At 73.5% G+C, this 53,962-nt stretch carries 50 protein-coding genes and 4 tRNA genes (1 of these 54 only partly in view); 38 read left to right on the top strand and 16 right to left on the bottom strand.

Going from position 1 to position 53,962, the window contains the following annotated elements; all coding sequences use genetic code 11:
• The first annotated feature begins 223 nt into the window (after nt 1-223).
• Nucleotides 224-1,486 carry an HNH endonuclease signature motif containing protein gene (locus QWJ41_RS13110; RefSeq protein ID WP_302708825.1) on the top strand — a complete coding sequence of 421 codons (1,263 nt, stop codon included), beginning with the start codon at nt 224-226 and terminating at the stop codon, nt 1,484-1,486.
• 304 nt (nt 1,487-1,790) lie between these two features.
• Here QWJ41_RS13110 and QWJ41_RS13105 read toward each other — a convergent pair whose 3' ends face one another.
• The gene (locus QWJ41_RS13105; protein ID WP_302708823.1) at nt 1,791-3,572 is read right to left on the bottom strand and encodes a glycoside hydrolase family 15 protein; all 1,782 of its coding nucleotides are present in this window, start codon (nt 3,570-3,572) and stop codon (nt 1,791-1,793) included.
• Between the two features lie 31 nt (nt 3,573-3,603).
• Here QWJ41_RS13105 and QWJ41_RS13100 point away from each other — a divergent pair, with 31 nt between their 5' ends.
• The 3 genes from QWJ41_RS13100 to QWJ41_RS13090 all read left to right on the top strand — a co-directional run bounded on the left by QWJ41_RS13100 (nt 3,604) and on the right by QWJ41_RS13090 (nt 8,586).
• Nucleotides 3,604-4,122, top strand: coding sequence for a nicotinamide-nucleotide amidohydrolase family protein (locus QWJ41_RS13100; RefSeq protein WP_302708821.1), 519 nt, complete (start codon nt 3,604-3,606; stop codon nt 4,120-4,122).
• A 55-nt stretch (nt 4,123-4,177) separates the two neighbouring features.
• Entirely contained in the window at nt 4,178-4,501 is a 324-nt protein-coding gene (locus tag QWJ41_RS13095; RefSeq protein WP_439117327.1) for a helix-turn-helix domain-containing protein, read from the top strand.
• 185 nt (nt 4,502-4,686) lie between these two features.
• On the top strand, nt 4,687-8,586 hold the full coding sequence (locus QWJ41_RS13090; protein WP_302708817.1) for a reprolysin-like metallopeptidase: 3,900 nt from the start codon (nt 4,687-4,689) through the stop codon (nt 8,584-8,586).
• Here QWJ41_RS13090 and QWJ41_RS13085 read toward each other — a convergent pair.
• From QWJ41_RS13085 to QWJ41_RS13075, 3 genes are read right to left on the bottom strand one after another with little or no spacing between them, the layout of a single operon-like run.
• On the bottom strand, nt 8,543-9,382 hold the full coding sequence (locus QWJ41_RS13085; protein WP_302708815.1) for a DNA-formamidopyrimidine glycosylase family protein: 840 nt from the start codon (nt 9,380-9,382) through the stop codon (nt 8,543-8,545). The two genes, QWJ41_RS13090 and QWJ41_RS13085, sit on opposite strands and share 44 nt — an antisense overlap.
• Complete coding sequence (locus QWJ41_RS13080; protein WP_302708814.1) at nt 9,375-14,066, bottom strand: ATP-dependent helicase; 4,692 nt, start codon at nt 14,064-14,066, stop codon at nt 9,375-9,377. The genes QWJ41_RS13085 and QWJ41_RS13080 overlap by 8 nt, the downstream gene beginning before the upstream one ends.
• Nucleotides 14,067-14,106: 40 nt before the next feature.
• Nucleotides 14,107-14,610, bottom strand: coding sequence for a GNAT family N-acetyltransferase (locus QWJ41_RS13075; RefSeq protein WP_302708812.1), 504 nt, complete (start codon nt 14,608-14,610; stop codon nt 14,107-14,109).
• Nucleotides 14,611-14,710: 100 nt separating this feature from the next.
• On the opposite strand from QWJ41_RS13075, the gene QWJ41_RS13070 reads away from it, so the two are divergent.
• Genes QWJ41_RS13070 through QWJ41_RS13040 form a run of 7 tightly spaced genes read left to right on the top strand, consistent with a single transcriptional unit; the run spans nt 14,711 to nt 20,683 of the window.
• Nucleotides 14,711-15,667, top strand: coding sequence for an ABC transporter ATP-binding protein (locus QWJ41_RS13070; protein ID WP_439117325.1), 957 nt, complete (start codon nt 14,711-14,713; stop codon nt 15,665-15,667).
• Nucleotides 15,667-16,491 (top strand): ABC transporter permease, encoded by an 825-nt coding sequence (locus tag QWJ41_RS13065; RefSeq protein WP_302708811.1) that lies wholly within the window; start codon nt 15,667-15,669, stop codon nt 16,489-16,491. The genes QWJ41_RS13070 and QWJ41_RS13065 overlap by 1 nt, the downstream gene beginning before the upstream one ends.
• Nucleotides 16,492-16,516: 25 nt before the next feature.
• Nucleotides 16,517-17,284 (top strand): ABC transporter permease, encoded by a 768-nt coding sequence (locus QWJ41_RS13060; protein ID WP_302708840.1) that lies wholly within the window; start codon nt 16,517-16,519, stop codon nt 17,282-17,284.
• Nucleotides 17,285-17,302: 18 nt separating this feature from the next.
• The gene (locus QWJ41_RS13055) at nt 17,303-17,497 is read left to right on the top strand and encodes a DUF3046 domain-containing protein (protein ID WP_302708809.1); all 195 of its coding nucleotides are present in this window, start codon (nt 17,303-17,305) and stop codon (nt 17,495-17,497) included.
• Complete coding sequence (locus tag QWJ41_RS13050; RefSeq protein WP_302708807.1) at nt 17,494-18,813, top strand: MFS transporter; 1,320 nt, start codon at nt 17,494-17,496, stop codon at nt 18,811-18,813. Before QWJ41_RS13055 ends, QWJ41_RS13050 begins: the two co-directional genes overlap by 4 nt.
• Before the next feature lie 5 nt (nt 18,814-18,818).
• The gene (locus tag QWJ41_RS13045) at nt 18,819-19,643 is read left to right on the top strand and encodes an S-methyl-5'-thioadenosine phosphorylase (protein WP_302708806.1); all 825 of its coding nucleotides are present in this window, start codon (nt 18,819-18,821) and stop codon (nt 19,641-19,643) included.
• Nucleotides 19,640-20,683, top strand: a complete 1,044-nt coding sequence (locus QWJ41_RS13040; protein ID WP_302708804.1) for an NAD-dependent epimerase/dehydratase family protein — start codon at nt 19,640-19,642, stop codon at nt 20,681-20,683. The genes QWJ41_RS13045 and QWJ41_RS13040 overlap by 4 nt, the downstream gene beginning before the upstream one ends.
• A gap of 72 nt (nt 20,684-20,755) precedes the next feature.
• Here the strand turns inward: QWJ41_RS13040 and QWJ41_RS13035 are convergent, their stop codons facing one another.
• Complete coding sequence (locus QWJ41_RS13035) at nt 20,756-22,132, bottom strand: hypothetical protein (RefSeq protein WP_302708802.1); 1,377 nt, start codon at nt 22,130-22,132, stop codon at nt 20,756-20,758.
• Nucleotides 22,133-22,207: 75 nt separating this feature from the next.
• Here QWJ41_RS13035 and QWJ41_RS13030 point away from each other — a divergent pair, with 75 nt between their 5' ends.
• From QWJ41_RS13030 to QWJ41_RS12985, 10 genes are all read left to right on the top strand, one after another.
• Entirely contained in the window at nt 22,208-22,864 is a 657-nt protein-coding gene (locus QWJ41_RS13030) for a glycosyltransferase family 2 protein (protein ID WP_302708800.1), read from the top strand.
• Nucleotides 22,861-23,550 (top strand): TIGR04282 family arsenosugar biosynthesis glycosyltransferase, encoded by a 690-nt coding sequence (locus QWJ41_RS13025; protein ID WP_302708798.1) that lies wholly within the window; start codon nt 22,861-22,863, stop codon nt 23,548-23,550. Before QWJ41_RS13030 ends, QWJ41_RS13025 begins: the two co-directional genes overlap by 4 nt.
• A complete protein-coding gene (locus tag QWJ41_RS13020; protein ID WP_302708796.1) occupies nt 23,547-24,194 on the top strand; it encodes a methyltransferase domain-containing protein in 648 nt (215 codons plus the stop codon). Before QWJ41_RS13025 ends, QWJ41_RS13020 begins: the two co-directional genes overlap by 4 nt.
• A 24-nt stretch (nt 24,195-24,218) precedes the next feature.
• Nucleotides 24,219-25,382 carry a molybdopterin-dependent oxidoreductase gene (locus QWJ41_RS13015; protein ID WP_302708794.1) on the top strand — a complete coding sequence of 388 codons (1,164 nt, stop codon included), beginning with the start codon at nt 24,219-24,221 and terminating at the stop codon, nt 25,380-25,382.
• The gene (locus tag QWJ41_RS13010) at nt 25,379-25,822 is read left to right on the top strand and encodes a hypothetical protein (RefSeq protein ID WP_302708792.1); all 444 of its coding nucleotides are present in this window, start codon (nt 25,379-25,381) and stop codon (nt 25,820-25,822) included. Before QWJ41_RS13015 ends, QWJ41_RS13010 begins: the two co-directional genes overlap by 4 nt.
• Nucleotides 25,823-26,003: 181 nt before the next feature.
• Nucleotides 26,004-27,053: a recombinase RecA gene (recA, locus tag QWJ41_RS13005; protein ID WP_179616315.1), complete on the top strand. Its 1,050-nt coding sequence runs from the start codon at nt 26,004-26,006 to the stop codon at nt 27,051-27,053.
• A 14-nt stretch (nt 27,054-27,067) separates the two neighbouring features.
• Nucleotides 27,068-27,751: a regulatory protein RecX gene (locus tag QWJ41_RS13000; protein ID WP_302708790.1), complete on the top strand. Its 684-nt coding sequence runs from the start codon at nt 27,068-27,070 to the stop codon at nt 27,749-27,751.
• A 34-nt stretch (nt 27,752-27,785) separates the two neighbouring features.
• A complete protein-coding gene (locus QWJ41_RS12995; RefSeq protein WP_302708836.1) occupies nt 27,786-28,625 on the top strand; it encodes a PPK2 family polyphosphate kinase in 840 nt (279 codons plus the stop codon).
• Nucleotides 28,622-29,449 (top strand): HipA family kinase, encoded by an 828-nt coding sequence (locus tag QWJ41_RS12990; RefSeq protein ID WP_302708788.1) that lies wholly within the window; start codon nt 28,622-28,624, stop codon nt 29,447-29,449. The genes QWJ41_RS12995 and QWJ41_RS12990 overlap by 4 nt, the downstream gene beginning before the upstream one ends.
• Nucleotides 29,446-29,853, top strand: a complete 408-nt coding sequence (locus tag QWJ41_RS12985) for a DUF3037 domain-containing protein (protein WP_302708787.1) — start codon at nt 29,446-29,448, stop codon at nt 29,851-29,853. The genes QWJ41_RS12990 and QWJ41_RS12985 overlap by 4 nt, the downstream gene beginning before the upstream one ends.
• Before the next feature lie 31 nt (nt 29,854-29,884).
• Here QWJ41_RS12985 and QWJ41_RS12980 read toward each other — a convergent pair whose 3' ends face one another.
• The 4 genes from QWJ41_RS12980 to QWJ41_RS12965 are packed head-to-tail and all read right to left on the bottom strand — an operon-like array spanning nt 29,885 to nt 33,327.
• Complete coding sequence (locus QWJ41_RS12980) at nt 29,885-30,628, bottom strand: sirohydrochlorin chelatase (protein ID WP_302708785.1); 744 nt, start codon at nt 30,626-30,628, stop codon at nt 29,885-29,887.
• A 55-nt stretch (nt 30,629-30,683) separates the two neighbouring features.
• Entirely contained in the window at nt 30,684-31,430 is a 747-nt protein-coding gene (locus tag QWJ41_RS12975) for a phosphoadenylyl-sulfate reductase (RefSeq protein WP_302708783.1), read from the bottom strand.
• The gene (locus QWJ41_RS12970; RefSeq protein WP_302708782.1) at nt 31,427-31,624 is read right to left on the bottom strand and encodes a hypothetical protein; all 198 of its coding nucleotides are present in this window, start codon (nt 31,622-31,624) and stop codon (nt 31,427-31,429) included. Before QWJ41_RS12970 ends, QWJ41_RS12975 begins: the two co-directional genes overlap by 4 nt.
• Nucleotides 31,621-33,327 (bottom strand): nitrite/sulfite reductase, encoded by a 1,707-nt coding sequence (locus tag QWJ41_RS12965; protein WP_302708780.1) that lies wholly within the window; start codon nt 33,325-33,327, stop codon nt 31,621-31,623. Before QWJ41_RS12965 ends, QWJ41_RS12970 begins: the two co-directional genes overlap by 4 nt.
• Nucleotides 33,328-33,665: 338 nt before the next feature.
• Between QWJ41_RS12965 and QWJ41_RS12960 the strand changes: the two genes are divergently transcribed.
• Nucleotides 33,666-35,111 carry a glycine hydroxymethyltransferase gene (locus tag QWJ41_RS12960; protein WP_302708778.1) on the top strand — a complete coding sequence of 482 codons (1,446 nt, stop codon included), beginning with the start codon at nt 33,666-33,668 and terminating at the stop codon, nt 35,109-35,111.
• 115 nt (nt 35,112-35,226) lie between these two features.
• Here the strand turns inward: QWJ41_RS12960 and QWJ41_RS12955 are convergent, their stop codons facing one another.
• Nucleotides 35,227-36,903 carry an acyl-CoA dehydrogenase family protein gene (locus tag QWJ41_RS12955; protein WP_302708776.1) on the bottom strand — a complete coding sequence of 559 codons (1,677 nt, stop codon included), beginning with the start codon at nt 36,901-36,903 and terminating at the stop codon, nt 35,227-35,229.
• Nucleotides 36,904-36,920: 17 nt separating this feature from the next.
• Between QWJ41_RS12955 and QWJ41_RS12950 the strand changes: the two genes are divergently transcribed.
• Together QWJ41_RS12950 and QWJ41_RS12945 are read left to right on the top strand one after the other, a co-directional pair.
• Nucleotides 36,921-37,934, top strand: a complete 1,014-nt coding sequence (locus QWJ41_RS12950; RefSeq protein WP_302708774.1) for a YihY/virulence factor BrkB family protein — start codon at nt 36,921-36,923, stop codon at nt 37,932-37,934.
• Nucleotides 37,935-37,944: 10 nt separating this feature from the next.
• Nucleotides 37,945-39,045 (top strand): potassium channel family protein, encoded by a 1,101-nt coding sequence (locus QWJ41_RS12945; RefSeq protein WP_302708772.1) that lies wholly within the window; start codon nt 37,945-37,947, stop codon nt 39,043-39,045.
• A 32-nt stretch (nt 39,046-39,077) separates the two neighbouring features.
• Here QWJ41_RS12945 and QWJ41_RS12940 read toward each other — a convergent pair whose 3' ends face one another.
• On the bottom strand, nt 39,078-39,593 hold the full coding sequence (locus QWJ41_RS12940) for a hypothetical protein (RefSeq protein ID WP_302708770.1): 516 nt from the start codon (nt 39,591-39,593) through the stop codon (nt 39,078-39,080).
• A 137-nt stretch (nt 39,594-39,730) separates the two neighbouring features.
• Between QWJ41_RS12940 and QWJ41_RS12935 the strand changes: the two genes are divergently transcribed.
• Nucleotides 39,731-40,033 (top strand): hypothetical protein, encoded by a 303-nt coding sequence (locus tag QWJ41_RS12935; RefSeq protein WP_302708768.1) that lies wholly within the window; start codon nt 39,731-39,733, stop codon nt 40,031-40,033.
• Nucleotides 40,034-40,036: 3 nt separating this feature from the next.
• Here QWJ41_RS12935 and QWJ41_RS12930 read toward each other — a convergent pair whose 3' ends face one another.
• From QWJ41_RS12930 to QWJ41_RS12915, 4 genes are all read right to left on the bottom strand, one after another.
• Nucleotides 40,037-40,561 carry a hypothetical protein gene (locus QWJ41_RS12930; RefSeq protein ID WP_302708766.1) on the bottom strand — a complete coding sequence of 175 codons (525 nt, stop codon included), beginning with the start codon at nt 40,559-40,561 and terminating at the stop codon, nt 40,037-40,039.
• A gap of 538 nt (nt 40,562-41,099) precedes the next feature.
• Nucleotides 41,100-41,174: transfer RNA gene (locus QWJ41_RS12925), tRNA-Val, on the bottom strand.
• A 1-nt stretch (nt 41,175) separates the two neighbouring features.
• Nucleotides 41,176-41,246 (bottom strand) — tRNA-Cys (locus QWJ41_RS12920).
• A gap of 32 nt (nt 41,247-41,278) precedes the next feature.
• Nucleotides 41,279-41,351, bottom strand: a tRNA-Gly gene (locus QWJ41_RS12915).
• Nucleotides 41,352-41,501: 150 nt separating this feature from the next.
• Between QWJ41_RS12915 and QWJ41_RS12910 the strand changes: the two genes are divergently transcribed.
• The 8 genes from QWJ41_RS12910 (at nt 41,502) to QWJ41_RS12875 (ending at nt 47,050) form a co-directional block, all read left to right on the top strand.
• Nucleotides 41,502-42,323, top strand: a complete 822-nt coding sequence (locus QWJ41_RS12910; protein ID WP_302708764.1) for an aminotransferase class IV — start codon at nt 41,502-41,504, stop codon at nt 42,321-42,323.
• A 101-nt stretch (nt 42,324-42,424) separates the two neighbouring features.
• Nucleotides 42,425-42,496: transfer RNA gene (locus tag QWJ41_RS12905), tRNA-Val, on the top strand.
• A 68-nt stretch (nt 42,497-42,564) separates the two neighbouring features.
• On the top strand, nt 42,565-43,296 hold the full coding sequence (locus tag QWJ41_RS12900; protein WP_302708762.1) for a spermine/spermidine synthase domain-containing protein: 732 nt from the start codon (nt 42,565-42,567) through the stop codon (nt 43,294-43,296).
• Nucleotides 43,297-43,477: 181 nt separating this feature from the next.
• Entirely contained in the window at nt 43,478-43,768 is a 291-nt protein-coding gene (locus QWJ41_RS12895; RefSeq protein ID WP_302708760.1) for an FmdB family zinc ribbon protein, read from the top strand.
• 19 nt (nt 43,769-43,787) lie between these two features.
• Nucleotides 43,788-44,414 carry an AmiS/UreI family transporter gene (locus QWJ41_RS12890; protein WP_302708758.1) on the top strand — a complete coding sequence of 209 codons (627 nt, stop codon included), beginning with the start codon at nt 43,788-43,790 and terminating at the stop codon, nt 44,412-44,414.
• 34 nt (nt 44,415-44,448) lie between these two features.
• Nucleotides 44,449-45,702: a formamidase gene (fmdA, locus tag QWJ41_RS12885; protein WP_302708757.1), complete on the top strand. Its 1,254-nt coding sequence runs from the start codon at nt 44,449-44,451 to the stop codon at nt 45,700-45,702.
• Nucleotides 45,703-45,786: 84 nt separating this feature from the next.
• Complete coding sequence (locus QWJ41_RS12880) at nt 45,787-46,218, top strand: VOC family protein (RefSeq protein WP_302708755.1); 432 nt, start codon at nt 45,787-45,789, stop codon at nt 46,216-46,218.
• A 52-nt stretch (nt 46,219-46,270) separates the two neighbouring features.
• On the top strand, nt 46,271-47,050 hold the full coding sequence (locus QWJ41_RS12875; RefSeq protein ID WP_302708754.1) for an alpha/beta fold hydrolase: 780 nt from the start codon (nt 46,271-46,273) through the stop codon (nt 47,048-47,050).
• Between the two features lie 13 nt (nt 47,051-47,063).
• Here the strand turns inward: QWJ41_RS12875 and QWJ41_RS12870 are convergent, their stop codons facing one another.
• A complete protein-coding gene (locus QWJ41_RS12870) occupies nt 47,064-47,864 on the bottom strand; it encodes a class I SAM-dependent methyltransferase (RefSeq protein WP_302708752.1) in 801 nt (266 codons plus the stop codon).
• Between the two features lie 128 nt (nt 47,865-47,992).
• Here QWJ41_RS12870 and thrS point away from each other — a divergent pair, with 128 nt between their 5' ends.
• The 5 genes from thrS to QWJ41_RS12845 form a co-directional block, all read left to right on the top strand.
• Nucleotides 47,993-49,993 carry a threonine--tRNA ligase gene (gene thrS / locus QWJ41_RS12865; RefSeq protein ID WP_302708750.1) on the top strand — a complete coding sequence of 667 codons (2,001 nt, stop codon included), beginning with the start codon at nt 47,993-47,995 and terminating at the stop codon, nt 49,991-49,993.
• Nucleotides 49,994-49,997: 4 nt separating this feature from the next.
• Nucleotides 49,998-50,987: a glycoside hydrolase family 25 domain-containing protein gene (locus tag QWJ41_RS12860; protein WP_302708748.1), complete on the top strand. Its 990-nt coding sequence runs from the start codon at nt 49,998-50,000 to the stop codon at nt 50,985-50,987.
• 76 nt (nt 50,988-51,063) lie between these two features.
• The gene (locus tag QWJ41_RS12855; protein WP_302708746.1) at nt 51,064-52,041 is read left to right on the top strand and encodes an AurF N-oxygenase family protein; all 978 of its coding nucleotides are present in this window, start codon (nt 51,064-51,066) and stop codon (nt 52,039-52,041) included.
• A gap of 13 nt (nt 52,042-52,054) precedes the next feature.
• Nucleotides 52,055-53,836 carry an FAD-dependent oxidoreductase gene (locus QWJ41_RS12850; protein ID WP_302708744.1) on the top strand — a complete coding sequence of 594 codons (1,782 nt, stop codon included), beginning with the start codon at nt 52,055-52,057 and terminating at the stop codon, nt 53,834-53,836.
• On the top strand, nt 53,740-53,962 hold the beginning of the coding sequence (locus tag QWJ41_RS12845; protein ID WP_302708743.1) for a TetR/AcrR family transcriptional regulator. Its footprint extends 497 nt past the window's final position; the window shows 223 of its 720 coding nt (coding positions 1-223); it begins with the start codon at nt 53,740-53,742; the stop codon falls past the right edge of the window. The genes QWJ41_RS12850 and QWJ41_RS12845 overlap by 97 nt, the downstream gene beginning before the upstream one ends.

Raw genomic sequence — 53,962 nt, 5'->3', positions numbered from 1 at the left:
GAAGAACTCAACAACCGCCCCCGCAAACGACTCGCCTACCTCACCCCCGCCGAGGTCTTCGCTAAGTTGCTCGAAGAAGACCACACCAACGGTGTTGCGTCCGCCCCCTGATTCCGCCGTCGCTTCCGCACCGTCTTGAGCGCCTCGAAAAGAGTTTCGATCTGTCTGTGGAAAACGGCTTCTGACCTGGTCTTTTGTCGGTGGGCCCTGAGATACTTCACTCATGGCCATCACCGCGGCGCACCCCATCGGCGGTGCTGTCGCGCGGGTGCACTCAGCGCTCGACGACGTGGCAGAGGTGCCGGTCTGGTCGATGAGCCAGGAGGCCACCGCGCAGACGTTGGTCGAGGTCTCCCGGGCCGAGGCGCGGCTGGTGGAGGTGCGCTCGCGTCTGTTGTCGCACGCCGAGACCGTGGCGGTCGCGGAGACCAATGCGTCGCCCTCGGTGGCGGTGTGGCACGCGAACGCGACGCGGTCGACGAAGCGGGAGTCGTTCCGCCAAGTGCGTCTGGCGGCTGGTCTCGGCCGGTACGACGTGGTGCGGGATGCGCTGGGGCGCGGCGACGTCATCGCGGAGCAGGCGTCGGTGATCTGCACGGCGTTGGACGAGCTGCCCCACGACCTCGATGCCGGCGTGTTGGAGCAGGCGGCAAAGGCGCTGGTGGCTTTCGCGGAGGTCCACGACGCCAAGGCGCTGCGGGTGCTGGGTCGCCGGATCCTCGAGGTGGTCGCACCCGAGGTGGCCGAGGCGTGGGAGGCCGAGCAGCTCGACCGCGAGGAGCGCGAGGCGGAGAAGTCGGCGGTGTTCCGGATGCGCGAGGACGGGCACGGTCGGATCAAGGGGTCGTTCACGGTGCCGCTGCTGGTGGGCCAGATGCTGGAGCGGGCACTGCTCGCGTTCGCCGCGCCGAAGCACCAGATCGCCACCCGGGAAGCTCAGGAAAAGCAGAGCGAGGCGCCGGTGCCGGTACGCCGCCCCACCGCCCAGCGGTTGGGTGCGGCGTTCGTCGAGCTCATCGAACGCCTCGACCCGCACGACCTGCCCAAGGCGGGTGGGGTGAACGCCACGGTCGTGGTGACGATGACACTCGACTCGCTCAAGGACGGCCTGGCGGCCGCCACGCTCGACACCGGTGACCGGATCAGCGCCGCGACCGCGCGCCGCCTCGCGTGCGAGGCCGGCGTCGTCCCGGTCGTGCTCGGCGGGGGCAGCCAGCCGCTCGACGTAGGGCGGGCGAAGCGGTACTTCACCCCCGCCCAGCGGGTCGCGATGGGCATCCGCGATGGCGGCTGCACCGCCCGCGGCTGTGACGCCCCGCCGGCCATGTGCCACGCGCACCACGACGACCCCTGGTCCGGCCACGGCCACACCGACCTGGCTCGAGGACGGCTGCTGTGCCCGTTCCACCACCGCCGGATCCATGATCCGGAGTACGAGGCGGATGTCGGCGGCGACAACCAGGTCACCTTCCACCGGCGAACCTAGAGGCACGCGCGGTACTCGCCACCGTTGGTTGAGGAGGTTGCGCAGCAACCGTCTCGAAACCCGGTGACTCCATGGCGTACGGCGAGTGGGTACCTCGCGGGGTCTCGGCGTCGCTCGTCGCTGGCGCTCCTCGCTGCTCGACCAGCGGTGCTGCCGCACGCCGTTGGTTGAGCAGCGAGGGCCGAAGGCTCGAGCGATGCCGAAACCCGGCGACTCCGTGGCGTACGGCGAGTGGGCACCTCACTGGGTCTCGGCGTCGCTCGTCGCTGGCGCTCCTCCCTGCTCGACCTACGGCGGGTCGGGGTCAGGTGTCGGCGGCGTGCCGGGCCAGGGCGAAGGCGGCCTGGGTGAGGGTCAGGTGGCTGAAGGCCTGGGGGAAGTTGCCGACCATCCGGCCGGTGCCCGGGTCGTACTCCTCGGCGTAGAGCCCGACGTCGTTGGCCAGACCGACGAGCCGGTCGTAGAGGGCGGTGGCGTCCTCGACCCGGCCGGCCTCGGCGTAGGCCTCGACCAGCCAGAACGAGCAGGCCAGGAACGGGTGCTCGTCGCCCTCGAGGCCGTCGACGCCCGTGTGGGTGCGGTAGCGCAGCACCAGCCCGTCGCGCAGCAGGTCCTCCTCGATGGCGCGGATGGTGCCCAGCATGCGCGGGTCGTCGCCGGCGACCAGGCCGAAGGAGGCCAGCACCAGCAGCGAGGCGTCGACCTCCTTGGTGTCGTAGTGCTGGGTGAAGGTGCCGCGCTCCTCGTCGTAGCCCCGGGTCAGGACCTGCTCGCGGACCTCGTCGCGCAGGCGCCGCCACTCCTCGACGGGACCGTCGAGCCCGTGCTTCTCCACCGCCCGCACCGCCCGGTCGAAGGCGACCCACACCAGCGCCTTGGAGTGGGTGAAGTGCTGCAGGTCGCCGCGCATCTCCCAGATCCCGCAGTCGGGCTCGTCCCAGTTCTCCGCCAGGCTCGAGAGCAGCGCCTTCTGCAGCTCCCAGGCGTTCCCGTCAGCCTCGTCCATCACCTCGCGCACCTTCTCGAGGGCGTCCATCACCTCGCCGATGACGTCGTGCTGGAGCTGGTCGACCGCGCCGTTGCCGACCCGGACCGGGCGCGAGTCCTCGTAGCCGGGCAGGTGCTCGAGCTCGCGCTCGACCAGGCGGCGCGAGCCGTCCACGGCGTACATCACCTGCAGGTCGTGCGGGTCGCCGGCGACGGCGCGCAGCAGCCAGTCGCGCCACAGCATCGCCTCGTCGGTGTAGCCGGCCTCGAGCAGCGAGCCCAGCGTGAGCGCGGCGTCGCGCAGCCAGCAGTAGCGGTAGTCCCAGTTGCGCGACCCGCCGAAGGTCTCGGGCAGCGAGGTGGTGGGAGCCGCGACGATGCCGCCCGTCGCCGCGTGCGTCATCAGCCGCAGCGTCAGCAGCGAGCGCTTGACCGCCTCGGGGTGACGCAGGTCGGTGCGGCACAGCTGCGCCCAGTCCTCGTCCTTGTCGATCGTCTGACGGATGCGGTCGTCGAGGTCGCCCAGGTCGTCGGGCCTGCGGTGCGAGGGTACCCAGGTCATCGAGTACGTCAGCTCCTCGCCGGCCTCGACGTCGAACTCGTCGTTGTGCGTGTGGTCGCGGGCCTCAGGCATGCGGGGGCCGCGCAGCACCAGCAGGTCGGGGCCGGCGACGGCGGTGATCACCTGCTCGCCGCCGATCTCCTCGCGCCGCACCCAGGGCGTCACCTCGCCGTACTCCATCCGCACCCGCCACTGCAGGCACAGCCGGACCGTGCCCTCGACCCCGCGGATGCGCCGCACGAGGTCGGCACGGCCGTCACCGGTGGGCATCAGGTCGGTGAGCGTCACCATGCCGGTCTCGGTGCGGAAGGTCGTCTCCAGCACCGAGGAGGAGGACAGGTAGCGCCGGCTCGACTCGTAGTCGCCCTCGGGCTCGATCTGCCAGTGCCCGTGCTCCTCGGTGCCGAGCAGGGCCGCCATGCAGGCGGGGGAGTCGAAGCGCGGCAGGCACAGCCAGTCGATCGAGCCGTTGCTGCCGACCAGGGCGGCGGTGCGCCGGTCGCCGATCAGGGCGTAGTCCTCGATGCGCAGAGCCATGCACCGACCCTACGTGTGCGACGCTCACCTCATGGTCGACGAGACGGATGCGGCCGCGGCACCGGCGGCCGCGCTGCACGCCCTGCTGCGGGCGCGAGCGGCCACTCTGGGCACCGCCGAGTCACTGACCGGGGGACTGCTGGCGGGGCTGCTCACCGACGTGCCCGGCGCCTCCGCGACGTACGTCGGCGGCGTGGTCAGCTACGCCACCGAGCTCAAGCAGGGGCTGCTGGGCGTGCCCGCCGGGCTGGTCGCCGAGCACGGCGTGGTCTCGGCCCAGTGCGCCGAGGCGATGGCGGCCGGGGCGCTCGCGGCCACCGGCGCCACCTGGGCGTTGAGCACCACCGGGGTCGCCGGACCCGACCGCCAGGAGGGCCACCCGGCCGGCACCGTCTTCGTCGGCGTCGCCGGCCCCGACCTGGTGACCTCGGTGCGCCTGGCGCTGCACGGCGAGCGCGCGCAGGTGCGCCACGAGACGTGCACTCGGGCGGTGTCGGTGCTCACCGGCATCCTGGAAGGGTGTGCCGGGGAAGAAGAGGACCTCGGCTAGTGTTGGCCCCCACGAACCCCCGACCTCCCCGAGGCCGGGCACGCGCAGTCAGGAGATCCGCATGGTGCTGTTTCGTCGGTTGCTCGGCGACGTGCTCCGCGCGCACCGCGTCGAGCGCGGGATGACCCTGCGCGAGGTCTCCGCCCAGGCCCGCGTCAGTCTCGGCTACATCTCCGAGATCGAGCGCGGCCAGAAGGAAGCCTCCTCCGAGCTGCTCTCCTCGCTGTGCGGTGCCCTCGACGTGCCGCTCTCGTCGGTGCTGCGATCGGTCTCCGACGCCGTCGCCCTCGAGGAGGCGCTGAGCGCCGCCACGCCGATCGTGCCGCGCCCCGCGGCCACCGGTCGCAGCCGCGACGACGTCGTCGCCTCCGCGGCCTGAGCACGTCGGCCCTGCCGGGCTGGACCACCGCCGGGTAAAAGTTCCTCGTACGGCCCGCCGAACAGGCGATTCCACCGCGCGCGCCCCCGTGACCGGGTGGACTGTCCCTCGTTGTCGCACCGGTAGCCCCCTCGGGCCGCCACGAGCGGACGCGCACCCGGGCGCGCCGCCGACGAGAGGACCCCATGCGTCGTCGGTTCCCGACCCTGCCCCACCTGGTGACCGCGGGGGCGCTGGCCCTCGGGCTGGCCGCCGCCCTGCCACCCGCCTCCGCAGCTCCCGCCGCCCCCGCCGGCAAGGCCTCCTCCGCCCCGGCCAGGGCCGTGCTCGACGGCGTCTTCGACGCCCTGCCCGGCTTCGAGCTGCCCGAGGACGCCGCCGCGCGGGTGCGGGTGCGACCCGACGAGTTCACGGCGTTCGACGTCGACGTCAGCGCGCTGGCCGGCCGGCTCGCCCAGGCGCCCTCGACCCGCGCCGCCCGCCGCGGCGCCGAGCCCCTCACCGTGCGCCTGCCCGACCCCGACGGCACCCTGCGGGCCTTCGAGGTCGTCGAGGACCCGGTCATGCAGGCCGGCCTGCAGGCCGCACACCCCGGCATCCGCACCTTCGCCGGCCGCCAGGCCGACGACCCGGCCCGCACCGTGCGCCTCGGCGTGACCCCGATGGGCGTGCACGCCTCGGTGCGCGGCCTCGCCGGGCGCGACACCTGGTACCTCGACCCGGTCGTGACCGAGCCCGGCACCACCGAGCACGTCAGCTACCACCGCACCGCGCTCCCCGAGGGCCCGCACCTCGAGGAGACCGAGCTGGTCACCTCGCTGCTCGACGAGGCCGGCGCAACACCCCCCACGCCCGCGCAGGCAGCGCAGGCCGCCCGGGCGCGCACCGAGCCCGGGGCCGCGGTGACCCGCCGCACCTATGGGCTCGCGCTGGTCACCGACCCGGCGTACGCCGCCTACTTCGGCAGCGGCGGCCAGCCCGGCGACCCCGCGGTGGTGATGGCCGAGAAGGTGACGCTGATGAACCGCGTCAACCAGGTCTACAACGACGACATGGCCATCCACCTGCAGATGGTCGACGGCAGCGAGGCGCTCAACCTCGACACCGCGGCCAAGGCCACCGAGCCCGGCGGTCCGTGCGGCGAGAGCCCCTGCTTCGAGGCCGCCGACCTGGACCCCGAGACGGGTGGCTGCACCGGTGGTCTGCTGACCCGCAACATCTTCGTCACCGGCCAGCTGGTCGGTGCCGATCGCTTCGACATCGGCCACATCATGCTCGGCATCAACGGCGGCGGCGTGGCCTACCTCGGCGTCGTGGGCGAGGACGCCAAGGCCGGCGGCTGCACCGGGCTGCCGTTCCCCGAGGGCGACTTCATGGCCGTCGACTACGTGGCGCACGAGATGGGCCACCAGTTCGCCGGCAACCACACCTTCGACGGCGACCAGGGCGCCTGCTCGGGCCTGAACCGCAGCCAGGGCACCTCCGTCGAGCCGGGCTCCGGCTCCTCGGTGATGGCCTACGCCGGCATCTGCGGCACCGACGACCTGCAGCCGCACACCGACCCCTACTTCTCCCAGCGCACCATCGACGAGTTCACCGCCCACGTCACCCAGGCGCCGACGAGCTACCGCGAGGAGCAGACGATCACCCTCGGCGGCTTCGACACCGACGGCGACACCGTCAACCTGCGCTACCAGGGCCGCGTGACCTCGATCGTGCGCGGCACCTCGACCTACAACGTCGTCAGCGTGACGCAGCAGATGCGCACCCTCACCGGTGCTGCCGTGACCGTCGAGGGGTACGACGGCTCGGCGCTGAGCCTCAACGACGGCGGCTTCACCGTGCGCTGGCCCGACACGACCGACCACCCGCGCATCAGCGTCACCGACACCACCGATGCCGGCGGCGACCCGCTGACGGCCTTCGTCGGCGTGCCCGTGGAGGGCGGCCCCGGGACCAACCAGGGCTCCACCACGACCCCCACCGACAACCACGCCCCGACGGTGACCGCGCCGGCCGACAAGACGATCCCGGTGCGCACGCCCTTCACGCTGACCGGCTCGGGCAGCGACGTCGACGGCGACCCGCTGCTCTACCTGTGGGAGCAGAACGACACCGGCGGCACCACGGGCCAGTCCCTGACCAGCAGCCGCACCAGCGGCCCGTTGTTCCGGGTCTTCGGCACCAGCGCCGACGTGTCCCTCGAGGACTCGCTGCTCTACGACTCGCCGGGCCAGAACGAGGCCACGGGCGACCCGTCGCGCACGTTCCCCGACCTGGCGCAGGTGCTGGCCGGCACCACCAACGCCGCCACCGGCTCCTGCCCGACCGTGAGCGGCGAGGAGGTCCCGCCCGCCGCGCTGGACTGCTTCTCCGAGCTGCTGCCCACGGCCGCGCGCACCTTGCGCTTCCGGCTGACCGCGCGTGACCAGTTCCCGACCGGCGGCGGCACCCAGTACGACGACGTCGCCCTGACCGTGGGCTCGGCGGGACCGTTCCGGGTCACCTCGCAGCCCGCCGTGGCCGAGGGCCAGCCGCAGACCACCGTCATCGGCGGCAGCGCCGGCACGATCACCTGGGACGTCGCCGGCACCGCCGCGGCGGCGTACGCGCCGCAGGTGCGGATCACCCTGTCGACCGACGGTGGCGCGACCTTCCCGGTCGTGCTGGCCCAGAGCACCGCCAACGACGGCAGCCACCAGGTGACCTGGCCGGAGCAGCGCACCGACCGGGCCCGGGTGCGGGTCGAGGCGGTCGACAACTACTTCTTCGACGTCAACCGGGCCGACTTCGCCATCGAGCCGTCGCTGGCGGTCAGCGCCGGCTCCGACTCCGAGCGGGTCCAGCACAGCGACTCCTTCGACGAGCCGGTGGAGGTGACGCTCAGCGCCGCGCAGGTCGACGGTGACCAGCTGGCGCTGGCCGTCAGCGGTCTCGCCGGACTGGGCGCGCAGCGCGTCTCGGCCACGGCCGACGGGGTCCGCCCCGGCGTGGCGCGCTTCGAGGTCGACGGCCCGGTGACCGCCGACGTCGGCGAGAAGGTCGTCACCCTGGCCGGCTCCGCCCCCGGGGGGCTGCAGGCCTCGGACCGCCTCGACGTCACGGTGCTGCCCGAGGACGGCACCGTCGACTACACCGGCCCGACCACGGTGCAGGCCACCCAGGACCCGCAGCCCGTGGCGCTGCGGGCGACGGTCGCCCAGGCCGACGACGGCGAGCCCGGTGACCTGGCCACGGCCCGTGTCGCCTTCGTCGACCGCGACAACGGCCAGGAGCTGTGCCGCGTCGCGCCCGACGCCCAGGGCCGCGCGGAGTGCGCGGCGCTGCTCGACGTCGACGGCGCGAGCACGACCTACACCGTGGGCACCACGCTGGTCGGGCGCTTCGCGCGCGACGACCGGGCCGACGACACGGTCGTCACGCTGGTCTCGGGCGACGCGGGTGCGCCGAGCACCACCATCAGGTCGGGCCCGGGGGAGGAGTCCTTCCCCCGCAGCGGCACGGTGGTCTTCGAGCTGGCCTCCGACGACAGCGGGGCGACCTACGACTGCACCCTCGACGGGGTCGAGGTCGACTGCGCCGACGGCGAGGCACGGCTCGGTGGCCTGACCCAGGGCACGCACCGGTTCAGTGCCACGGCCCGCTCCGCCGGCGGGGCCACGGACCCCACCCCCGCGACACGGACCTTCGGCACGCCCTTCTCGGCCGACCGGCTGACCCAGGAGAGCGACGACTGGAAGCTGCGCCGCGGAGGCAGGTACTACGAGAAGAAGTTCCTGCGCACCGATCGCCGCGGCGAGGTGCTCGGCTTCGACGTGACCCGGGCGACCAAGATCGTGCTCGTCGCCACCAAGGCGCCCGGCCACGGCCGGGTGCGGGTCCTGCTCGACGGCGAGGTGCTGAAGAAGGCCGACCTGTCGCGCTCGCGCACGAAGAACGGCGCGGTCATCACCGTGACCCGCTCCTCCAGCCCGCTCACCGGCCGGCTGCAGGTGCGGACCCTGCGCAACCGCACCGTGAAGATCGAGGGTGTCGGCGTGATCAGCGCGGCCCCGGCCCGTCCGGCGCGGGACGCGGGGGTGTGAGCGGCTCCGGCTGGCAGCGCGGGCACCAGTAGATCGCCCGCTCGCGTCCGGGTGGACCCTGCTGGTCCACCCGGACGGGCGTGGCGCAGCGCCGGCAGGGCGAGCGCTCGCGGCGGTAGACCCAGGTCCGCTCCCGCTCGCGCAGGTCGCCGGTGGTCGACTGCACGGCCCGCTCCTTGTTGAGCAGCAGCATCTGGCGTCCGCGGCGCACCACCCGGGCGAGGTCGGGGACGTCCTCGACCGGCAGCCTCGGGTGCAGGCCGGAGACGAAGCACAGCTCGGCGACGTACATGTTGCCGAGCCCGGCGAGGCGGGTCTGGTCGCGCAGCGCGTCGCCGACCTCGCGGTCGGGCTCCTCGCGCAGCCGGCGCAGCGCCTCGTCCTCGTCCCAGTCGGGGCCGAGGAGGTCGGGGCCGAGGTGGCCGACCACCTGGTTCTCGTCGGCGGTGGGCAGCAGCTCGACGACGCCGAGGGAGAACCCCACCGCGGTGACGGTGGCGTCGCCGAGGACCACCCGGGCCTGGTGGGCCGGGCGCGACCAGCGCCTCCCGGGCGCCAGCACCCGCCACGCGCCCTCCATCTTGAGGTGGGTGTGCAGGGTCAGCGGCGGCCCGGCCGGAGGGTGCAGCCGGGTGAGCAGGTGCTTGCCGCGCGAGACGGTGCCCTCGACCCGCGAGCCGACGAGGTCGACCGTCGCGTGCTGCGGCACCCGCAGGTCGGCGACGGTGAGCACGTGGCCGGCCAGGGCACGGTCGAGCAGGCGGGCGGCGCGGTAGACGGTGTCGCCCTCAGGCACGACCGGTCCTCAGCCGCAGGCCCCGCGGCGTGGAGACGAAGCCGGCCGCGGTGAGGGCCTCGCGCAGCGGGGTGTCGCCGCGGCCCAGCAGCTGCTCGCCGTCGGCCTTCTCCACCGTCAGCCGGCCCAGCGCCCCGCGCCCGACCGCCTCGGCGAGCGCCGCCGTGGCGGGGTGCAGCAGCGCCGGCTCGTCGCTCCAGGTCAGCAGGGTGCGCCCGCCACGCTCGACGTAGAGCACCAGCCGGCCGTCGACGAGCACGACCATCGCCCCCGCCTTGCGTCCGGGCCGGTGCCCGCTCTCGGCGTCGTCGCGCGCCGGCCATGCCAGGGCGGCGCCGTAGGGGTTGGCCGGGTCGGTGGCGGCCAGCGCGATGGCCAGCGGCTCGCGCTCGCTCGGGTCGCCGGGGCCGGGCTCGCCGCCGACGGCCCCGTCGGCGAAGGTGCGCAGCCGGTCGACCGCCCCGGCGGTGCCGAACTGGGCGGCGCCCAGGCCGTCGACGAAGTACCCCCGCCGGCAGCGGCCGGTGTCCTCGAAGGCGGAGAGCACCTTGTAGACGGCCGCGAAGCCGCCCGGCACCCGCTCGCTGACCACCGCCCCCCGGGTCACCACCCCGTGCCGGTCGAGCAGCCGCTCGGCCACGGCCTTGGCGCGCCGGGTCGGGTCGGGGTCGGTGCCCGGCAGCACGGCCCAGCGCCCCGCCGTCTCCGGCGGCCCGCCCCGCGCCGTCGTCAACCGGGCCCCGGCGCCGGTGGTCGACCCCATCCGCGGGGAGCCCATCCGGGCCCGCGGCGGTGGCCGCCGGGTGCGGTGGCTGGCGGTGCCGGTGCGGGTCAGGGCGCGCAGCGGGGTGAGCGTGTCGTTGCTGACCCGCCCGGCCCACACCAGCTCCCACAGCGCCGCCGACAGGGCCTGGTCGGTGGCCTCGACACCGGCCGCGCGCACGGCGTCGGCGAGCTGGCGGAAGAAGTAGGCGCCACCACCGGCCAGAGCGTCGAGCACCGCCTGGCCGGCCTCGGAGTGCTCGGGCACCTGCGGCTCGGGCAGGGTCAGCTCGGCGGAGTCGGCCAGGTGCAGCGAGACCCAGCCGTCGGAGCCCGGCAGGGTGCCGTGCCCGGCCCACACCACCTCGCCCGAGGCCGTCAGCTCGTCGAGGTACGACGTCTCGTAGTCGCGCACGCGCGCGGCCAGCACCAGTGGCTCGAGCGCCGAGGCTGGCAGCGGGCAGCCGGCCAGCTGGTCGACGGCCGACAGCACGCCGTCGACGCCTCGCAGGCCGCCGCGACCACCCCCGGCCCGGCCGCCGGCCCGGCTACCCGGGGAGGGGGCAGCCGCCCACACGTGCTGCCAGGCGCCCAGGAACCGACCCAGGGCGTCGGGCTCGACCGGCTCGACCTCCTTGCGCAGACGGGCCAGCGAGCGGCGGCGCAGCTTGCGCAGCACCTCGGCGTCGCACCACTCGGTGCCCGAGCCGGAGGGCCGGAACTCGCCGTCGAGCACCCGGCCCTGGGAGGCCAGGCGCTGCAGCGTCTGGCGGACCACGGCGGTGCCGAGCCCCAGGCGGGTGGCCACGTCGTCGACCGTGAACGGCCCGTGGGTGCGGGCGTGGCGCGAGACCAGGTCGCCGATCGGGTCGTCGACGGGGTCGGTGAAGGCGTCGGGGGTGCCCGGCGGCACCGGCACGCCCAGGCCGTCGCGCAGCCGGCCGACGTCCTCGATGGCGCACCAGCGCTCGGTGCCGCCCATCCGGACCTCGACGACGCGACGGGCCGCCACCAGCTCACCGGCCCAGGCGTCCACGTCGGCGTCGGGCACCGAGCGGGCCACGACCTCCTCGCGCGAGAGCGGGCCGAGCAGGCGCAGCAGGTCGGCCAGCCCCTCGGCGCCCCGGGCGCGGCGGTCGTCGGCGAGGCGCTGCAGCTCGGCCTCCACCTCCTCGAGCACCGCGGGGTCGAGCAGCTCGCGCAGCTCGGCGCGCCCCAGCAGCTCGGCCAGCAGGCCCTGGTCGAGGGAGAGCGCGGCGGCCCGGCGCTCGGCGATGGGGGAGTCGCCCTCGTAGACGAACTGGGCGACGTAGCCGAAGAGCAGGCTGCGCGCGTAGGGCGAGGGTGCGTGGGTGGTGACATCCGCGACCTGCACCTCGCGCCGGTCGACGCGGCGCATCAGCCCGATCAGGCTGGGCAGGTCGTAGACGTCCTGCAGCACCTCGCGCACCGCCTCGAGGACGATCGGGAAGGAGGGGTAGCGCGAGGCGACCTCGAGCAGCGCGGCCGAGCGCTGCCGCTGCTGCCACAGCGGGGAGCGGCGCCCGGGGTCGCGGCGCGGCAGCAGCAGCGCCCGGGCCGCGCACTCGCGGAAGCGCGAGGCGAACAGCGCCGACCCGCCGACCTCCTGGGTGACCAGGTCGTCGATCTCGTCGGGCTCGAAGACCACGACCTCGGCCCCGGGCGGCTCGGCGTCGGTGTCGGGCATCCGGATCACGATGCCGTCGTCGGAGGCGACCGCCTGGCCGTCGACGCCGTAGCGCTCGCGCAGGCGGGCGTTGATCGCCAGCGCCCACGGGGCGTGCACCGGCGTGCCGTAGGGCGAGTGCAGCACCAGGCGCCAGTCGCCGAGCTCGTCGCGGAAGCGCTCGACGAGCAGGGTGGTGTCGGTGGGCAGCACGTTGGTGGCCTCGAGCTGCTCGTGCAGGTAGGTGACCAGGTTGCCCGCGGCGTACTCGTCGAGCCCGTTCTCCCGCGCCCGGGCCTCCGCCTTCGCGCGCGGCATCGCACCCAGCTCGCGGGTGAAGGCGCCGACCGCCTCGCCGAGCTCGGCCGGGCGCCCCAGGCCGTCGCCCTTCCAGAACGGCAGCCGGCCGGGGATGCCGGGAGCCGGGGTCACCAGCACCCGGTCGTGGGTGATGTCCTCGATGCGCCAGCTGGTGGCGCCCAGCGCGAAGACGTCACCGACCCGGGACTCGTAGACCATCTCCTCGTCGAGCTCGCCCACCCGGCGCCCCGGACCTTCGCCACCGACGAGGAAGACCCCGAACAGGCCCCGGTCGGGGATGGTGCCGCCGCTGGTGACGGCCAGCCGCTGGGCCCCGGGGCGCCCGGTCAGCTCGCCGGTGACGCGGTCCCACACGATGCGCGGGCGCAGCTCGGCGAACTCGTCGCTGGGGTAGCGCCCGGCGAGCAGGTCGAGCACGCCGTCGTACGCCGATCGCGGCAGCCCGGCGAAGGAGGCCGAGCGCTTGAACAGCTCGAAGAGCTCGTCGACGCCCCACGGCTCGAGCGCGGTCGCCGCGACCACCTGCTGGGCGAGCACGTCGAGGGGGTTGGTGGGCACCCGCAGCGACTCGATCGCCCCGGACCGCATCCGCTCGACCGCGACCGCGGTCTGCGCCAGGTCGCCGCGGTGCTTGGGGAACAGCACGCCCCGCGAGACCTCGCCGACCTGGTGGCCGGCGCGGCCCACGCGCTGCAGGGCGCTGGCGACGCTGGGCGGCGACTCGATCTGCACGACCAGGTCGACGGCGCCCATGTCGATGCCGAGCTCGAGGCTGCTGGTGGCGACCACCGCGGGCAGCCGGCCGCGCTTGAGGTCGTCCTCGATCAGGGCGCGCTGCTCCTTGGAGACCGAGCCGTGGTGGGACTTGGCGATCACCGGGGCGCTGCCCTCGGTGGCGCCCGACTGGCCCATCGCCTGGGCCGGGACCTTGTCGCCCGGCGCGGGCTCGACCCCGGCGCGCTCGGCCGCGATGTCGTTGAGCCGGGCGGTGAGCCGCTCGGAGAGCCGGCGGGAGTTGGCGAAGACGATCGTCGAGCTGTGCTGCTCGATCAGGTCGACCACGCGCTCCTCGACGTGCGGCCAGATGCTCGAGACGCGCTCGGCGCCGCCTCCCGGGTCGTCGTCGGCGCCGGGGTCGTCGTCGAAGGCGCCGCCGGGGCTGGTCATGTCCTCGACCGGCACCACCACCGAGAGGTCCCACCGCTTCTCGCTGGGTGGGGAGACGACCTCGACCGGGGCGGTGCCGCCGAGGTAGCGGGCGACCTCCTCGACCGGGCGCACCGTCGCCGACAGGCCGATGCGCTGCGCGGGCCTGTCGAGCAGCGCGTCGAGCCGCTCGAGGGAGACCCCCAGGTGGGCGCCGCGCTTGGTGCCGGCGACCGCGTGCACCTCGTCGACGATCACCGTCTGCACCCCGCGCAGCGCCTCGCGGGCCTGGGAGGTGAGCATCAGGAACAGCGACTCGGGCGTGGTGATCATGACGTCGGGGGGCGCAGTGACCATCTTGCGCCGGTCGGCGGCGCTGGTGTCGCCCGAGCGGACCCCCACCCGTACCTCGGGCAGCTCGGTGCCCAGGCGCGCAGCGGTGTGGCGGATGCCGGTCAGCGGCGCGCGCAGGTTGCGCTCGACGTCGACGGCCAGCGCCTTGAGCGGGGAGACGTAGAGGACCCGGCAGCGCTGCTGCTTGTCGCTCGGCGGAGGGTCGGTGAGCAGCCGGTCGATCGACCAGAGGAACGCGCTCAGCGTCTTGCCCGAGCCGGTCGGGGCCACGACCAGCGCGTGCCGGCCCGCACCGATCGCCTCCCACGCGCCGGCCTGGGCCGGGGTGGGCACCGCGAACGCGGCCGCGAACCAGGTGCGGGTGGGCTCGCTGAAGCGCTCCAGGGCAGCGTGGGGGGCGACGACGTCGGGCACCGGGCAAGTCTGACCCACGGCACCGACACCCGTCCCACCCTCAGGTCAGGTGCAGCTTCATGCCGTCGTGGCTGGCCACGTAGCCCAGCCGCTCGTAGAGCCGCCGAGCGTCGGGGCGCGACCGGTCGGTGCTCAGCTGCACCAGCCCGGCGCCGTGGCTGCGGGCGTAGCCGGTGATCCACTCCAGCATCGCGGTGCCCAGCCCGAGGTGGCGCACCGACGAGGCCACCCGCACCGCCTCGACCTGCAGGCGCAGGGTCGCGCCGCGCGACAGGCCGGGCAGCATCGTCAGGTGCGCGGTGGCCACCACGTCGCCCTCGGGCGAGCGCACCGCGAGCAGCAGGTTGTCGGGGGAGCGGTCGATGCGCGCGTAGGCCCGCAGGTAGGGCTCGAGGTCGCCGCCCTCGCGCTCGCGGCCCAGCTCGTCGTCGGCCAGCAGCGCCACGAGCGCCGCGACGTCGCCGCGACGCGCTCGGGTGACGGCGTACGCCGTGCCGTCGACCTGCAGCACGCCCAGGCGCGAGGCGTCGTCGGTGATGCCCATCAGGGGGTCTCCTCATGTGTGCGGCCCACCCGCGCGAACCTAGTCGCTGGTCGTCGTGGTGTCTGCCGACCAGCCCGAAGAGGAGTCCTAGAGTGGCCGCGTGCCTGACCACAGCGCCTCCGAGCACCCGATGATCGAGGCCCGTGGGCTGCGCAAGAGCTTCGGCGGCTTCGAGGCCGTGCGCGGCATCGACGTCGAGGTGCGGCGCGGCGAGGCCTTCGGGTTCCTGGGCCCCAACGGCGCCGGCAAGTCCTCGACCATGCGGATGGTCGCGGCCGTCTCGCCGGTCACCGACGGGCGGCTGCGCATCCTGGGCCTCGACCCCGCCGTCGACGGGCCCGCCATCCGTGCCCGGATCGGGGTCTGTCCCCAGGAAGACACCCTCGACACCGAGCTGTCGGTGCGCGACAACCTCTACGTCTACGGCCGCTACTTCGGGATGGGGCGCCGCGAGGTGCGCGAGCGGGTCGGCGAGCTGCTCGACTTCGTGCAGCTCACCGACAAGGCCGACGCCCGCGTCGACGACCTCTCGGGGGGCATGAAGCGACGCCTGACCATCGCCCGGTCGCTGGTGAACTCGCCCGAGCTGCTGCTGCTCGACGAGCCCACCACCGGGCTGGACCCGCAGGCGCGCCACGTGGTCTGGGAGCGGCTCTTCCGGCTCAAGCAGCAGGGCGTGACGCTGGTGCTGACCACGCACTACATGGACGAGGCCGAGCAGCTGACCGACCGCCTGGTGGTGATGGACAAGGGGCTCGTGGTCGCGGAGGGCTCGCCCCTGCAGCTGATCCGCGAGCACTCGACGCGCGAGGTCGCCGAGCTCCGCTTCGGCGTCGCTGAGCCGGGCGCGGGCCACGACCGGCACGTCGAGCGGGTCGCCGACCTCGCCGAGCGCGTCGAGGTGCTGCCCGACCGGTTGCTGCTCTACACCGCCGACGGCGAGGAGACCCTGGCCAAGGTGCACGAGCGCGGCCTCGAGCCGGTGGCCACGCTGGTACGTCGCGCCACCCTCGAGGACGTCTTCCTGCGCCTGACCGGACGGACCCTGGTCGACTGATGAGCAGCCCCTCCACCAGCACCTCGACCAGCAGCGCGCCGACCAGCACGCTGCGCGGCGCGCTGCGCCTGGTCGACTACTGGGCCACGGTCTACCGGCGCACCTGGCGCGGCAGCATCGTCTCGTCCTTCATCACCCCGCTGCTCTACGTGCTGGCGATGGGGGTGCTGCTGGGCGGCTTCGTCGAGGCCGACCCCGCCACGCTCGAGGGCGCGACGTCGTACCTGGCCTTCGTGGTGCCGGGCCTGGTCGCGGCCACCTCGATGACCACCGTCGTCGGCGAGGTCACCTACCCGGTGATGGCGATGGTGAAGTGGAACAAGACCTACTTCTCCATGACCGCCACCCCGCTCGGGGTGCGCGAGATCGCGCTGGCCCACCTGGGCTTCGTGGCCTTCCGGGTCGCGGTGACCGCGGCGGTGTTCCTGGCCGTCACTGCGCCCTTCGGCGTCTACGAGTCGGCGCCGGGGGTGCTGGGCGCTTTCGCCGTGCAGGTCCTGCTCGGCATGGCCTTCGCGGTGCCGCTCTACGCCTTCGCGGCCGGGCTGCGCGACGAGACCGCGTTCTCGCTGGTCTTCCGGCTCGGGATGATCCCGATGTTCCTGTTCTCCGGCGCGTTCTTCCCGGTCGCCAACCTGGATGCGCCGCTCGAGGCGCTGGCGCGCGCGACGCCGCTGTGGCACGGCGTCGACCTGACCCGGATGCTCGTGCTGGGGGTGCCCGACTGGTCGATGGTGGCCGTGCACGTGGCCTACCTGCTGGTGCTCGTGGTCCTCGGCTGGTGGTGGGCCGTGCGCCGCCTGACCCGGCGGATGCAGCAGTGAGTGCTCGAGCGGGGGAGTCGGCGTGATGGTGGTGACCGCGAGCACCGGGCTGATCCTGCAGCGCAACTTCCTGGCCTACCGCCGGGTCTGGTGGATCTTCGCCACCGGCTTCCTCGAGCCCGTCTTCTACCTCTTCTCCATCGGGGTGGGGGTGGGCGCCCTCATCAGCGGCTTCGAGGTCGGCGGCCGCGAGATCCCGTACGCCGAGTTCGTCGCGCCCGGGATGCTCGCGGCGTCGGCGATGAACGGCGCCGTGCTCGACTCGACCTTCAACTTCTTCTTCAAGCTCAAGTACTCCAAGCTCTTCGACCAGATGCTGGCCACGCCGCTGACCACCACGGACATCGCCCGCGGCGAGCTGGCCTGGTCGCTGCTGCGCGGCGGCGTCTACTCGCTCGGCTTCCTGCTGGTGATGCTGGCGATGGGGCTGGTCTCGTCGTGGTGGGCGGTGCTGGTGCTGCCGGCCACGCTGCTGATCGGGCTGGCCTTCGGCGCGGTGGCGATGGCGCTGACGACCTACATGCGCTCCTGGCAGGACTTCGAGCTGGTCACCCTCTCGACGCTGCCGATGTTCCTGTTCTCCGCGACCTTCTTCCCGGTCACCACCTATCCCGGGGCGCTGCGCTGGGTCGTCGAGGCCACGCCGCTCTACCGCGGGGTGGTGCTGTGCCGCGAGCTGACCACGGGCGCGGTCTCCTGGGACTCCGCGGTCTCGGTGGTCTACCTGGTGGCGATGGGGGTGGCGGGCCTCCTGGTCGCGCGGCGGCGCCTCGACTCGCTGCTGCTCACCTAGCCCGCGCACAATGGGCACGTGAGGCACACGGAGTTCTGGGCACGGCTCGACGAGGCGCTGGGCAGGGAGTCGTCGGGCTCGTGGGCCGAGCTCTTCGTCATCAACGAGCTCGGCGGCCGGACCACCCGCCAGGCCATCGACGACGGGATCCCGCCCAAGCAGGTCTGGGCCGCGGTCTGGCGCGTGCTCGAGCTGCCCGAGCGCTACCAGTGACGGCCTCCGCGCCGCAGCCGCCGGCGATGCAGCCGGGCCAGGTGGAGGCCGGAGAGGCGCAGGCCCGGGTGCAGCGGCGTACCGTCGCGACCCTGGTGGTCACCCAGGCCGTCGGCGCGGTCGGCATCACGATCGGCATCGCCACCGCCTCGCTGCTGGCCCGTGACATCTCCGGCAGCGACGGCCAAGCCGGCTTGGCGCAGACCTTCCAGGTGCTCGGCGCCGCGCTCGCCTCCTACGTGCTGGCCCGGGTGATGGCGCTGCACGGGCGCCGCCCCGGCCTGACCACCGGCTACCTGCTCGGCGCGAGCGGGGCCGTGCTCGCCGTGGTCGCCGGCAGCGTCGGGTCGATGGCGCTGCTGCTGCTCGGCGCGGTGCTGCTGGGCTCGACGACCGCCGCCAACAACGCCGCGAGGTACGCCGCCACCGACCTCGCCGAGCCGGCCCAGCGGGGCCGGGCGCTGGCCGTCGTGGTGTGGGCGACCACCATCGGCGCCGTCGCCGGCCCCAACCTGACCGGCCCCGCCGCGGCGCTGGCCCGCTGGTTGGGGCTGCCCGAGCTGACCGGTCCCTTCGCGCTGGGCAGCGTCGGGATGCTGCTGGCCGCCGCGGTGGTCAGCACCTTCCTGCGCCCCGACCCGCTGCTGCTGGCCCGCGAGGTCGCCGGCACCGCCGGGCTGGTGCCCTCGGGCACGTCGTGGGGGCGGGTGCGGCAGGCGGTGCGGGAGCGGCCGGTGCTGCTCGCCGCGGTCGTCGGGCTCGCGGGCGCGCACGCGGCCATGGTCGCGGTGATGGTGATGACGCCGCTGCACATGGAGCACGGCGGCGCCGAGCTGCGGGTCATCGGGGTGGTCATCAGCGTGCACGTGCTGGGCATGTTCGCCTTCGCCCCGCTGGTGGGGTGGCTGGCCGACACAGCTGGGCGCCCGCTCACCCTGGGCGCCGGCGGCGTGGTGCTCGTCGTCGCGCTGGGGCTCTCGGCGGCCGCGCCCGAGGGCTCCTCGTGGCAGATCTTCGGCGGACTCTTCCTGCTGGGCCTGGGCTGGTCCCTCGCCACGGTCGCGGCCTCGACGCTGGTCGCCGACCACGCCCCGCTCGACGCCCGCGCCGACGTGCAGGGCTCGGCCGACCTGGTGATGAACCTGGTCGCCGCGGCGGGCGGTGGGCTGGCCGGCGTCGTCGTCGCGCTCGCCGGCTACCCGGCCCTCGCGCTGGCCGCGGTCGGCCTGGCCCTGGCGGTGCTCGGCGCCGCGGTGGCTGCGCACCGTCTCACCCCCGTGGCGGCTCCGGAGGCCCCGGCCGACCTGGCACAGTGACGCCCATGAGCGAGACGCGTGCTGACGTCGCCGTGATCGGCGGCACCGGTTTCTACTCCTTCCTCGAGGACCCCGAGACGGTCCGGGTCGAGACGCCGTACGGCGACCCCTCGGCGCCGGTCTCGATCGGCACGGTCGCCGGGCGGCGGGTGGCGTTCCTGCCGCGCCACGGCACCTCCCACGAGTACGCGCCGCACACCATCCCCTACCGCGCCAACCAGTGGGCGCTGCGCTCCCTGGGCGTGCGCCAGGTGCTGGCGCCCTGCGCGGTGGGCGGGTTGCGGGCCGACGTGGCGCCGGGTGACGTGGTGGTGCCCGACCAGATGGTCGACCGCACCTACCGCCGGGTGCCGTCGTACGTCGAGGGCGGCGCGGTGCACCTGCCGTTCGGGGACCCCTACTGCGACCGGCTCGCCGGGGCGGTGACCGGCGCGGCCGACGACGTGCGCCACGGCGGCACGATGGTGATCGTCGAGGGCCCCCGCTTCTCCACGCGCGCCGAGTCGCGCCACTACGCCGAGCAGGGCTGGTCGCTGATCAACATGACCGGGCACCCCGAGGCGGCGCTGGCCCGCGAGATGCTGCAGTGCTACACCCCGATCGCGCTGGTCACCGACATGGACGCCGGCGCCGAGAGCGGCGAGGGGGTGGGCCAGGCCGAGGTCTTCGCCCGCTTCAAGGCCAACCTCGAGCGGCTCACCGGGCTGCTCGCCGCGGCCATCGAGGCGCTGCCCGACCCCGACGGCTGCTCCTGCTCGGGCTGGGCCGACGACCTCGAGCTCACCTACACCGTCCCGGGCCGGGAGTCGGCCTCGGAGTCGGCGTCGTGAAGGTCCTGCTGACCGGCTCGGCCGGCTTCATCGGCGGCGCCATCGCCGAGCGCCTCGAGGCGGCCGGCGACGAGGTGGTGCGTGTCGACCTGATGCTCGAGAAGGCCCACGGTGCCACCAGCGCCCCGGCCGGCACCCACCAGCTCGATGTGCGCGACGCCGACGCCTGGCCCGACCTGCTGCGCGGGGTCGACGTGGTGTGCCACCAGGCCGCCATGGTCGGGGCCGGCGTCACCGTCGCCGACCTGCCGCTCTACGCGGGCCACAACGACCTGGGCACGGCGGTGCTGCTCGCGGCGATGCACGAGGCGGGCGTGCACCGGCTGGTGCAGGCCTCGAGCATGGTCGTCTACGGCGAGGGTCGCTACACCTGCGCCGAGCACGGCGAGCAGGTGCCGGCCACCCGCCCCCGCGAGGCGCTGGAGGCCGGCCGCTTCGAGAACCCCTGCCCGGTCTGCGGCGAGCCGCTGACCTGGGCGCTGGTCGACGAGGACGCGCGCCTCGAGCCGCGCTCCAGCTACGCCGCCAGCAAGGTCGCCCAGGAGCACTACGCCATCGCCTGGGTGCGCCAGGCCGGCGCCGCGGCCCTGTCGCTGCGCTACCACAACGTCTACGGCCCCCGGATGCCGCGCGACACGCCCTACTCGGGGGTGGCGGCGATGTTCCGCTCCTCGCTCGAGCGCGGCGAGGCGCCCCAGGTCTTCGAGGACGGCCGGCAGGTGCGCGACTTCGTGCACGTCGACGACGTCGCGCGCGCCAACGAGGCCGCGCTGCGGGCGGTGCTCGAGGAGCCTGAGGGCCACCACCGCGCCTACAACGTGGCCTCGGGGCACCCGATCGGCATCCGCGACGTCGCGTCGCTGGTCGCACGCGGCACCGGCAGCGACATCGAGCCCGAGGTCACCGGCGGCTACCGCCTCGGCGACGTGCGCCACGTCGTCGCCTCGCCCCAGCGGGCCACCGACGAGCTGGGCTTCACCGCGACCGTGCACCCCGACCAGGGCCTGCCCGCCTTCGCCACCGCCCCGCTGCGCGACTGACCCGGCCCGTACTTCCCGCCCACCCGGCCCGAACTTCGCGTCGACCCGGCCCGAACCTCCCGTCGGGCCGGGTCACCACGACGTGTAGAGCAGGTGCTGGACCACGAGCGCCCAGCCCACCTGCAGCGCCAGCCCCCAGCGCCGCCAGGCGTCGGGCAGCAGCGCCGCGGCGATCGTCAGCCACGGCATGAACGGCAGCCAGATCCGCTCGACCTCCGACTTGCTCATCCGCGACACGTCGGCGACCACGATCGCCAGCACCGCGCCCAGCACGAGCACGGCCACCACCCGTGAGCCGGGGCCGAGCGCGGCGGCCCGCAGCAGCCGGGCACGCGCGCCGGCGTGCGCCAGCGCCGCCCCCACCAGGGGCCCGGCGCTGACGGCCAGGGCGGCCAGGTTGCCCCACATCCAGTACCAGGCGGGCCGGTCGCCGGCGATGCCGTCCCAGTAGCGCTCGGTCAGCACCGGGTAGGCCTCCCACCACGCGAAGCCCGCCGCAGCCATCGCCAGCACCGGCACGAGGGCGGCGACGACCGCCACGGGCAGCGGGCGCCACGACCGGGCGGCCACGAGCACGGCGAGCGCGACCAGTCCCATCAGCCCCATCCCGTAGGAGAGCAGCACGCTGCAGCCCAGCACGAACCCGGCGGCCACCGACCACCCGATCCACCCGCGGCCGCGCCCGACCGCGGCCCGCGCCAGCAGCGCCAGCCCCGCGGCGGTCACCGCGGTGAAGATCGCGTCGGCCGAGACGGCCATGAACACCGCAGCGGGGGAGAGCACCAGGAACGGAGCGGCGCGCCGCGCGAGCAGCTCGGCGTCGAGGGTGCGCAGCAGCGCCAGGACGGAGAGGGCCGTCGTCGCGCCGATGACCGTGACCACCATCCCGGCCGCGAACGAGCCGCCGAGGCCGATCCGCACCAGGCCGACGAAGAAGAGCAGCGCGAGCGGTGGGTGCCCGGCCGCCTGGGTGGGCCAGTTGTCGGGGTGGCTGTAGGGGATGCGGTCGACGTAGGTGCGCAGCATCTCCGGCACGTCGTCGACCTCGCGGGCGCTGGGCAGGTACTCCGTGGAGTGGTCGAGCACGCGCGAGATCCCCTCGCTGCCGTCGACGAACGCGAGCGAGAGCATCCACGCCAGCGCGACGGCGTACGACGCCAGCAGCAGCCGGCCCCACGAGGCGACGGCGGCGTACCGGGGGAACCAGGCCAGGCCCACCAGCCCCACCAGCAGCGCGGGAGCGGTGCCCGGGCCGACCAGCTTGGGCTCCCAGAAGCCGTGCAGCGGCGGTGAGGCCCAGGGGTGCGCGGAGCGGCTGGCCCGGCTCCAGGTCTGCCAGTCGAAGAGGGCCGGCAGCGCGAACGCCAGCACCACCAGCAGCAGTGTCAGCACCAGGCCGGTGCGCGCGGCGCGGGCAGGGGACGCGTCGGCCGCGCCGGGGGAGGACATGGCACGACCCTAGAGGCGCGGCCACACGGTCCTCCCACCGTCTGGGGTGGGTCGGGCCGGTCTAGTCTGCCTGCCATGCCCGTCGCCGATCTCGTCCTGCCCTGCCGCGACGAGGGTCCGGCCCTCGAGGCGCTGCTGCCGCGCATCCCCTCCGAGTTCGCGGTGATCGTCGTCGACAACGGCTCGCGCGACGCCACCGCCGAGGTCGCCGCCCGGCTCGGTGCCACCGTGGTGCACGAGAGCGTGCCCGGCTATGGCGCGGCGGTGCACGCCGGACTGCTGGCCGCCACCCACGACTACGTCGCCTTCATGGACGGCGACGGCAGCTTCGACCCCGACGAGCTGCTGGTGCTGCTCGACGACGTGACGTCGGGGCGCGCCGACGTCGCGGTCGGGCGCCGTCGACCGGTGTCCCGAAGGGTGTGGCCGTGGCACGCCCGTCTCGGCAACGCTCTGATCGTCGCCTGGTTGAGACGGAGGATCGCGATGACCGCGCACGACATCGCCCCCATGCGGGTGGCCCGCCGCCAGGCCCTGCTCGACCTCGGTGTCGAGGACCGCCGCTTCGGCTACCCCGTCGAGCTGCTGCAGAAGCTCACCATCGCCGGCTGGCGGGTCAGCGAGCGCGACGTGACGTACCACCCGCGCGCCGAGGGCACCCGCTCGAAGGTCTCCGGCTCGGTCAAGGGCACCCTGCGCACCGCGCGCGACTTCTGGAAGGTGCTGTCGTGACGGCGCCGCACGACCCGGACGTCCCGCCCCGGGTCCTCGTCGTGGCCAAGGCCCCGGTCGCCGGGCGCGTCAAGACCCGGCTGGGAGCCGACATCGGCGACGAGGCCGCGGCCGAGGTCGCCGCCGCCTGCCTGCTCGACACGATCGACGCCGCCACCGCCGCCGTCGGTGCCGAGCGCTGCCACCTCAGCCTCGCCGGGGACCTCGCCGAGGCCGTGCGCGGAGACGAGATCCTCGCCGCGCTGGCCGGCTGGAGCACCACCGCCCAGGTCGGCGACGGCTTCGACGAGCGGCTGGCCCACGCGCACGCCGCGGTCGCCGACAGCGGCCCCGGAGCGGTCGTGCAGGTCGGCATGGACACCCCCCAGGTCACCCCCGAGCTCCTGCTCGACGCCGCCGCGCCGCTGGCGAGCCACGACGCGGTGCTCGGGCCCGCCGACGACGGCGGCTGGTGGGTGCTGGCCCTGCGCGACCCGGCCGACGCCGCCGTGCTCGCCGGCGTCGAGATGTCCACCCCGTCGACGTACGACGACACGCGCGCCGCGCTGCTGGGCGCCGGGCTGTCGGTGGGCGGCACCGCCACCCTCAACGACGTCGACACCGTCGCCGACGCCGAGGCGGTGCTGGCGGCGGTCGCGACCGGCAGCCGGTTCGCCGGTGCCTGGCGTGGGCGGGTGCTGTCGTGACCATCCGCGACGAGCCGTTCACCAGCGTGTTCTCCCGGGCCCTGCGCGGCGACGCCTGCCGGGTGGTGGGCCTCAGCGACGAGCCCTCCGACCTGCCGATGGGGGAGTGGACCCGCGAGGCCGACCACGACGACCTCCTGCTGCTCAAGCGCTGCGAGGGGGCCACGCTCGACATCGGTTGCGGCCCCGGCCGGATGGCGGCCGCGCTGGCCAGGCTCGGCCACGCGGTGCTCGGCATCGACGTGGTGCCCGAGGCCGTGGAGCAGACCCGGCGCCGCGGCGCCAGCGCGTTGCAGCGCGACCTCTTCGACGCCCTGCCGGGCGAGGGACGCTGGCAGACGGCGCTGCTGGCCGACGGCAACGTGGGCATCGGCGGCGACCCGGTCGCCCTGCTGGCTCGCACCCGCAACCTCGTGCAGCCCGGGGGCCGGGTGGTGGCCGAGCTGGCGGAGCCCGGCGTGCCGATGAGCACCCGTTGGGTCAGCCTCGAGACCGGCGAGGCGCGCAGCAGGCCGTTCCCCTGGTCGGTCGTGGGCGTCGACGACATCGACGCGGTGGCCCGCCAGGCCGGACTGGTGGTGCGCTCCTGCGACCCCCTGGGCACCGGCCCCCGCTGGGTGGCGGTGCTGGGTGCACAGCCGTGAGCCGGGCGTCGTAGGGTCGGCGCCGTGAAGGCACCCGCCAGCCTGCCCGACCAGCACTCCTTCTCCTCACGCCTGCGCAGCGCCGCCATCTCGGCCCGCGTCGGCACCGCGCTCGCGGTGTGCTTCGGGCTGGCCTTCCTCACCGGGCTGGTCAGCCATTACGCGCAGAACCCCACCCAACCCGTCCCGTTCCCGACGAGCCCGGCCTGGGGCTACCGGTTCACCCAGGGACTGCACGTCATCAGCGGCACCGCCGCGGTGCCGCTGCTGCTGGTCAAGCTCTGGACCGTCTACCCGCTGCTGCTGGCCCGGCCCTCGATGCGGCTCAAGCGCCTGGTCGTCGAGCTGGCCGAGCGGCTCTCGATCCTCGTGCTCGTCGGCTCCGCGCTGTTCCTGCTGGTCACCGGGCTGCAGAACATCAGCCACTGGTACCCCTGGGCCTTCTCCTTCCGCTCCACGCACTACGCGATGGCCTGGATCGCCATCGGCTCCCTGGTGCTGCACGTCGCGGTCAAGCTGCCCCTGGTGCGCCACGCGCTGAGCCACGACGTCGAGGACACCGAGCTCGACCGCCCCGGGGCGACCGAGCCCGGCCCGCTGAGCCGGCGCGGCCTGCTGCGCGCGACCTGGCTGGCCACCGGCGCGGTGGTGCTGGCCACGGCCGGGTCGACCGTGCCCTTCCTGCGCCGCGTCTCGGTGCTCGCGGTGCGCTCGGGCGAGGGGCCGCAGGGAGTGCCGATCAACAAGACCGCCGAGGACGCCGGGGTCACCGACGCCGCACGCGACCCGGGGTGGCGCCTCGAGGTCGTCAACGACACGCGCAGCGTCTCCCTGAGCCGCGAGGAGCTGCTGGCGCTGCCGCAGCACAGCGAGGAGCTGCCGATCGCCTGCGTCGAGGGCTGGAGCGCCTCGGGCACCTGGTCGGGGGTCCGGCTGCGCGACCTGCTCGACCTGGTCGAGGCGCCGAGCGACGCCGAGGTGGTCCTCACCTCCCTGCAGGAGTCCGGTCCGTTCCGCGTGACCCTGCTGCAGTCCGGCTTCGTCGAGGACGACCGCACCCTGGTCGCCCTCGGGCTCTCCGGGGAGGAGCTGGTCCTCGACCACGGCTTCCCGGCCCGGCTCATCGCCCCCAACCGTCCCGGTGTGCTGCAGACCAAGTGGCTCGCGCGGATCGAGGTGCGCGCGTGAGCCCCGCGCGGTTCTTCCTCGGCGGCGTCGGCGCCCTCGTGCTGGCGTACGGCGGGTGGCTGCTGTGGTCGCGACGCGAGCCGGCCGACGTGCTCGACGCCGCGGTGTGGGCCGGTGGCGCGGTGCTGCTGCACGACGTGGTGCTGTCGGTCGCGCTGCTGGTGCTCGGGCTGGTCGTGGCTGGGTTGGTGCCCCGGGTGGCCCGTGGCCCGGTGGTGGCCGGTGCGGTGGTGCTGGGCTCGCTGACCCTGGTCGCGGTGCCGGTGCTGGGTGGCTTCGGCCGGGAGACTGACCCCACGAACGAGACGCTGCTCGACCGCGACTACACCGCGGGATGGCTGGTGCTGGCGGGGATCGTGGTGGCCGTGGTGCTGGTGTGGTCGCTGTTGCGGGCCCGCCGGGACCACCACCAACCGCACAGCGGCGACACGCCGACCTGACCTCCCACCTCGAACAGGTGTTCGGCATAGAGTGGGCGCACAGGTGACGCGCAGGACGCCGTCCTCCACAGGCCCGGGGTTCCGGGTCGGACTTGTCGGCGGTCCGCTCTAGCGTCGGCCACGACGACAGACAACTGGGACGACCGCGGTGCCGCAGGCGCCGCCCACGGACGGAGACATCATGGCTGGTGCAGACCGCGACAAGGCGCTCGACGCCGCGCTGCTCAACATCGAGAAGCAGTTCGGCAAGGGCTCGGTGATGCGCCTCGGTGACGAGACGCGCGCCCCCCTCGAGGTGATCCCCACGGGCTCGATCGCCCTCGACGTGGCGCTGGGCCTCGGTGGCCTGCCCCGCGGACGAGTGGTGGAGATCTACGGCCCGGAGTCCTCGGGAAAGACGACGGTCGCCCTGCACGCGGTGGCCAACGCCCAGCGTGCCGGCGGCATCGTCGCCTTCATCGACGCCGAGCACGCGCTCGACCCCGAGTACGCCAAGAACCTCGGCGTCGACACCGACGCGCTGCTGGTCTCCCAGCCCGACTCCGGTGAGCAGGCGCTCGAGATCGCCGACATGCTGATCCGCTCGGGTGCGCTCGACCTGATCGTCATCGACTCGGTCGCGGCCCTGGTGCCCCGGGCCGAGATCGAGGGCGAGATGGGCGACAGCCACGTCGGTCTGCAGGCCCGCCTGATGAGCCAGGCGCTGCGCAAGATGACCGGTGCGCTGAACAACTCCGGCACCACCGCGATCTTCATCAACCAGCTGCGCGAGAAGATCGGCGTGATGTTCGGCTCGCCCGAGACCACCACCGGTGGTCGGGCGCTGAAGTTCTACTCCTCGGTGCGCCTCGACGTGCGCCGCATCGAGACGCTCAAGGACGGCCAGGACATGGTCGGCAACCGGACCCGCTGCAAGGTCGTGAAGAACAAGGTCGCACCGCCGTTCAAGCAGGCCGAGTTCGACATCATGTACGGCAAGGGCATCAGCCGCGAGGGTGGCCTGATCGACGTCGGCGTCGAGGCGGGCCTCGTGCGCAAGGCCGGCGCCTGGTACACCTACGACGGCGACCAGCTGGGCCAGGGCAAGGAGAACGCGCGGACCTTCCTGCGCGACAACCCCGACCTGGCCAACGAGCTGGAGAAGAAGATCCTCGAGAAGCTCGGGGTCGGCCCGCAGGTCGACGCCGAGGCACCCGCCGAGGCCGACCCGGTGGGCGTCGACGACTTCTGAGCCGGAGGCACGACGTGGGCGACCTGCACGAGGACCGTCCGCCGCCCGACTGGGCGGGGGACGTGTCCCTCGGTGTCGACGCCTGGACCCAGCGCGAGGAGCCGGCGAGCGGGCCGCCGGCCGCGCCGCCAGCACCGGCCGTACCACCCGACCCTGTCGCCGACGGACCGGAGGCCGACCCGGAGTCGGTGGCGCGCACGATCCTGCTCGACCAGCTGACCGGGCGCGCGCGCAGCCGCAAGGAGCTGGCCGACAAGCTGGCGGCCAAGCTCGTCCCCGACGAGATCGCCACCCGGCTGCTCGACCGCTTCGAGGAGGTCGGCCTGGTCGACGACGAGGCCTTCGCCCGGGCCTGGGTGGCGGCTCGCGGGCCGGGGGAGCACGCCACCGGGCGCCGGCTGGCCCCGCGAGCGCTGGCCCAGGAGCTGCGCCGCAAGGGTGTCGACGACACCCTGGTCAAGGAGGTGCTCGAGGACGTCGACCCCGACGACGAGGAGCAGTCGGCGCGGGTGCTGGTGCGCAAGAAGCTGCGCTCGGTGGCCCGGGTCGACGACACGACCGCGACCCGGCGTCTCGTGGGGATGCTGGCCCGCAAGGGCTACGGCTCCTCCCTGGCCTTCTCGGTGGTGCGCGAGGAGCTCGCGGCCTCCGACCGGGGCTCCGCCGACGACCCGGCTGACCACCCGGCTGACGACTGAGCCCGCCTCGGCGAGGTGGCAGGATGCCCGGGTGATCGCCGAGCACCTGCGCCTGCCACCGGGCCCCGTCGACCTGTCCGCGCTGCCGACCGACGCCACGCCGGGCTTCGACGGTGGCAAGTCCGAGGGGCAGGAGGCGCTCGGCGAGCTGGGCGAGGAGCTCAGCGACCTGCAGGAGCGGCTCTACGCCGAGGGCCGCAGCGGCGGTTCCCGCAGCGTGCTGCTGGTGCTGCAGGGCATGGACACCTCGGGCAAGGGCGGCGTGGTGCGCCACACCGTCTCGCTCGTCGACCCGCAGGGCGTGCAGGTCACCGCCTTCGGCAGCCCCACCGAGGAGGAGCTGGCCCACGACTTCCTGTGGCGGGTGCGCCGGGCGCTGCCGGCCCCGGGCCGGATCGGTGTCTTCGACCGCTCCCACTACGAGGACGTGCTGGTGGCCAAGGTGCGCGCGCTGGCCGAGCCCGACGAGGTCGAGCGACGCTACGACGCCATCAACGAGCTCGAGGCCGAGCTTCTGGCCGCGGGCACGCCGGTGCTGAAGTGCTTCCTGCACATCTCGCCCGACGAGCAGCGCGAGCGGCTGCTCAAGCGTCTCGACCGGCCCGATAAGCACTGGAAGTTCGACCCGGTCGACATCGACGACCGGCAGCGCTGGCCCGAGTACCGCGCGGCCTACGAGACCGCTCTCGAGCGCACCAACACCGAGGTCGCACCCTGGTACGTCGTTCCGGCCGACAAGAAGTGGTACCGCAACCTGGCGGTCGGGCTGCTGCTGCGCGACACGCTGGTGCACCTTGCCCCGACCTGGCCCAGCACCGACGTCGACGTCGAGGCCCAGCGCCGGCGCCTGCTCGACGAGGAGCCGGTCCGGTGAGCGCGCCGACCACGTCCGAGGCGGAGACCGCGCCGCTGGCCCGGGTGGCGGTCTCGCGCTACGTCACCCCGCTGCGCGAGGGCGGCAGCCTGCCCGGCATCGTGGAGGCCGACGACCTCGGCACCTACGTCTGCAAGTTCCGCGGCGCCGGCCAGGGCCTGCGCGTGCTGGTCGCCGAGGTCCTGGTGGCCGAGCTCGCCCGCCGGATCGGGCTGCGGACCCCGCGCCTGGTGGTGCTCGACCTCGACGACGAGCTGGCCCGCTACGAGGCCGACGAGGAGGTCCAGGACCTGCTGCGCGCCAGCGTGGGCACCAACCTGGGCGTCGACTTCCTGCCGGGCTCCTTCGGCTTCGACGGCACGCTGCCCCGGGGCTCGAGCCCCGAGGAGGCCGCACGGGTGCTGTGGCTCGACGCCTTCACCGCCAACGTCGACCGGTCGTGGCGCAACCCCAACCTGCTGGTCTGGCACGACGACCTGTGGGTCATCGACCACGGCGCCTCCCTCTACTTCCACCACGGCTGGCCCGGCGGCAGCCTGGAGCGCCCCGGCGCCGGCGAGCGGTTCGCCCAGCAGTCGTGGAGCGTCGACGACCACGTGCTGGTCGACCACCTCGACCGGCTGCCGGCGGTCGACGAGGAGATCACCGCCCGGCTGGGTGTCGACGACCTGCCTGCGGTGCTGGCCGCGGTGCCCGACGAGTGGCTCGAGCCGGTCCCGGGTGCGGCGACGACCGACGAGGTGCGAGCGGCGTACGTCGAGCTGCTCGGCGCCCGCCTGACCACCCGCGCCTGGCTGCCGGCCGCGTCGGGCGGTGCCCGATGAGCGCTGTCAGCCCCGGGAACCAGCCGAGCCCCGTCGCCTACCAGTACGTCGCCCTGCGCTGCGTGCCTCGTGTCGACCGCGAGGAGTTCCTCAACGTCGGCGTGGTCGTCTACGCCCAGGCCCACGACTACCTCGATGCCGCCTGGCACGTCGACCGCGACCGGCTGGGGGTGCTCGACCCCGCCCTCGACCTCGACCGGGTCTGCGAGGCGCTCGAGGTGGTGCGCGCGGTGTGCGCCGGCGACGCCGCCGTCAGCGCGGCAGCGGGCCACCCGTTGAGCCAGCGCTTCGGCTTCCTCAAGGCGCCCCGCAGCACCGTGCTGCAGCCCGGTCCGGTCCACGGCGGCCTGACCCGTGACCCGGCCCGCCAGCTCGAGCACCTGCTGGAGCGCCTGGTCCTCTGACCGGTCGCCCCGGAGGGGGCGACCGGGCGGGTCAGACCGGCACGAGCTCGACCGCGCCGACCGCGTAGCGGGCCAGCACGGCGCGGGCGATCTCGGGGTGCGCCCCCAGCGACTCGGAGACCGCGATGGCGCCGGCCTCGAGGGAGAGCTCGGCGGCCCGGTCGGGCAGGAAGCCGGGAGCCAGGAAGAGCGAGGCCACCGCGATGTGGCGCCGGCCCTCGGCGCGGAAGGCGCGCACCGCCTCACCGGCGGCCGGCGGGGCGGCCGAGGCGAAGGCGGCGGTGACCGGCAGCTTGTGGTGGGCGCCCCACAGCCGCGCCATCCGGGCCACGCTCTGGTTGGCCAGCGCGTCGCTCGAGCCGGCGGCGACCAGCACCAGGGCGTCGAGCTCGCGCACCCGCGAGCGCTGCAGGGCCTCGCGCATCCGCACGTCGAGCACCTCCAGGAACGAGTTCTCCAGCCCCAGCACCTTCGTGGCTCGGATCTTCAGGTCGGGGTGCCGCTCGGTGGCGGCCGCGATGACCGCCGGCACGTCGACCTTGGCGTGGTAGGCCTCGGTGAGCAGCAGCGGGACGACGACGATCTCGTCGTGCCCGGCGCGCACCAGCCGGTCGACGACGGTCTGGAAGGACGGCTTGGCCAGCTCGAGGAAGGCCTTCTCGATGCGCAGGTCGGGGCGGGTGGCGCGGACCTCGTCGACGAGGGCGCCGATGGTCTCGGCGGAGCGCGGGTCGCGGCTGCCGTGGGCCAGGGCCACCAGGGCGGGAGCGGTCATGAGAGGGACCTCCTCGGGTCGTGCTGGATGATGGGGCAGGTGGGGTGGGCGGGGCTCATGCGTGGATCCCGCACTCGGTCTTGGTGGTGCCGGCCCACCGGCCGCTGCGGGCGTCGTCGCCGGGGGCGACCCGGCGGGTGCAGGGCCAGCAGCCGATGGAGGGGTAGCCGTCGTGGACCAACGGGTTGACCAGCACCCCGTGCTCGGCGATGTAGGTCTCGACCTGCTCGTCGGACCACCGGGCGATGGGGGAGACCTTGACCTTCTGCTTGCGCGCGTCCCAGCCGATGACGGGGGCGATGACGCGGTCGTGGGTCTCGGCGCGGCGCAGCCCCGTCGCCCACGCGTCGTACGACGCGAGCGTGCGGCGCAGCGGCTCGACCTTGCGCATCGCGCAGCAGCGGTCGGGGTCGGTGCGGTAGAGGTCGGGGCCGTGCTGGGCGTCCTGCTCGGCGACGCTGAGCTCGGGCCGCACCGTGCGCAGCGTGACGTCGAGGGTCGCCTCGACGGCGTCGCGGGTGCCGATGGTCTCGACGAAGTGGTAGCCGGTGTCGAGAAAGACCACGTCGATGCCGGGCACGACCCTCGAGGCCAGGTGGGCCAGCACAGCGTCGCCCATCGAGGAGGTGATCGCGAAGCGGTCGCCGAAGGTGGCCGCGGCCCACTCGATGATGGTCTCGGCGGGCGCCAGCTCGAGCTCGGCGCCCCAGTGCGACACGATCTCGCGCAGCTCCTCGGGGCTGCGCCCCTCGGTGCTGGTGGCCCGGTTGGCCCGCGCGGCGCGCGTGGTCGCGGTGCTCACGCCGGGCCGCCGTCGGCCGCCGCGCCGGGGCGCAGCTGGCCCAGCATCTTCAGCGAGAAGGCACGCAGGCACGAGCGGCAGGCCCACTGGCCGTGCGGCGAGCTGACCTCGCCGTCGGCGTCGACCACCTCGTGCGGGCGCAGGTCGTCGTCGCCGCAGTAGGGGCACTGGTAGGGCACCGCGCGCTCGCTCATGCCGGCACCTGCGCCTCGCCGCGCAGCAGGGCCTCGTCGGCACGCGCCACCCAGTCGGCGAAGGGCTCCTCGGGGCCGGTGCGGTCGGCCAGGTAGTGCGAGACGACCGCGACGACGTAGTCGCCCAGGCCGGCGCTGGTGACCTTGTGGGCGCGCAGCTTGCGCCCGAAGTTGGCGCCCAGCCCGGTCGCGCCGCCCAGGTGCACCTGGAAGCCCTCGACCTGGCTGCCCTCGTGGGTCACCAGCTGGCCCTTGAGGCCGATGTCGGCGACCTGGGTGCGCGCGCAGGCGTTGGGGCAGCCGTTGACGTTGACGCTGACCGGCACGTCGAGGTCGGGCAGGCGCTGCTCGAGCTCGGCGACGAGGTCGCGGGCGCGGTTCTTGGTGTCGACGATGGCCAGCTTGCAGAACTCGATGCCGGTGCAGGCCATCGTGTTCTGCCGCCACCCCGAGGGCCGGGCGGACAGGCCGATGGAGTCGAGGCGGGCCACGAGGTCCTCGATGCGCGCCGGGTCGGCGCCCAGCAGCACGATCTTCTGGTACGCCGTCAGCCGGGCGCCGGCAAGGCCGAACTCCTCGATCACGTCGGCCAGGCCGAGCAGCGTGGTGCCCGAGATCCGGCCGACCACGGGGGCCACGCCGACGTACTTGAGCCCGTCGACCTGGTCGTGGACGCCGATGTGGTCGCGGTGGGCGCGCGGGGAGACCGGGGACTCGCAGTCGACGAGGCGGCGGTGCAGGTACTCCTGCTCGAGCACCTCGCGGAACTTCTCGACGCCCCAGTCGGCGACCAGGAACTTCAGCCGGGCCCGCGAGCGCAGCCGGCGGTAGCCGTAGTCGCGGAAGACCGCGGCGACCCCGGCCCACGCGTCGGCGACCTCGTCGAGCGGGATCCACACGCCGAGCTTCTGGGCCAGCATCGGGTTGGTCGAGAGACCGCCGCCGACCCACAGGTCGAAGCCGGGGCCGTGCTCGGGGTGCACCGTGCCGACGAAGGCGATGTCGTTGGTCTCGGGGGAGACGTCGTGCGAGGGGTGGCCGGTGAGCGCGGTCTTGAACTTGCGCGGCAGGTTGGCGTACTCGGGATCGCCGATGTAGCGGCGGTTGATCTCCTCGAGCGCCGCGGTGCCGTCGATGATCTCGTCGGCGGCCACGCCGGCCAGGGGCGAGCCCAGGAAGGGACGCGGCGAGTCGCCGCACGCCTCGAGGGTGGACAGGCCCGCGGCCTCGAGGCGCTCCCAGACCTGCGGGACGTCCTCGATGCGGATCCAGTGGTACTGGATGTTCTGGCGGTCCGTGACGTCGGCGGTGTCGCGGGCGAAGTCGACACCGACGCTGCCCAGGGCCCGCACGGCCGCGGCGTCGAGCAGGGTGCCGTCGGTGCGCACCCGCATCATGAAGAAGCGGTCGTCGAGCTCCTCCTCCGACAGCATCGCGGTCTTGCCGCCGTCGAAGCCGGGCGCGCGCTGGGTGTAGAGGCCCATCCAGCGGAAGCGGCCGCGCAGGTCGGCGGGGTCGATCGAGTCGAAGCCGCGGCGCGAGTAGGTGTGCAGGATGCGGGCCCGCACGTTGAGCGGGTTGTCGTCCTTCTTGGCCTGCTCGTTCTTGTTCAGCGGCTCGCGGTAGCCCAACGCCCACTGGCCCTCGCCGCGCTTGGCGCGGGGGCGGGCAGGAGCGGACGGGGGAGTGAGGAGCTCGGTCATCGGGTGTCCTTCGAGAGCGGTGCGCAGGAGAGCGCGGGAGTGGGGCGGCTCAGGAAGGTCGACACATCGAGCTGCGGGTGCGCCCGAGGTCCACGTGGCGGCGGACCACCAGGTGGACGTGGGTCACGGCGAGGCTCATGGGAAGGAGTCTCAACTTCTGGACGTGCTGCCCACAAGCCGAGATCTCATGCACTGAGACAAGCATCCCACGATGTGAGAAGCGCGGCCCCAGGCAGCGCTCCACGACGCTGCGAGTGCGGCGCACGTCACACCGCTGCTCGCCGGCGTACTCCGCCGCCACGGGACGGCCCGGGCACGGCGCTGCGTAGGCTGGGCCCATGACCGACGACCTGTCCCGCCTGTCCAGCAGCGCCTACTCCCAGGCACTCGAGGTCATCGCCTCGGTGGAGCCGCGGATCGCCGAGGCGACCCGCGCCGAGCTCGCCGACCAGCGTGCCTCGCTCAAGCTCATCGCCAGCGAGAACTACGCCTCGCCGGCCGTGCTGATGACGATGGGCACCTGGTTCAGCGACAAGTACGCCGAGGGCACCGTCGGTCACCGCTTCTACGCCGGCTGCCAGAACGTCGACACCGTCGAGTCGATCGCCGCCGAGCACGCCCGCGAGCTGTTCGGCGCCGAGTACGCCTACGTGCAGCCGCACTCGGGCATCGACGCCAACCTGGTGGCGTTCTGGTCGATCCTGGCGCACCGCGTCGAGGGTCCCTGGCTCGAGAAGGCGCAGGCGAAGAACGTCAACGAGCTCACCGACGCCGACTGGGAGGAGCTGCGCCGCGAGCTGGGCAACCAGCGCCTGCTCGGCATGAGCCTCGACGCCGGCGGCCACCTGACCCACGGCTTCCGGCCCAACATCAGCGGCAAGATGTTCCACCAGCAGCAGTACGGCACCGACCCCGAGACGGGGCTGCTCGACTACGACAAGGTCGCCGCGAAGGCCCGCGAGTTCAAGCCGCTGGTGCTGGTGGCGGGCTACTCGGCCTACCCCCGCCGCGTCGACTTCGCCAAGATGCGCGAGATCGCCGACGAGGTCGGCGCGACCCTGATGGTCGACATGGCCCACTTCGCCGGGCTGGTGGCCGGCAACGTCTTCACCGGCGACGAGGACCCGGTCCCGCACGCCCACATCGTCACCTCCACCACCCACAAGTCGCTGCGCGGTCCGCGCGGCGGCCTCGTGCTGGCCACCGAGGAGTACGCCCCGAGCGTCGACCGCGGCTGCCCGATGGTCCTCGGCGGCCCTCTCTCGCACGTGATGGCCGCCAAGGCCGTCGCCTTCGCCGAGGCCCGCCAGGACTCCTTCCGCGGCTACGCCCAGCAGGTCGCCGACAACGCCAAGTCACTGGCCGAGGGCTTCCTGACCCGGGGCGGCGACCTGGTCACCGGCGGCACCGACAACCACCTGGTGCTCGTCGACGTCAGCAAGTACGGCCTGACCGGTCGCCAGGCCGAGTCGGCGCTGCTCGAGGCCGGCGTGGTCACCAACCGCAACTCGGTGCCCGCCGACCCCAACGGCGCCTGGTACACCTCCGGCATCCGCCTGGGCACCCCGGCGCTGACCACCCGCGGCTTCGGCCACGACGAGTTCGACACCGTCGCCGACCTCATCGTCGAGGTGCTCTCCAACACCCAGCCCGGCACCACCAAGGCCGGCGGCCGGTCGAAGGCCTCCTTCGTGCTCGCCGACGGCGTCGCCGACAAGGTCAAGGCCCGCTCGGCCGAGATCCTCGACAAGCACCCGCTCTACCCCGGCCTCGAGCTGGTCTGAGCTGGCCTGAGCTGCGTGCGGTTTCCCCGGGTACCCGGGGAACCCGTTCGAGTGACCCCCCAGGGCTCCGGGGCCGTCCCTGAAGGTGCCTGAGGGATCACTCGACCCGGGCGGCTCAGCGCAGGGTGGGGGTGGTCCGCTCCACGACCGCGCGCAGGTCGCCGCCCTCGAGCGCGCCCAGCACGCCGTCGTACGACGGGCTCAGCCGCGAGGCGCAGAAGATGTCGGCCACCTCGGGCGGGGCGAAGCGCACCAGCAGCGAGCCCTGCAGGACCGCGGCCATCCGCGAGGCCAGACGGCGGGCGCTGCGCTCCATCGCCTCGGGCTCGCCCATCAGCGAGCCGATCATGGCCAGGGTGTCCTCGACGGCGCGGTCGAGGCGGGCGTCGCCGCCGCGGGCCAGGCCGACCTCGGTGATCCAGGCGTCGAGCACCTCGGGCTCGCGGCCCAGCGCGCGCAGCACGTCGAGGGCGTTGACGTTGCCCGAGCCCTCCCACACCGAGTTCAGCGGCGCCTCGCGGTAGAGCAGCGGCATCACCGACTCCTCGACGTAGCCGTTGCCGCCCAGGCACTCCAGCGCCTCGGCGACCATCGTCGGGGTGCGCTTGCAGACCCAGAACTTCGCCAGCGGCAGCGCGATGCGGCGCAGCGCCGCCTCGTGCGGGTCGGCCAGCCCGTCGACGGCCGAGGCCAGGCGCAGCGCCAGCGCGGTCGCGGCCTCCGACTCGACGGCCAGGTCGGCGACGACGTTCTGCATCAGCGGCTTGTCGGCCAGCCGCGAGCCGAAGGCCGAGCGGTGGGTGACGTGCCAGGAGGCCTCCGAGACCGCGCGGCGCATCAGCGAGGCCGAGCCGAGCACGCAGTCGAGCCGGGTGGCGGCGACCATCTCGATGATGGTGCGCACGCCGCGGCCCTCGTCGCCCAGGCGCACCGCGACGGTGCCGTCCATCTCCAGCTCGGAGGAGGCGTTCGAGCGGTTGCCCAGCTTGTCCTTGAGCCGCACGACGTCGAGCTGGTTGCGGGTGCCGTCGGGCAGCACCCGCGGCACCACGAAGCAGGTCACGCCGCCGTCGGTCTGGGCCAGCACCAGGAAGACGTCGTTCATCGGCGCCGAGGTGAACCACTTGTGCCCGTGCAGCGTGTAGGTGCCGTCGAGACCCTCCGAGGGCCGGGCCCGCGTCACGTTGGCACGTACGTCGGAGCCGCCCTGCTTCTCGGTCATCCCCATGCCCGCGAGCGCCCCGAGCTTCTCGCTCGGGTTGCGCACGCCGGGGTCGTAGCGGCGCGAGGCCAGCAGCGGCGTCCACTCCTTCGCGATGGCCTCGTCGGCCCGCAGTGCCGGCACCGCGGCGTACGTCATCGAGATCGGGCAGCCGTGCCCGGGCTCGGTGTGCGACCAGGCCATGAAGCCGGCGGCGCGGCGCAGGTGGGCGTGGCGCTCGCCGGCGGCCTGCTCCTCCCACGGGGTCGCGGCCAGGCCGTGCCCGACCGCACGCTCCATCAGCCAGTGCCACGACGGGTGGAAGGCCACCTCGTCGACGCGGTGGCCGTAGCGGTCGTAGGCCACCAGCTCGGGGTGGTGCTCGTTGGCGAGCTGACCGTGCTCGCGGGCCTCGGCGGAGCCGGCCTCGGCGCCGAGGTCGACGATGCTGTCGAGCGTCTCCTGGGTGCCGTGGCGCAGCACGCCCTCGGTGAGGGCGGCGTCGGCGGTGACCACGTTGTGGCCGGCGAGCGGGGGAGCCTGGTTGGTCACGACGCGCAGGTCCGCGCGAGCGCTGTGGGAGGTCTGCATGCGGATACCGTAGGCCCATGGCCTCGGGCACCGGAGGAACCTCCCAGCTGCGCGAGGTGGCAGGACTGCTGCGCGAGCGGCTCGAGGCCCGGTCGCGACGCGTGGGGCACCTGCTGTGGCGGCTGGTGGTCACCACGGCGGGCTCGTGCCTGCGCTACCGGGTCACCGGCCTGGCGGCGGAGGCCGCGTTCTTCGCGGTGCTCTCGGTGCCGCCGCTGATCTTCGCGCTGGCCGGCGGCGTCGGCTACGTCTCCGACCAGTTCAGCCCCGCGCAGGTCGAGGACGTCCGCAGGGCCATCCTCGAGGTGTCCTCGCGCCTGCTCACCGAGCGTGCCGTCGACGACGTCATCGCCAAGACCATCGACGACGTCCTCGAGGGTGGCCGCTTCGACGTCATCTCGCTGGGCTTCGTGCTGGCCCTCTGGTCGGGATCGCGGGCGCTGAACGTCTTCGTCGACACCATCACCGTGATGCACGGCCTCGGTGGGCACCGCGGCATCGTCAAGACCCGGGCGCTGTCCTTCGTGCTCTACGTGCTGGCGATGATCACCGGCGTCGTGTCGCTGCCGCTGGTCGTGGCGGGGCCGACCATGGTGCGCCAGGTGCTGCCCAACCGGGTCGACATGCTGATGGCCTTCTACTGGCCGGTCGTGGTCGCGGTGTGCATCTGCTTCCTGGCCACGCTCTACCACCTGTCGGTGCCGGTGCGCACCAACTGGAGCTTCAACCTGCCCGGAGCCACCTTCTCGCTGCTGGCCTGGATCGGCGGCTCCTACCTGCTGCGCTGGGTGCTGACCGTCACCGCCGCCGAGTCGCAGTCGATCTACGGACCGCTGGCGGCGCCCATCGCGGTGCTGCTGTGGCTCTACCTCCTCGCCCTGGCCGTGCTCATCGGGGCCGCCGTCAACGCCGCCTTCGACACCGTCTTCCCCCAGTCGGCCACGACCCGGGCGCGCCTCGAGCTGGTCCAGCGCCTGCGGGCCCGCATGTCGCGGGAGCGCCTCGCACCGCTGGAGGAGACGGTCGAGTAGGTTCGCCCCTGTGACCGAGCAGCCCCGTGACCTCACCGAGGGCCGCGAGCGGGGGACCATCTCCCTGCCCGAGCCGGTCCGGTCGCCGTGGTTCGAGCTGTCGCGGCGGGTGGTCGCAGCCCTGTCCATCCTGGTCGGCACCGTGCTGCTGGTCTACCTCGACCGCGGCGGCTACCGCGACGCCACCGGGCCCGACCCGGGCATCAGCCTGATCGACGCGATCTACTACACGACCGTCACGCTCAGCACGACCGGGTACGGCGACATCTCGCCGGTCACCGACACCGCCCGGCTGATCAACGCCCTAGTCATCACCCCCGCCCGCATCGCGTTCCTGGTCCTGCTGATCGGCACGACCATCGAGGTGCTGGCATCGCAGGGCCGCGAGATGTTCCGCGTCGCCCGTTGGAGGAACAGAATGGACCACCACGTCGTCGTCATCGGCTACGGCACCAAGGGCCGTAGCGCGGTGCAGACCCTGCTCAACAACGGCCTCGAGCGCGAGGCGATAGTCGTGGTCGACCCCAGCGACGTGGCGATGCAGGACGCGCACGCCGACGGCCTCGCGGTCGTCTCCGGCGACGCGACGCGCCGTGGGGTGCTGCGCCGCGCGGGTGTGGCCGAGGCCGACCAGGTCATCATCACCACCGACCGCGACGACTCCAACGTGCTGGCCACGCTGACGGTGCGCCAGCTCAACCCCGACGCCTACATCGTCACCGCGGTGCGCGAGCACGAGAACTCGCCGCTGATGCGGCAGTCGGGGGCCGACTCGGTCATCACCTCCTCCGACGCGGTCGGCCGGCTGCTGGGCCTCTCCAGCGTCTCGCCGACGCTGGGCACCGTGATGGAGGACCTGCTCAGCTACGGCGACGGGCTCGAGGTCGCCGAGCGCGAGCTGCTGGTCAGCGAGGTGGGCCGCCAGCCCCAGTCGCTGCCCGACCAGGTGATCTCGGTGGTGCGCGACGAGAAGGTCTACCGCTACTTCGACCCGGTGGTCAGCCAGCTCGCCCGCGGTGACCGGCTGATCGTCGTGCGCCCGGCGAAGGAGCTGCCGTGGGCCCCGCGCCCCGGCACCCACAACGAGGACGCCGCGACCGACGACGACTGAGTCGATGTGGTGGATGTGGTCGACGCACTCGATCAGCAGGGGGGCACGCGCGACCAGCTGAAGTAGGTGAACTTCTTCGCGCCGTTGTGGGTGCGCATCCTGACCCGCACCTTCTGCTTGGCCAGGTCGCCGGTGCCGCTGAAGCGGGCGAAGACCTTGCGCCCGCCCGCGCGCGTCCAGCCGCTGTGCGCCGACGAGGTCCACATCGGGCCGATGGAGGCGTCCTTGACCCAGACCTCGGCGCGGCGCTCCGAGGTGTTGTGCTTGTTCTTCAGCCGCACCAGCAGGTGGGCATAGCCGTTGCTCGTGGCCGGGCGGCAGGCCTGCAGCTTGGCGCGCTTGTAGGTCTTCATCGTGTCCCAGCTCTTCGAGCCGGCGGTCGAGCGGTCGAGGTCGCGGGTGCGGTCCTCGGTGGCGGCGCCGGTGGTGACCAGGCCGGGCACGACCAACACGGCGGCGACCAGGAGGGACACGGCCACCGGCACCAGCACCGAGCCCAGGACTGGGCTGCGCGCGCTCGTGGGGGACGGGTGAGGGGTGCTCGGCACGGTGGTCCTCCGCTGATCGGGTCTGTCGGCTCGGTCGGCTCGGGGGCGGGTCCCCACGACCGTATCGGACACCGGGAGGCAGGCACGGATCGACACAGGGGTCGAACGCACGTTCGATCCTGTGGGAGGATCAGGGGGTGGCCGGTGGGATGAACAAGCGGGGGAGCGGGGTGCCGCTCGGCGAGCGCCGGCGCAGCGACCGCCCGGCGCCGCCGGCCGCGCCCGCGCGTCGTACGCCGACCTCGCCGTGCCCCGCGCGGCACTGCTGGGTGGGCGACCCCCTCGACGAGGAGGGCGAGAAGCGCCCCGGCCTGCTGCTGGAGTGGCGGCAGGGTCCCGAGGGTTGGCAGGGCCTGGTCGTGTACGCCGCGCGGGTGCGGCCCGGGTCGTGGGGCCTGGTGCAGGAGTGGTTGCCGAGCGCAAGCCTCACGCCGCTGTGAGGCTCAGCGGCGCCCGCGCCGGCAGGTGGGCACGTCGCTCCAGCGCAGTGAGCGCACCGGGCTGGCGTCGTGACGGGTGCGCAGCCGCACCCGCAGGCGCTGGGTGACCAGGCGGCCGGTCGTGGAGACCCGTGCCAGCGGCGCGGCGCGGCCGGGCTGCACCCACGGCGTGCGGCTGCTGCCGCTCCAGGGCTGGGAGTAGGCGCGGTCCTTGAAGCTGATCTCTGCTCGTCGCAGCCGCTTGTCGTGGACGTTGTGCAGGCGCAGCACGATGCGGCGGAAGCCGTCCTTGCGGGGCGGGCGACAGCCCTCTAGCGCAGCGCGCCGGTAGGTCGTCAGTCGTGCCCATCCTCGGGTCCGGTCGTCGTCCGTGCGGCGCTCCGCTGCCGCTGTCGCGGCGGAGACCTGGGCCGTGGTCACGGGCGCGGCCGCGACCGAGGCGCTCGGGGTCGCCGACAGGGTCAGCGAGAGTGCTGTCGTGGCGAACGTGGCGGCGACGACGACGGGGAAGCGGGAGGATCGGCGCATCCGAGGAATGTAGGCCGTGCTGTGGCTCGTGTGACGGATGTGACTGATGAGGTCGCCCGTGTCGGAGGATGAGGCTGACCCGTCTCCGGCGGGGACACGCCGGAGACGGCCGGGTGGCGCCTCGGACCGCGACCACCAGGGGGGACTGAGGTGGCGGCGTCGGTTCCGATCCTGCCCAAACCCGCGCCGCTGCGCAGGCGGTTGGCGATCAGGGCCCGGAATCCGCCGAGGCGTCCAGACGACCCGACTGGACCTCGCCACCACCACGTCGAGTCGGCCGGTTCGAACGAGCCGACTCGGCGGTCGTTGGTCGAGCAGTGACGAGCGCCAGCGAGGAGCGACGCCGAGACCCCGCAACAACCCCGCCCACCTTCGGTACGTCGACCGGCCCATCACGGTCCTGACGACCCTCACGCGACACGCCGACGGCGGCGTACGGATCGTCAGGACGGGCCGCCTCGCGGGGGACGACCGCGGGTCCGGACATGGAACGAGGCCGGCTCCAGAAGGAGACCGGCCTCGGGGGGTTCTACGAACCTGGTGGGCGATACTGGGTTTGAACCAGTGACCTCTTCCGTGTCAAGGAAGCGCGCTACCGCTGCGCCAATCGCCCGAGGTGGAGACGGGATTTGAACCCGTGTAGACGGATTTGCAGTCCGTTGCCTCGCCTCTCGGCCACTCCACCACGGAGGTCTAACCAAGAGAGAGACCTCTCCGAGCGGACGACGAGGCTCGAACTCGCGACCTCAACCTTGGCAAGGTTGCGCTCTACCAACTGAGCTACGTCCGCTTGCCGCCTGGGGTTTCCCCCGGGCTGCGACAGGAACATTAGCCCAACCCCCAGGTCGCGCCAAATCCGGGTGTCGTCGGCGTGGCGAGGCGGGAAACCGGGGGAGAGGAGAGCGGCGTACGAGCCCCTGGGGCACCTAGAGTGAGTGCCGTGCACGCCTGGGTGAACGGACATCTGCTCGCCGATCCCCGCCAGCCGGTGATCGAGGTCAGCGACCACGGACTCACCGTGGGTGACGGGGTATTCGAGGCGATCAAGGTCGTCGACGGGCTGCCCTTCGCCCTCGACCTCCACCTGGCCCGGCTGCGCACCAGTGCGCTCGGCCTGGGGCTGCCGGCCCCGGACGACGACGCCGTGCGCCGCGGCGTCGCGTCCGTCTTGGACGCCGGCCTCCTGCCGCTGGGGCGCCTGCGCATCACCGTCACCGGCGGCCCCGGCCCCCTCGGCTCCGGCCGCGGCGACGCCGAGCCGACGATCGTCGTGGTCGCCGTGCCCCTGGAGCCCGCCGCTCCGGCGGCGCGGGTGGCGACCGTGCCGTGGCCACGCAACGAGCGGGGCGCGCTGGCCGGGCTCAAGACCACGTCGTACGCCGAGAACGTGGTGGCGCTCGCCGAGGCGCGTCGCCGCGGGGCCGACGAGGCGGTCTTCGCCAACCTCGCCGGCCACCTCTGCGAGGGCACCGGCTCCAACGTCTTCTACGCCGTCGACGGTGAGCTGCGCACCCCCACGCTCGCCAGCGGCTGCCTGGCCGGCGTGACCCGCCGGCTGCTCGTCGAGTGGGTCGGTGCCCGTGAGGTCGACGAGCCGATCGAGGTCGTCGCGCACGCCGACGAGGTCTTCCTGGCCTCCACCACCCGCGACGTGCAGCCGGTCTCGCACTGGGACGAGCGCGACCTGGGCGAGCCCGGCCCGCTCACCCGGGCCGCGGCGCAGACCTGGCGGCGGCGCGAGCCCGAGCTGCTCGGCCGGTAGCCCGCACGCGGGGGGCCGGATGTGAATGCTCCGCGCGGCATGCGCTAAAGTCTGCGACCGCACCCCCGGGTGCATCCGGTGGAGCGATCCGCCGGGCAGAAGGGCGATTGGCGCAGTGGTAGCGCGCTTCGTTCACACCGAAGAGGTCACTGGTTCGAACCCAGTATCGCCCACCTCGAGAGACCGCGGCTCGGAGCTCCTCCGGCCGCGGTCTCTGTCATTTCCACCCCGGAGGTGCCGCGTGGCCCTGCACATGGAGGAGCTCGGCTGGGAGGACACCCCGATCGGGGTGATCAGCCTGCGACGCCGCTTCGAGCCCGCGGTGGGCCACGACGTCTACGAGGTCAAGATCGACGACGAGTTCCTGATGTCGAGCCTCTTCACCGTCGTCGAGACCGAGCTCGCGCACCTGGGCCTGGCAGCGGCCGGGGGAGAGGGCCTGCAGGTGCTCGTCGGAGGCCTCGGGCTCGGCTACACGCTGCGCGCGGCGCTCGAGGACGAGCGGGTCGCGCAGGTGCAGGTCGTCGAGGCGGTCTCGGCCGTCATCGACTGGCACCGTCGCGACCTCCTGCCCGACACCGCCGGCCTCGCCGCCGACCCGCGCTGCGACCTCCACCACGGCGACTTCTTCGCTCAGGTGGCCGAGGGCGCCACGCCCCGAGCGGCGTACGACGTCGTGCTCCTCGACATCGACCACTCCCCGCAGCACGTCCTGCACCCCTCGCACGCGGCGTTCTACGAGCCCGCCGGGCTGCGGCGGATGGCCGAGCTGATCACGCCCGGCGGCATCTTCGCCCTGTGGTCCGACGACCCGCCGGACCCGGTCTTCGAGGGCGCCCTGCGCGAGGTGTACGTCGACGTCGAGACCCACGTGGTCACCTTCGCCAACCCGGTCGCGGGCGGGGAGTCGGCCAGCACCGTCTACGTCGCCCGCCGGGCAGCCGGGCCTGCCGGGCCCGTCCGCACGCACTGAGCCACTCCACGCGGCGCCGCTCCATGCGGCACGCAGGGTCCCCAAGAGTGGTGATGACCCCCGTCGTCGCGCGCTGGTAGGCAGGGAACCGGACGTGCAGCCAACCGCGTCCGGGCCCCCGGCACCGACACCGGTCGCCGGTGCGCCCAGCCCGACCGTGCACCCCTGCGGAGCTTGCGTGATGGCGACCTACGAGTACCGCTGCGAGGTCGACGGTGCCGTCGACGTACGCCTGCCGATGGGCAGCGCCCCGCCCGTGCTGCCCTGCCCGACCTGTGCTCGCGAGGCGACGCGTCGGTTCAGCGCCCCACGGCTGTCCCGGGCGTCCAGCTCCTACGCGCGGGCCATCGAGCGGACCGAGCGCAGCAGCGCCGAGCCCGAGGTCGTCACCTCCGTGCCGTCGGCCGGCCGTCGGCGGCCGGGCACGCCCGTGGCGACGAACCCGGCACTCCAGAGGCTGCCCCGGCCCTGAGACGAAGGAGGTGGCGACCATGGGAATGGTCGGACTGCTCTACGTGGGTGCCGTGCTCTTCCTCAACGGCCTGATGCTGCTCGGCTACGTCGAGGCGAGGTCCGCGGGCCCGCTCAACATCTTCGTCGGGCTGCTGCAGGTCGTCACGCCGACCTACCTCATCTTCACCGCGGGCGGCGACGCCGACGTCATCCTCGGTGCGTCCGGGCTCTACCTCTTCGGCTTCACCTACCTCTACGTGGCCTTCAACGTGCTCGGCGGGTACGACGGCACCGGCCTGGGCTACTTCTCGCTCTTCGTCTCGATCTGCGCGCTGGTCTACGCCGGGCTGAACTTCGGCCGCCTCGACGACAACGCCTTCGGCGTCATCTGGCTCTACTGGTCGTTCCTGTGGCTGCTGTTCTTCCTGGTCCTCGGTCTCGGGCGCGAGGAGCTGACCAGGTACACGGGAGCAGTGGCGGCGATCCAGGGGTGGCTGACCGGCGTGATCCCGGCCTTCCTGCTGATGACCGGCAGGTGGGCCGACAACGTCGACCTCGCGGCGATCGTGCTGGCCGTCGCCGCCGTCGCGCTCTTCGGCGGGCTCTACCCGCGCCTGCGCGAGCACCAGACCCCAGCCGCCACGACCGCGGGATCGTCCCGCTGAGCTCCGTCCACCCCACCCCGAGAGAGGTTCCGACATGCCGCAGACAGTCTTCCCGCTCGACTCCACCAAGCGCTTCACCGACCAGCAGCTGCTGGGCCACAACCGCTGGCACCCCGACATCCCCGCCGCCGTGCACGTCAAGCCCGGCGACTCCTTCCGCGTCGACTGCCGTGAGTGGTTCGACGGGGCGATTCACAACGACGACTCCGCCGACGACATCCGTGACGCCCCGCTCTCGACCGTGCACGTCCTGAGCGGCCCGATCGCGGTCGAGGGCGCCAAGCCCGGCGACCTGCTGGTGGTCGACATCCTCGACGTGGGACCGATCCCGCAGGAGGACTCCGGGCCGCTGGCCGGGCAGGGCTGGGGCTACACCGGCATCTTCGCCCAGCAGAACGGCGGCGGCTTCCTGACCGAGCAGTTCCCCGACGCCTACAAGGTGATCTGGGACTTCACCGGCGGCACCGCGACCTCGCGGCACGTGCCCCACGTGGCCTTCACCGGCATCGTGCACCCCGGCCTGATGGGCACCGCCCCCTCGGCCGAGCTGCTCTCGCGCTGGAACAGCCGCGAGGGCGACCTGATCGCCCAGGACCCCGACCGGGTGCCACCCCTGGCGCTCCCGCCGCTGCCGGAGGACGCCATCCTCGGCGGCCTCGAGGGCGACGACTTCGACCGGGCCGCAGCGGAGGCGGCGCGCACCGCGCCACCACGGGAGAACGGCGGCAACCAGGACATCAAGAACTTCACCAAGGGGACCCGCGTCTTCTACCCCGTCTACGTCGACGGCGCCAACCTGTCGATGGGCGACCTGCACTTCAGCCAGGGCGACGGCGAGATCACCTTCTGCGGCGCCATCGAGATGGGCGGCTTCATCGACCTGCGCGTCGAGCTCATCAAGGGCGGGATGGAGACCTACGGGGTGGGGGAGAACGCCATCTTCATGCCCGGCAACGTGGACCCGCAGTACAGCCAGTGGCTGGCCTTCTCCGGCACGTCGGTCACGCTCGACGGCACCCAGCACTACCTCGACTCGCACCTGTCGTACCAGCGGGCCTGCCTGCACGCCATCGACTACCTGACGAGCTTCGGGTACTCGCCGGAGCAGGCCTACATGATCCTGGGCGCCGCACCGATCGAGGGCCGGCTCTCGGGTGTCGTCGACATCCCGAACTCCTGCTCGACGGTCTACCTGCCCACCGCGATCTTCGACTTCGACGTGGCTCCCGGCCCCGGCGGGCCCACGAGGATCGACCCGGGCATGGGCGTGCCGAGGTCGTCGTTCTGACCAGGGGCCGCGACCCCTCCACAGGCGCGGAGGCGAGGCGGGGGCGGCGTTGACGGGGCTCGACCCCCGGTCGACGATGGAGCGATGACCGACGACTGGCAGCTGCCCACCGTCCCCGCCGCCGACGCCTCCCTGCCGGGGTCGCTCGAGCTCGGCGCCTTCTCCCTCTCGCTGGCGGTGGCCGACCTCGACGCCTCGCGCGCCTTCTACGAGGGGCTGGGCTTCGAGGTGACCGGGGGAGACGCGGCCCAGGACTACCTGATCCTGAAGAACGGCGAGACGACCATCGGCCTGTTCCACGGCATGTTCGAGCGCAACATCCTCACCTTCAGCCCGGGGCTGACGAACCGGATGGAGCGCCTCGAGTCCTTCACCGACGTGCGCCGCATCCAGCAGCACGCCGACGAGGCCGGCCTGGCCGTCTCCGACCGCGCCGACCCGAGCACCACCGGACCCGCCTCGATCATGCTGACCGACCCCGACGGCAACCCGGTGCTGGTCGACCAGTTCTTCTGAGCGGGCCACGGAGGTCTCCGAGCACCCACCACCTGCCGTCTACGGTGACAAGATGACCTTGCACCACGTACGACGCGGCGCGGGCGCGCCGCTGCTCCTCGTCCACGGGCTCGGCGCGGGCTGGCGCTCGTGGGAGCCGATCATCGACGCGTTGGCCGTCGAGCGCGAGGTGGTCGCGGTGGACCTGCCCGGCTTCGGCAAGAGCCCACCCCTCGCCGAGCTGTCCATCGCCACGCTCGCCGACGCCGTCGCCGACTTCATCGAGGAGCAGGGGCTCGGCGGGGTCGCAACGGCCGGCCAGTCGATGGGCGCGCGGATCGTGCTCGAGCTGGCCCGCCGCGGCGTCGGGGGCGACACCGTGGCCCTCGATCCGGGCGGCTTCTGGACCGATCGCGAGCTGACGATCTTCGGCGCCACGCTGCGGCCCTCGATCGCCCTGGTCCGCGCGCTGCGGGGGGCGCTGCCCTCCCTGCTCGCCACCCGGGTCGGCCGGACCGCCTTCCTGGCGCAGCTCTCGGCACGGCCCTGGGCCCTGGACGCCGGCACGGTGCTGCCCGACGTCCTCGGGCTGGCCGACGCCCCCGCGACCGACGCGGCCCTGGACGCCCTCACCAAGGGACCCAAGCAGGAGGGCGCCCCCGCCGGGACCGTCCCCGGCCGGGTCACGATCGGCTGGGGCCGCCGCGACCTGGTCACCCTGCCCCGCCAGGCCGAGCGTGCCGCTCAGGCCTTCCCCGACGCCGAGGTGCACTGGTTCGAGAGGTGCGGGCACTTCCCGCAGTGGGACGCCCCCGACGAGGCGGTCCGGCTGATCCTGGACCGCACCTCCTGAGGAGGGCCCCGCCTCAGCGCACCCGGGCCTGCAGCACGTGGGCACTCATCGGTGCGGTGACCGGGCCCTCGCCCAGCATCACGGCCATCTCGTCGCCGATCCGCTGCGTGGCCTGCGCCAGGTCGCCGCGCTCGACCAGGCCGGCCCGCAGCGGTGAGCCGGTGCACACGCCCGTTGCGAAGTCGCGGGCCGACGGGGTGGTGCTGCTGAGGCCGACGGTCTCGACGACGACGTCGACCAGGCCCGCGGCCTCGGCGTCGGCGTGCAGCAGCGCCGGGTCGGCGTACCCGTGCGGCACCCTGACCACGAAGGTCGGCGGGTCGTCGGGGAAGACCCGCTCGAGGACCGCCACGAGCCGGTCGGCCAGCCGGTTGGCCTCGAGCCGGTCCCAGGCGCTGACCAGCAGCGAGCCACCCGGGGCGAGCACCCGCGCGGCCTCGCGCAGCGCCGCGACCCGGTCGGGGAAGAACATCACCCCGAACTGGCAGGCAACCACGTCGAAGCCGCCGTCGGGGAAGGGCAGCGCCGTCGCGTCGGCGCGGCTCCAGCTCGCGCCGGGCACGCGGGACCGACCGAAGTCGACCATCGCGTCGTTGAGGTCGGTCGCCTCGACCCGAGCCGAGGGGAGCGTTGCGACCAGCTCGGCGGTCAACCGGCCGGTGCCCGCGGCCAGCTCCAGCACGGCCGACGGACGCAGCGCGGCGACCCGGGCCGCCAGGTGGGCGGCGTACGGCGAGAAGAGGACCGGGCCGAGGTGCTCGTCGTAGGCGGCGGGCATGTCGGCGACCCAGCTGCTGTCCGCCTCGAGGACCATCTGCCGACGATAGACCCGCAGCGCCCCGCTGGGAACGCCGCTGCGAAACCGATGCGCCGCGAGCCCCCTGCGCTCGATACGATCCCCGGGTCAGCCCGAACGGGCCCCACCACGAACGGAGCACCCCTGTGTCCGACCTCAAGATCACCCTCGTCCACGCCGGTGAGCGTGAGGTGCGGGAGGTCACGACGGGCACCCGGGCCTGGGAGCTCTTCGCCGACGACCCCGCCGTGGTCGTGGCCCGCGTGGGCGGCGAGCTGAAGGACCTGGCCCACGAGCTCGCCGACGGCGACGAGGTCGAGGGCGTGCTCATCGACAGCCCCGACGGCCGCGACGTGCTGCGCCACTCCACCGCGCACGTGCTGGCCCAGGCCGTCCAGGACCTGTTCCCGGCGGCCAAGCTCGGCATCGGCCCGCCGGTCGTCGACGGCTTCTACTACGACTTCGACGTCGAGACCCCCTTCGTGCCCGAGGACCTGGCCAAGATCGAGACGCGGATGCGCAAGATCATCAAGGAGGGCCAGAAGTTCTCCCGCCGGGTCACCGCCGACGCCGACGCCCTCGCCGAGCTGGCCGAGGAGCCCTACAAGGTCGAGCTGATCGGGCTCAAGGGCTCCGGCGGTGCTGCCGGGGCGGCCGAGGCCGCCGAGGGCGCCTCGGTCGAGGTCGGCGCCGGCGAGCTGACGATCTACGACAACCTCGACCGCAAGGGCGAGACCGCCTGGTCCGACCTGTGCCGCGGCCCGCACCTGCCCACCACCAAGCGGATCCCGGCCTTCAAGCTGATGCGCTCGGCGGCGGCGTACTGGCGCGGCGACGAGAAGAACAAGCAGCTACAGCGCATCTACGGCACCGCCTGGGAGTCCAAGGAGGCGCTCGAGGAGCACCTGCACCGCATCGAGGAGGCCGAGCGCCGCGACCACCGCAAGCTCGGGCGCGACCTCGACCTCTTCAGCTTCCCCGACGAGATCGGCTCCGGCCTGCCCGTCTTCCACCCCAAGGGCGGGGTGATCAAGCGGGAGATGGAGGACTACGTCCGCCGTCGCCACATCGAGGAGGGCTTCGAGTACGTCGGCACGCCCCACATCGCCAAGGAGGGGCTCTTCCACACCTCCGGGCACCTGCCCTACTACGGCGAGGGCATGTTCCCGGCGCTGGACGTCGACGGCATGGACTACCGCCTCAAGGCGATGAACTGCCCGATGCACAACCTCATCTACCGCTCGCGCCAGCGCTCCTACCGCGAGCTGCCGCTGCGGCTCTTCGAGTTCGGCAGCGTCTACCGTCACGAGAAGTCCGGTGTCGTGCACGGCCTGACCCGGGTGCGCGGCTTCGCCCAGGACGACTCGCACTCCTACGTCACTGCCGAGCAGGCACCCGACGAGATCCGCCACCTGCTCGACTTCGTGCTCGGGCTGCTGCGCGACTTCGGCCTCGACGACTTCTACCTCGAGCTGTCGACCCGCGACGCCTCCAAGGACAAGTTCATCGGCTCCGACGAGGACTGGGAGGTCGCGACCAAGGTGCTCGAGGACGTCTGCGTCGGCACCGGCCTCGAGCTGGTGCCCGACCCGGGCGGCGCGGCCTACTACGGCCCCAAGGTCTCGGTGCAGGCCCGCGACGCCATCGGTCGCACCTGGCAGATGTCGACGATCCAGTACGACTTCAACCAGCCCTCGCCCGAGCGCTTCGCCCTCGAGTACGTCGCCCCCGACGGCAGCCGCCAGCAGCCGGTGATGATCCACTCGGCCAAGTTCGGCTCCATCGAGCGGTTCATGGGTGTGCTGGTCGAGCACTACGCCGGCGCCTTCCCCCCGTGGCTGGCCCCGGTGCAGGTGCAGGCGATCCCGATCGCCGAGCGGCACGCCGACTACCTGCACGACGTGGCCCGGCAGATGAAGCCGCTGGGCCTGCGCGTCGAGGTCGACGACTCCGACGACCGGATGCAGAAGAAGATCCGCAACGCCCAGCTGCAGAAGGTGCCGTTCATGATGATCGCCGGTGACGACGACATCGCAGCCGGCGCGGTCTCGTTCCGCTACCGCGACGGGCGCCAGGACAACGGGGTGCCGCTCGCGGAGGCCGTCGAACGGGTCCGGGCAGCGGTGGAGTCGCGCGAGCAGGTCTGAGCAGGTGAGGCGCGCACCCCGTACGGCGGCCGGGCTGGCACTGGTGCTGGTCCTGGCCGGCTGCGGGGGCGTCGCCGAGCCGCCTCCCGGCCCGGCGTCCCAGGACTCCCGGGAGCGGTCGCCGGGGGCAGGTCGCACCGAGGCGCTGACCGTGCCGGAGGTGCCCGACGACCTGGAGGAGCAGGCCCGGCGCGCGGCCATGTCCGACCTGGCCGCGCTCGCCGAGCAGAAGGCGGCCGAGCTGCCGCAGGGCCTGCGGGCCCCGGTCGAGGGCGGCGACATCAGCTGGCCGCAGTGCCCGCGCGGGCAGGGCATCCCCGAGCGCCGCACGCTGGGGCTGCCGATGCCGCTGGACTCCGCGCGGTTCGTGGTGATGGGCCTGACCAACGGCCCGGCCTTCTTCCCCAACCCCTGCCTGGACGAGCAGGTCGCCTGGGTGCGCGAGCGCGGTCTGCTCGCCGGCGCCTACGCCGTGGCCAGCTACCCCGACCCCGAGACGCTCGCCGAGCTGGGGGAGCGGGGCCCCCACGACACCGACGACCCCGCCGACCCGTACGCCGCCCAGCGCAACGTCGGCTACCAGCAGGCGCTCTTCGACATCACCGTGATGCGCGACGCCGGCCTGCCCGCCCCGCTGGTCTGGATCGACGTCGAGCCGGTGCGCGACTGGGAGTGGTCGGGCGACCTCGAGGCCAACGCCGCCGTCGTCGAGGGGCTGCGCGACGGCCTCGTCGACAAGGGCTACCGGGTGGGCATCTACTCCACCGCCTACCTGTGGAGCCAGGCGGTGGGCGATCTGAGCCTGGGCGACGTGCCCGAGTGGCGCGCCGCCGGGCCGACCTCGCGCGCCGAGGCGCTGCGCCGCTGCGGGGCGTCGTACGTCGTGCAGGGCGGGAGCGCCGCGATGGGCCAGTGGGTCGAGGACGACCGCGACCTCAACGTGACGTGCCCCGGCACCGACACCGAGGCGCCGGGGTGGTTCCACCAGTTCTGAACCGTCGACGCAGATGCTGCGACACGATGTCGCGCTAACTATTTACACCGACACGGTGTCTCACTAACCTCGGGGCATGACCGTTCTCCGAAGCGACGCCGCACCGACCTACGAGCAGCGGCTGCACACCCTGTCCGAGGCCTCGGTGCACCAGCACTTCGACGCCTTCCTCGACATCGACTGGGACGCGCCCGAGAACGCCGTCGACCCCACCGACGCGCGCTGGGTGCTGCCGGTCCACGACGTGCTCGGACGCACCGAGTGGTACCGCTCGCTGCCGCTGGAGCAGCAGGTCCGCATCGGCCTGCACCGCCAGGCCAGCATCACCAAGGTCGGCCTGCAGTTCGAGCAAATCCTCATCAGCGGCCTGATGAACTACGCCTTCAGCCGCCCCAACGGCTCCGCGGAGTTCCGCTACGCCACCCACGAGGCGACCGAGGAGTGCCACCACACCCAGATGTTCCAGGAGTTCGTGAACCGCACCGGCGTGGACGTCGAGGGCGGCTCGCGGTTCTTCCGGGGCGCGGCGGCCTTCCTGCCGCTCTTCGCCCGCTGGGTGCCGTTCGGCTTCTTCTACGGGGTGCTGGCCGGTGAGGAGCCGATCGACCACGTGCAGAAGTCGGTGCTGCGCGCCGGGGACGACATGCACCCGCTGCTGCGCCGGATCATGCAGATCCACGTGGCCGAGGAGGCCCGCCACATCGGGTTCGCCCACCAGTACCTGCAGCACCACGCCCCGCGCCTCTCGCGGGCCGAGCGCGGCGTCCTCTCGCTGGTCGTGCCGGTCGTCATGAAGTGGCTGTGCAACGAGATCCTGGTGCCCGGGCGCCGCGCGCGCCGCGAGCTCGGCATCCCCGACGCGGTGGTCAAGGAGGTCTTCTGGGACTCCCCGGAGTCGCAGAAGTTCCTGCGCGACCTCTTCGGCGACGTCCGGATGCTGGCCGACGAGACCGGGATGCGCGGCAACCGGGCCGCGCGCTGGCTCTGGCGCCGCGCCGGCATCGACGGTCGGCCCTCCCGCTACCGCGGCGAGCCCGCCTCCGCCGCGGCCTGAGCGGAGCCTTCCCGTGCCCTACGTCGTCACCCGCTCCTGCTGCGCCGACGCCTCGTGCGTGCTGGCCTGCCCGGTCAACTGCATCCACCCCGCCCCCGGGGAGCTCGGCTTCGCCACCGCCGAGATGCTGTACGTCGACCCCGACGGCTGCGTCGACTGCGGCGCCTGCGCCACGGCGTGCCCCGTCGACGCGATCAAGCCGCACACCGCGCTGGGTGACGACGAGCTGGCCTACGCCGACATCAACGCCGGCTACTACGACGTCTTCCCGCACCGCGACCGCACCCCGGTCGCGGTCGTGCCGCCGCAGCGGCGGCTGCGCGACCCCCGCCCCGTGCGGGTCGCCGTGGTCGGCGCCGGCCCCGCCGGCCTGTACGCCGCCGACGAGCTGCTCAAGCACCCCGAGGTCAGCGTCGACGTCCTCGACCGGCTGCCCACCCCCCACGGGCTCGTCCGCACCGGGGTGGCCCCCGACCACCAGGACACCAAGCGCGCCCAGGAGCTCTTCGCGCGCATCGAGTCCGAGCGCGGCTTCAGCTACCTGCTCGGCGTCGAGGTCGGCCGCGACGTCAGCGCCGTCGAGCTGCAGGAGCGCTACGACGCGGTGGTGTGGAGCACCGGCGCCTCCAGCGACCGCGAGCTGGGCCTGCCCGGCGAGCAGCTCGCCGGCTCGTTGTCGGCCACCGCCCTGGTCGGCTGGTACAACGCCCACCCCGACCACCGGGACCTGCCGGTGGACCTGTCCGAGGCCGCCACCCACGGCCGCGCCGTGGTCGTCGGCACCGGCAACGTCGCCCTCGACGTGGCCCGCGTCCTCACCGCCGACCCCGACGAGCTGCGGGCCACCGACATCGCCGAGCCGGCCTGGGCCGCGCTGGCCGGCAGCGGGGTGCGCGAGGTCGTGGTGCTGGGGCGCCGCGGCGCCGCGCACGCGGCGTACACGCTGCCCGAGCTGCTGGGCCTGGCCGCGCTCGCCGAGGGCGGTCGGCTCAACGTGGTCGTAGACGACGGTGGCGGCGGGTTGGGCGACGACCGGCGCGCCGAGGTGCTGGCACGACTCGCCGCCCGACCGCTCGACCCGTCGCTGCGCACCGTGGTGCTGCGATTCTGCGCCGCCCCGGTGCGGCTGCTCGGGCACGACAGGGTCAGCGGGCTCGAGGTGCGCCGTACCGACGCCGAGGGCCGTCCCGCCGGCGGCACCGAGGTCGTGGACACGGGTCTGGTGCTGCGCTCGATCGGCTACCGCTCGCTGCCCGTGCCCGGGCTGCCCTTCGACGCCGCCAGCGCGACCGTGCCCCACGAGCGTGGCCGGGTGGAGCCCGGCACCTACGTGGCCGGCTGGCTCAAGCGCGGCCCCACGGGCTTCATCGGCACCAACAAGACCTGTGCGGCCGAGACCGTCGAGTCGCTGCTCGACGACCTCGACGCCGGCCTGGTCGCCGCACCGGTCCTCGGGGTCGGAGGGCCCGACGACCTGCGCGCGCTGCTCGCCCGGCGCGGTGTCAGCGTCCTCGACCGCGACGACTGGCGTGCCGTCGACGCCGAGGAGCGCCGGCGCGGCCGGGCCGCCGGCAGGGTGCGCTCCAAGATCGTCGACCCCGCCGAGGTGGTGCGCGTCGCCGGGCTGGCCAGGCTCTCCCGCCCGGGCGACGGGTACGATCCGGCCCGGAAGGTGCGGGACGGCGAAGGGGGAGCACGGTGGCGGGCGACCCGACGCCGCGCCCGGACGGCCGCCAGGCCCGCTGGGACCGGCACAACCAGGAGCGCCGCCAGCGCATCCTCGACGCCGCGCTGAGCGTCGTCGAAGAAGGTGAGCCGGGCGCCGAGGTGCACGTCCAGCAGATCGCCGACCGCGCCGGCCTGAGCCGCACCGTGGTCTACCGGCACTTCGCCGACCGCGCCGACCTCGACCGGGCCGTGC

The sequence above is a fragment of the Nocardioides cremeus genome (assembly GCF_030518195.1).
GTDB classification, from domain to species: domain Bacteria; phylum Actinomycetota; class Actinomycetes; order Propionibacteriales; family Nocardioidaceae; genus Nocardioides; species Nocardioides cremeus.
This window is presented reverse-complemented; position numbering and strand designations above follow the sequence as displayed.

Coding starts and splice junctions, on each gene's coding strand:
- QWJ41_RS13110 (WP_302708825.1), top strand. CDS start 224: ATGGCCATCACCGCGGCGCACCCCATCGGCGGTGCTGTCGCGCGGGTG.
- QWJ41_RS13105 (WP_302708823.1), bottom strand. CDS start 3,572: ATGGCTCTGCGCATCGAGGACTACGCCCTGATCGGCGACCGGCGCACC.
- QWJ41_RS13100 (WP_302708821.1), top strand. CDS start 3,604: ATGGTCGACGAGACGGATGCGGCCGCGGCACCGGCGGCCGCGCTGCAC.
- QWJ41_RS13090 (WP_302708817.1), top strand. CDS start 4,687: ATGCGTCGTCGGTTCCCGACCCTGCCCCACCTGGTGACCGCGGGGGCG.
- QWJ41_RS13075 (WP_302708812.1), bottom strand. CDS start 14,610: ATGGGCATCACCGACGACGCCTCGCGCCTGGGCGTGCTGCAGGTCGAC.
- QWJ41_RS13065 (WP_302708811.1), top strand. CDS start 15,667: ATGAGCAGCCCCTCCACCAGCACCTCGACCAGCAGCGCGCCGACCAGC.
- QWJ41_RS13060 (WP_302708840.1), top strand. CDS start 16,517: ATGGTGGTGACCGCGAGCACCGGGCTGATCCTGCAGCGCAACTTCCTG.
- QWJ41_RS13045 (WP_302708806.1), top strand. CDS start 18,819: ATGAGCGAGACGCGTGCTGACGTCGCCGTGATCGGCGGCACCGGTTTC.
- QWJ41_RS13035 (WP_302708802.1), bottom strand. CDS start 22,132: ATGTCCTCCCCCGGCGCGGCCGACGCGTCCCCTGCCCGCGCCGCGCGC.
- QWJ41_RS13030 (WP_302708800.1), top strand. CDS start 22,208: ATGCCCGTCGCCGATCTCGTCCTGCCCTGCCGCGACGAGGGTCCGGCC.
- recA (WP_179616315.1), top strand. CDS start 26,004: ATGGCTGGTGCAGACCGCGACAAGGCGCTCGACGCCGCGCTGCTCAAC.
- QWJ41_RS12985 (WP_302708787.1), top strand. CDS start 29,446: ATGAGCGCTGTCAGCCCCGGGAACCAGCCGAGCCCCGTCGCCTACCAG.
- QWJ41_RS12980 (WP_302708785.1), bottom strand. CDS start 30,628: ATGACCGCTCCCGCCCTGGTGGCCCTGGCCCACGGCAGCCGCGACCCG.
- QWJ41_RS12970 (WP_302708782.1), bottom strand. CDS start 31,624: ATGAGCGAGCGCGCGGTGCCCTACCAGTGCCCCTACTGCGGCGACGAC.
- QWJ41_RS12965 (WP_302708780.1), bottom strand. CDS start 33,327: ATGACCGAGCTCCTCACTCCCCCGTCCGCTCCTGCCCGCCCCCGCGCC.
- QWJ41_RS12960 (WP_302708778.1), top strand. CDS start 33,666: ATGACCGACGACCTGTCCCGCCTGTCCAGCAGCGCCTACTCCCAGGCA.
- QWJ41_RS12955 (WP_302708776.1), bottom strand. CDS start 36,903: ATGCAGACCTCCCACAGCGCTCGCGCGGACCTGCGCGTCGTGACCAAC.
- QWJ41_RS12950 (WP_302708774.1), top strand. CDS start 36,921: ATGGCCTCGGGCACCGGAGGAACCTCCCAGCTGCGCGAGGTGGCAGGA.
- QWJ41_RS12930 (WP_302708766.1), bottom strand. CDS start 40,561: ATGCGCCGATCCTCCCGCTTCCCCGTCGTCGTCGCCGCCACGTTCGCC.
- QWJ41_RS12895 (WP_302708760.1), top strand. CDS start 43,478: ATGGCGACCTACGAGTACCGCTGCGAGGTCGACGGTGCCGTCGACGTA.
- QWJ41_RS12890 (WP_302708758.1), top strand. CDS start 43,788: ATGGGAATGGTCGGACTGCTCTACGTGGGTGCCGTGCTCTTCCTCAAC.
- fmdA (WP_302708757.1), top strand. CDS start 44,449: ATGCCGCAGACAGTCTTCCCGCTCGACTCCACCAAGCGCTTCACCGAC.
- QWJ41_RS12880 (WP_302708755.1), top strand. CDS start 45,787: ATGACCGACGACTGGCAGCTGCCCACCGTCCCCGCCGCCGACGCCTCC.
- QWJ41_RS12875 (WP_302708754.1), top strand. CDS start 46,271: ATGACCTTGCACCACGTACGACGCGGCGCGGGCGCGCCGCTGCTCCTC.
- QWJ41_RS12870 (WP_302708752.1), bottom strand. CDS start 47,864: ATGGTCCTCGAGGCGGACAGCAGCTGGGTCGCCGACATGCCCGCCGCC.
- QWJ41_RS12855 (WP_302708746.1), top strand. CDS start 51,064: ATGACCGTTCTCCGAAGCGACGCCGCACCGACCTACGAGCAGCGGCTG.